The organism is Bradyrhizobium sp. (assembly GCF_047605465.1).
Lineage (GTDB): Bacteria > Pseudomonadota > Alphaproteobacteria > Rhizobiales > Xanthobacteraceae > Bradyrhizobium.
The window spans coordinates 1-44,769 of sequence record NZ_JASGFS010000057.1 but is presented as its reverse complement, the minus strand read 5'-3'; the positions used below and the strand labels follow the sequence as shown (position 1 = coordinate 44,769).

The following is a 44,769-nucleotide window of genomic DNA, read 5'->3' as shown; positions in this document are numbered from 1 at the left end:
TCGCCGCGCAGTCGGCCAAGCAGGTCATCGTGCAGAAGGTGCGCGAGGCCGAGCGCGACCGGCAGTACCAGGAATTCAAGGACCGCATCGGCGACATCGTCAACGGCGTGGTCAAGCGCGTCGAATACGGCAGCGTGATCGTCGACCTCGGCCGCGGTGAAGCCATCATCCGCCGCGACGAGATGCTGCCGCGCGAAGTGTTCCGCAACGGCGACCGCGTCCGCGCCTATATCTTCGACGTCCGCCGCGAGACCCGCGGTCCGCAGATCTTCCTGTCGCGCACCCATCCGCAGTTCATGGCGAAGCTGTTCGCGCAGGAAGTGCCGGAAATCTACGACGGCATCGTCGAGATCAAGGCGGTCGCCCGCGACCCCGGCTCGCGCGCCAAAATCGGCGTGATTTCCCGGGATTCCTCGGTGGATCCGGTCGGCGCCTGCGTCGGCATGCGCGGCTCGCGCGTGCAGGCTGTGGTGAACGAGCTGCAGGGCGAGAAGATCGACATCATTCCGTGGTCGCCCGACATCGCGACCTTCGTGGTCAACGCGCTGGCGCCGGCTGAAGTCTCCAAGGTCGTCATCGACGAAGACCGCGAGCGCATCGAGGTGGTGGTGCCCGACACCAACAACCAGCTCTCGCTGGCGATCGGCCGCCGCGGCCAGAACGTGCGTCTGGCCTCGCAGCTCACCGGCTGGGACATCGACATCCTGACCGAGCAGGAGGAATCGGAGCGCCGCCAGGCCGACTTCGAGAACTCCACCCGCGTCTTCATGGAATCGCTCAACGTCGACGAAGTGGTCGGCCAGCTGCTGGCGTCCGAAGGCTTCACCTCGGTCGAGGAACTCGCGATGGTGGACCTCAAGGAACTCGCCGGCATCGAGGGCTTCGACGAGGAGACCGCGGAAGAGCTGCAGAACCGCGCCCGCGAATATCTCGAGCAGCAGGAGGCCGAGATCGAGGCCAAGCGCAAGGAGCTCGGTGTCGAGGACGCCGTCAAGGACGTTCCGGGCGTCACTTCCAAGATGCTGGTGAAGTTCGGCGAGAACGACATCAAGACGGTCGACGACCTCGCCGGCTGCGCCACCGACGACCTGGTCGGCTGGACCGAGCGCAAGGAAGGCGGCGAGCAGACCAAGCATGTGGGCGCGCTCGACGGCATCGACATCTCCCGTGACGACGCGGAAGCGATGATCATGCAGGCGCGCGTCAAGGCCGGCTGGATCACCGAAGCCGACCTCGCCAAGCCGGGCGAAGAGGCCGAAACGGCCGAAGATCAACCGGCTTAAGGGCGAAGGAGGATGTCGCCCGGATGCTCGCCAGCGTTGACCCCGAACTCGACCATGGACCGCGGACCGAAAGGTCCGCGACCATGCGCATGTGCGCGGTCAGCCGCGAGGTCCGGCCGATCGACGAGCTGATCCGCTTCGTCGTGTCGCCCCAGGGCGACATTGTTCCCGATCTCAAGCGCAAACTGCCCGGACGGGGCATCTGGATATCCGCATCGCGGCAGGCGGTTGCGGAAGCCGTGCGTCGTCACCAATTTAGCAAGGCCTTCAAGCGCGAGCTGCGCACTCCCCCGACGCTTCCGGCAGACACGGAGACGCTTCTGGTTCGAAGCGTGACGGAAGCCCTTGGGATCGCCGCCAAGGCCGGCCAGATCGTCGCCGGCTTCGGCAAGGTCGAAAGCGCCCTGCGGGAAGGCACGGTCGAGGCCCTGATCCACGCCAGCGACGGGGCCGCGGACGGAATCCGTAAATTGGACATGCTGGCGCGGCAAAATGACGGAAATCGTGGCGCCAAGCCGCCGATTCCCATCGTCACCGCATTGAAATCGGCAGAATTGGATTTGGCACTCACCCGGTCAAATGTGATACATGCTGCCCTGCTCGCGGGCCCGGCGAGCAGGTCATTCCTGTCACGTAGCCAGATGCTGGTCCGATACCGGCTGGCGGACGAAGACAAGACGACCGAAAAGCGCGGCCAGGATTTCTGAGAGATAACGACGACCCGATAGGACGGTGCGGCAACGCACAACACTGATAAATCAGGATTAGGACTGCTGAATGGTTGATACCAAGACCCCTGGCGACAAGAAGCTGAGCGTTCCGAGCAAGACGCTATCGCTCAAGCCGCGCGTCGAAACGGGCACTGTCCGCCAGAGCTTCAGCCATGGCCGCAGCAAGCAGGTCGTGGTCGAGAAGCGCGGCAAGCGCCGTATCGACGGCACCCCTGAGCCGCAGGTTGCCGAGGCGCCGAAGCCCGCGCCCGCCGCCCCTGCGCCCGCTCCCGCACGCCCGGCGCCGCCGCGCAATGCCGGCTCCGGCGTGGTGCTGCGGACCCTGACCGAGGACGAACGTTCCGCCCGCGCCAGCGCGCTGGCCGATGCCAAGGTGCGCGAAGTCGAAGAGCGTCGCCAGGCCGAGGAAGAGGCCCAGCGCCGCGCGGTCCGCGAGGCAGCCGAACGCGCCGAGCGCGAAGCCGCCGAATCCCGCCGCAAGGCCGAGGAAGAGCGTCACCGCCACGAAGACGAAGCCAAGCGCAAGGCAGAGACCGAAGCCAAGAAGCGCTTCGGCGAAGGCGAACAGCCGCAATCGGCCGCTCGTCCCGCGGCAGCGGCGCCCGCGACCAGCGCTCCGCGCAGCACCGCGCCGGCCACGACCCGTCCCGCGACGACGACCACCGCACGCCCGGCAACGACCACGCCGCGGCCAGGCGGCCCGTTGGGTCGCGCCCCCGCGGTTGCGGCCGGACCGGACGAGGACGAGGGTCCGCGCCAGATCCGTCGCGGTCCCGGCGGCGCCGCCCGTCCCGTGGCGGCTCCCAAGACCACCCACAAGCCCGGCCCGCAGAAGGAGCGCGGCCGCCTGACCGTCGTCACCGCGCTGAATGCCGACGAGGTGCGTGAGCGTTCGATCGCCTCGTTCCGCCGCCGCACCCAGCGTCTGAAGGGTCATGCCTCGAACGAGCCGAAGGAAAAGCTCATCCGCGAGGTGACGATTCCGGAAGCGATCACCATCCAGGAACTCGCCAACCGCATGTCCGAGCGCGCGGTCGACGTCATCCGCATGCTGATGAAGCAGGGCGCGATGCACAAGATCACCGACGTGATCGACGCCGACACCGCGCAGCTCATCGCCGAAGAGCTCGGCCACACCGTCAAGCGCGTTGCCGCGTCCGACGTCGAAGAGGGTCTGTTCGACCAGGTCGACGATTCCACCGACACCGAGACGCGTTCGCCGGTTGTGACCGTCATGGGTCACGTCGACCACGGCAAGACCTCGCTGCTCGACGCGCTCCGCCATGCCAACGTGGTCTCCGGCGAAGCCGGCGGCATCACCCAGCATATCGGCGCCTATCAGGTCTCCTCGCCCGAGAGCGGCAAGAAGATCACCTTCATCGACACGCCCGGCCACGCCGCGTTCACCGCGATGCGCGCCCGCGGCGCCAAGGTCACCGACATCGTCGTGCTGGTGGTCGCCGCCGATGACGGCGTGATGCCGCAGACGATCGAAGCCATCAACCACGCCAAGGCGGCGCGGGTGCCGATCATCGTCGCCATCAACAAGATCGACAAGCCCGACGCCAAGCCCGAGCGCGTGCGCACCGAGCTGCTCCAGCACGAGGTGCAGGTGGAGTCCTTCGGTGGCGACGTCGTCGACGTCGAGGTGTCCGCCAAGAACAAGACCAATCTCGACAAGCTGCTCGAGATGATCGCGCTGCAGGCCGACCTGCTCGACCTCAAGACCAATTCGGAGCGTCCGGCCGAAGGCACCGTGATCGAAGCCAAGCTCGATCGCGGCCGCGGCCCGGTCGCGACCGTGCTGGTCCAGCGCGGCACCCTGCGGATCGGCGACATCATCGTCGCCGGCGCCGAGATGGGCCGCGTCCGCGCGCTGATCTCCGATCAAGGCGAGACCGTCCAGGAGGCCGGCCCGTCGGTGCCGGTCGAAGTGCTCGGCTTCAATGGTCCGCCGGAGGCCGGCGATCGTCTCGCGGTCGTCGAGAACGAAGCCCGCGCCCGCCAGATCACCAGCTACCGCGCGCACCAAAAGCGCGAGAACGCGGCAGCCTCGATCTCCGGCATGCGCGGCTCGCTCGAGCAGATGATGTCGCAACTGAAGACGGCGGGCCGCAAGGAATTCCCGCTGATCGTCAAGGCCGACGTGCAGGGCTCGCTCGAAGCGATCCTCGGCTCGCTGGAGAAGCTCGGCACCGACGAAGTCGCGGCCCGCATCCTTCATGCAGGCGTCGGCGGCATCTCGGAATCCGACGTGACGCTCGCGGAAGGCTTCAATGCCGCGATCATCGGCTTCTCGGTTCGTGCGAACAAGGAGGCCGCTGCGGCCGCCAAGCGCAACGGCATCGAGATCCGCTACTACAACATCATCTACGACCTCGTGGACGACGTGAAGAAGGCGATGAGCGGCCTGCTCGCGCCGACCCTGCGCGAAACCATGCTGGGCAACGCCGAGATCCTGGAGATCTTCAACATCTCCAAGGTCGGCAAGGTCGCCGGCTGCCGCGTCACCGACGGCACCGTGGAACGCGGCGCCAACGTGCGCCTGATCCGCGACAACGTCGTCGTGCACGAAGGCAAGCTGTCGACGCTGAAGCGCTTCAAGGATGAAGTGAAGGAAGTCCAGGCCGGTCAGGAATGCGGCATGGCCTTCGAGAACTATCACGACATGCGTGCCGGTGACGTGATCGAGTGTTATCGAGTGGAGACGATCCAGCGCTCCCTGTAAGTCCAAATCTTACCGAAGCGCACGGATCTTTTTTGAACTGAAATTGCGAGAGTGCGATGGCCGGATTGATTCCGGCCATCGGCCTCATTCGTTTCGACAGGACAAACGACGATGCTCGTGCCCAGGCGCGGGCATGACGAGGTGATTTCCCGAACATGCCCCGCCATCATCAGAAGAAGAGTTCCGCACCCGGAGGCTCGCAACGCCAGCTGCGCGTCGGCGAGCAGGTTCGCCACGCGATGGCCGAGATTCTGGCGCAAGGCAATGTGCATGATGCGGACCTCGAAGGTCACATCATCACCGTGCCGGAGGTACGGATGTCGCCCGACCTGAAGCTCGCAACAGTTTACGTCATGCCGCTCGGTGGCCGCGACACCGGGATCGTCATCGCTGCGCTCGAGCGCAACAAGAAGTTCCTGCGCGGCGAGGTCGCGCGGCGCGTTAACCTGAAATTTGCACCTGACATTCGCTTCCGCGTCGACGAGCGATTCGACGAAGCGGAACGGATCGAGAAGCTTTTGCGAACACCTGCGGTGCAAAAGGACCTGGAAAGAGATCTGGATTCAGATCGGGAAGAAGAACAATGATTATCGACCCCGCTCACGGCACGATCGACAGCGAAGAGCCCGGTTCGCGCGATCTGCAGAAAAATAATTTTGCGGACGTCCGCGACGACATCCAGCCGCATCAGGAGCCGCGCCGCGTCAACAACGATCCGCGCGCCCGGCAGCAGAAGGGCAATCAGCCGCGCCGCGACCGGCGCGACGTTCACGGCTGGGTCGTGCTCGACAAGCCGGTCGGCATGACCTCGACGCAGGCCGTCGCCGTGCTCAAGCGCTTGTTCAACGCCAAGCGCGCCGGCCATGCCGGCACGCTCGATCCGCTCGCATCCGGCGGCCTGCCGATCGCGCTCGGGGAGGCGACCAAGACGGTTCCCTTCGTCATGGACGGCCGCAAGCGCTATCGCTTCACGGTATGCTGGGGCGAGGAGCGCGACACCGACGATATCGAGGGGCGGGTGACCGCAACCTCCGCCGAGCGCCCGACCCGGGAGGCGATCGAAGCCCTGCTGCCCCGCTTCACCGGTGTGATCGAGCAGGTTCCGCCCCGCTATTCCGCCATCAAGGTCCAGGGCGAACGCGCCTATGACCTGGCCCGCGACGGCGAAGTCGTGGAACTGGCTCCCCGCCCGGTCGAGATTCACCGTTTATCCCTTGTAGATCAACCAGATAACGACCGCGCTGTGTTCGAAGCCGAGTGCGGCAAGGGAACCTATGTCCGTGCCCTCGCCCGCGATATGGGCCGGATTCTCGGCACTTTCGGCCATATTTGCGCGCTGCGGCGGACCCTGGTCGGCCCATTTGGCGAGAACGACATGATTCCGCTGGATCAGTTGGAGGCTTTGTGCGATAGAGCCGCGTCCGGCGAGGGCAGCCTCGCCGACGCGCTTTTGCCCGTTGAGACCGCGCTGGACGACATCCCGGCACTGGCCGTCACTCGGGCGGATGCGGCAAGGCTCCATCGGGGCCAAGCCGTTTTGTTGCGCGGACGGGATGCGCCCACTTGTAGCGGCACAGTCTATGTCACGGTGGCAGGCCGTCTTTTGGCGCTTGCTGAAGTTGGCAATGGCGAAATCATCCCCAAGCGTGTGTTCAACCTGACCGGGCTGACTGCCAGCACCGGTCGCAACGAGAGAAATTGACGATGTCGATTGCCGCAGAACGCAAAGCGGAAGTCATCAAGACGAATGCCACCAAGGCCGGCGACACCGGCTCGCCCGAGGTTCAGGTCGCGATCCTTTCGGAACGCATCAACAACCTCACCAACCATTTCAAGACGCACGTGAAGGACAACCATTCGCGCCGCGGTCTCTTGAAGCTGGTCTCGACCCGCCGTTCGCTCCTCGACTACCTGAAGAAGCGGGACGAGGCGCGGTACAAGGCGCTGCTCGAGAAGCACAACATTCGTCGTTAAGTGTTCCTGCGCGCGCCATCGGCGCGCGTTTTTGCGCGTGGTTTCGAACGAAAGCGCTTATTTAAAGGTTTTTGATCGAGGCTATGCGCACGTCGGGTGCGGGCCAATGACGATTCGCATCCGGGGCACGATGGTTGAATACCGCGAGCCGGTATTCGTGTTCGTGCCGACTGACCAGCCCAACAGCAATCCGGCGGTTGGGCGCAACGGGCAAGGCGCCCGTATGACCCGAAAGGATGGACGCCATCCGAAATCCGAAAACCATGGCAGGATCGCAGGACGCTGATCGCCCGCTCCGATCAGCGTCCCGCAATCTTGCGCATGGTTTTTGTTTTTCGAGCCGTCCTTCTTTCGAGAACCCATGAAAGAAGACCTCTATGTTCAATAAGCATTCAGTCGAGATCGACTGGGGCGGACGCCCTCTCAAGCTTGAAACCGGCAAGATCGCCCGCCAGGCCGACGGCGCCGTCGTGGCCACCTATGGCGAGACCGTGGTGCTCGCCACCGTCGTCGCCGCCAAGGCGCCGCGCGAAGGCGTCGACTTCCTGCCGCTGACCGTCGACTACCAGGAGAAGGCCTACGCCGCGGGCCGCATTCCCGGCGGCTATTTCAAGCGCGAGGGCCGTCCGACCGAGAAGGAGACGCTGGTCTCCCGCCTGATCGACCGTCCGATCCGTCCGCTGTTCGTCGACGGCTGGCGCAACGAGACCCAGGTGATCGTCACCGTGCTCTCGCACGACATGGAGAACGATCCCGACATCGTGGCGCTGGTTGCGGCCTCCGCCGCGCTGACCTTGTCCGGCGCGCCCTTCAAGGGTCCGATCGGCGCGGCACGCGTCGGCTTCGCCAATGACGAGTTCATCCTCAACCCGACGCTCGACGAGATGGTCGACACCCAGCTCGACCTCGTCGTCGCCGGCACCGCCGATGCCGTGCTGATGGTGGAATCGGAGGCCAAGGAACTCAACGAAGACGTGATGCTCGGCGCCGTGATGTTCGGTCATCGCCACTTCCAGCCGGTCATCAACGCGATCATCGAGCTCGCCGAGAAGGCCGCCAAGGAGCCGCGCGAAGTCACCGTCATCGACAATTCGGCGATCGAAAAGGAAATGCTCGGCCTGATCGAGCAGGAGCTGCGCGCCGCCTACGCGATTCCCGTGAAGCAGGAGCGTTATGCCGCGGTCGGCGTCGCCAAGGAAAAGGTGCTCGCGCACTACTTCCCTGAAGGCCAGGAGCCGAAATACGACAAGCTGCGCGTCGCCGGCGTCTTCAAGGAGCTCGAAGCCAAGATCGTCCGCTGGAACATCCTCGACACCGGCAAGCGCATCGACGGCCGCGACTCCAAGACGGTGCGCAACATCGTCGCCGAAGTCGGCGTGCTGCCCCGCGCCCACGGCTCGGCCCTGTTCACCCGCGGCGAAACCCAGGCGATGGTCGTGACCACGCTCGGCACCGGCGAGGACGAGCAGTACATCGACGCGCTGTCGGGGACGTACAAGGAAACGTTCCTGCTGCACTACAACTTCCCGCCCTACTCGGTTGGTGAGACCGGCCGTCTCGGCGGCACCAAGCGCCGCGAGATCGGCCACGGCAAGCTGGCCTGGCGCGCGATCCACCCGGTTCTGCCGCCGCACCACGAATTCCCCTACACCACGCGCGTGGTGTCGGAGATCACCGAGTCCAACGGCTCGTCGTCGATGGCTTCGGTGTGCGGCGCCTCGCTCGCGCTGATGGACGCCGGCGTGCCGTTGAAGCGGCCGACCGCGGGCATCGCGATGGGCCTGATCCTCGAAGACAAGCGCTTCGCGGTTCTCTCGGACATCCTCGGCGACGAGGACCATCTCGGCGACATGGACTTCAAGGTGGCTGGCACCGAGCAGGGCATCACCTCGCTCCAGATGGACATCAAGATCGAGGGTATCACCGAGGAGATCATGCGCGTCGCACTGGCCCAGGCCAAGGACGGACGCATTCACATCCTCGGCGAGATGGCCAAGGCGCTGACCGCGGCCCGCGCCGAGCTCGGCGAATACGCGCCGCGCATCGAGACCTTCAAGATCGCCACCGACAAGATCCGTGAAGTGATCGGCACCGGCGGCAAGGTGATCCGCGAGATCGTCGAGAAGACCGGCGCCAAGGTCAACATCGAGGACGACGGCACCGTGAAGGTCGCGTCCAGCGACGGCGAGGCGATGAAGGCCGCGATCAAGTGGATCAAGTCGATCGCGTCCGATCCCGAAGTCGGCCAGATCTATGACGGCACCGTCGTCAAGGTGATGGAGTTCGGCGCCTTCGTGAACTTCTTCGGCTCCAAGGACGGTCTCGTCCACATCAGCCAGCTGGCTTCGGCGCGCGTGCAGAAGACCTCCGACGTCGTCAAGGAAGGCGACAAGGTCAAGGTCAAGCTGCTCGGCTTCGACGACCGCGGCAAGACCCGCCTCTCGATGAAGGTGGTCGACCAGACCACCGGCGAAGACCTCGAGGGCAAGGAAAAGTCGGCGGATGGCCAGCAGGCTCCGCGCGAGGCGGCCGGCGAGTAATCTCGCAGCACCGCAGAAACAAGAAGGGCGGCCTTGCGGCCGCCCTTTTTATTTGTGTCCGCGTCGGGCGATCCGCACCCTCTCCCGCTTGCGGGAGAGGGTGCATTAAACACGAGGCGAGATCGGCGAACCTCACGCCACGATGTCGTACCGGTCGAGGTTCATCACCTTGGTCCAGGCCTTGGCGAAGTCCTGCACGAACTGCTGCTTGGCGTCCGACGAAGCGTAGACCTCGGCGAAGGCGCGGAGCTGCGAGTGCGCGCCGAAGATCAGGTCGACGCGCGTGCCGGTCCACTTCACCGCGTTGGTCTTGCGGTCGCGGCCCTCAAAGGTGCCGTCGGCCGCCGGAGTCCATTGCGTGCTCATGTCGAGCAGGTTGACGAAGTAGTCGTTGCTCAGCGTGCCCGCCTTCGCGGTCAAGACGCCGGCCTTCGAACCATTCGCATTGGCGCCGAGCACGCGCAGGCCGCCGACCAGGACGGTCAGTTCGGGACCCGTCAGCTTCAGAAGCTGCGCGCGATCGACCAGGGCTTCTTCCTGCTGCAGGAACTGATGCCGCTTGCCGACATAGTTGCGGAAGCCGTCGGCCCGCGGCTCCAGCGGAGCGAAGGAATCGACATCGGTCTGGTCCTGCGAAGCATCCATGCGTCCCGGCGTGAAGGAGACCTTCACGTCGACGCCGGCATCCTTCGCGGCCTTTTCGACCGCGGCGGTCCCGCCGAGGACGATCAGGTCGGCGAGCGAGACCTTCTTCTCGCCGGACGATGCGTTGAACTCCTTCTGGATCGCTTCGAGCTTGCCGAGCACCTTGGAGAGCTGGGCCGGCTGGTTCACCTCCCAGTCCTTCTGCGGAGCGAGGCGGATGCGCGCGCCGTTGGCACCGCCGCGCTTGTCCGAACCGCGGAAGGTCGAGGCCGACGCCCATGCGGCCGAGACCAGCTCGGACACCGAGAGGCCCGACGCCAGGATCTTGGTCTTCAGTGCAGCGATGTCCTGATCGCTGGCCAGCTCGTGATTCACGGCCGGAATCGGATCCTGCCAGATCAGCGTTTCCTTCGGCACCAGCGGGCCGAGATAGCGCTGGATCGGACCCATGTCGCGATGGGTGAGCTTGTACCAGGCGCGGGCGAAGGCGTCCGCGAACTGATTCGGGTTCTCCAGGAAACGGCGCGAGATTTTCTCGTAGGCCGGATCGAAGCGCAGCGAGAGGTCGGTGGTCAGCATCGTCGGCCGATGCTTCTTCGACTTGTCGAACGGATCCGGAATGATCGCGTCGGCACCCTTGGCCACCCATTGCTGGGCGCCCGCGGGGCTCTTCGTCAATTCCCATTCGTACTTGAACAGGTTCTCGAAGAAGTTGTTGCTCCACTTGGTCGGCGTCGTGGTCCAGGTCACCTCGAGGCCGCTGGTGATGGAATCACCCGCCAGGCCCGACGCGTGCTTGCTCTTCCAGCCGAGGCCCTGATCCTCGAGCGCACCAGCTTCCGGCTCCGGTCCGACCAGCGACGGATCGCCCGCGCCGTGCGTTTTGCCGAAGCTGTGGCCGCCGGCGATCAGCGCGACGGTCTCCTCGTCGTTCATCGCCATGCGGAAGAAGGTCTCGCGGATGTCCTTTGCCGCGGCGACCGGATCCGGCTTGCCGTTCGGCCCTTCCGGATTGACGTAGATGAGGCCCATCTGCACCGCGCCGAGCGGCTCGGCAAGCTGGCGTTCGCCGCTGTAGCGCTCGTCGCCGAGCCAGGTGCCTTCCGGACCCCAATAGAGCTCTTCCGGCTCCCAGACGTCGGCACGGCCGCCGGCGAAGCCGAAGGTCTTGAAGCCCATCGATTCCAGCGCGACGTTGCCGGCCAGAACCATCAGATCGGCCCAGGAAATCTTGCGGCCGTACTTCTGCTTGATCGGCCAGAGCAGGCGGCGCGCCTTGTCGAGATTGGCGTTATCGGGCCAGCTGTTGAGCGGCGCGAAGCGCTGCTGACCGGCACCGGCGCCGCCACGGCCGTCGGTGGTGCGGTAGGTGCCCGCGCTGTGCCAGGCCATGCGGATCATGAGGCCGCCGTAATGACCGAAGTCGGCGGGCCACCACTCCTGTGAGTCCGTCATCAGGGCCGTCAGGTCCTTGACGACCGCGTTCAGGTCGAGCGTCTTGAATTCCTTGGCATAATCGAACTCCTTGCCCATCGGGTCGGACAGGCTGGAATTCTTGTGCAGCATCTCGATGCTGAGCTGGGTTGGCCACCAGTCACGGTTCGCCGGCACACGTTTTCCGCCCGAAAACGGGCATTTCGAATTGTCGTCCATGATCACCTCCTCTGGTGGCGTCAGACTCCGCCATGAACCAGGTAGAACCACTCTAAAGGGCGCATTCCATCAGGTGAAGTTGACTTTAATGATCGCTGCGATAGGATTTTCTGATGATCAACGTGACGATGCGGCAGCTCCGATATTTCGATGCGCTGGCGCGCCATGGTCATTTCGGACGCGCGGCGGAAGCCTGCTCCATCTCCCAGCCCGCCTTGTCGATGCAGATCAAGGAGATGGAGGAGGCGCTCGGCGGTCTTTTGCTGGAACGCAGCGCCCGGCAGGTGGCCCTGACCCGGTTCGGCGAGGAACTCGCCCATCGCGTCCGCGACATCCTGCGCTCGGTCGATGAACTCGGCGACTTCGCCCGCGCCTCGCGGAACCGCTTCGCGGGTCGCCTGCGGATCGGGATGATCCCGACGATCGCGCCCTATCTGCTGCCCACGATCACCAAGAATCTCACGCGCCTGCACCCCGAGCTCGATATCCGCGTCCGCGAGACGATGACGCCGAAGCTGATCCAGGAGCTCGTCGAAGGACGGCTCGACACCGCCATCGTCGCGCTGCCGGTGTCGGAGCCTTCGCTGACCGAGGTCGCCTTGTTCGAGGAGAAGTTCCTGCTGGTGCGGCCGGGGGCCGACGAGGGAACGCCGACGCCGTCGCGCGAGATGATGCGGGAGATGCGGCTGTTGCTGCTCGAGGAAGGACACTGCTTCCGCGACCAGGCGCTGTCCTTCTGCAACATGCAGTCCGCGCCGCCGCGGGAGATGCTGGATGCGAACTCGCTCTCGACGCTGGTGCAGATGGTCAGCGCGGGGATCGGCGTCACCTTGATTCCCGAGATGGCGGTGCCGGTCGAGACCCGCTCGGCTTCGGTGTCGCTCTCGCGCTTCCGCGATCCGCAGCCGTCGCGGACCATCGGCATGGTCTGGCGCAAGACCAGTCCGCTGGCGCGGCAGCTGCTGCAGATCTCGGAAGTGGTCTGCCTGTCGGCCGGCAAGGTCCGCTCACGGCAAGTCGCGCGCGGCCAGCACGCCTAGGCGAGGCGTTGCGCGCGGAATTTTTTCCGATCACCGGGGATCATCCATTCTGATGTCCCGGCGCCGCCTGCGCCGGGCCTGACCAACAGGGAGGCTCTCATGCCGGATCCGGTCATCCGCCCCGCGCGCCCGGACGAATATGACGAGGTCGGCAACGTCTGGATGAAGAGCTGGGTCTCGACCGGGCTCGGGGAGCCGAGCAACTTCCTGCTCGCGAATTTGCGCGCCCGTGTCCGCCACGAGATCGAGAGCGGCTGGAGCCTGTTCGTCGCCGACGATCACGGCACGATCGCAGCCATGCTCGCATTGCATCTGCCGAAGCGCTATCTCGACCAGCTCTTCGTCGCGCCGGATTACCAGGGCCAATCGCTCGGCCGCCGATTGCTCGCCTTCACGCGAACGCAAATGCCGGATGAGATGTATCTGCGCTGCGTGCGCGAGAACGAAAAGGCCTGGCGCTGGTACGAGCGCGAGGGCTTCGTGTTCGAGAAGGAAGAGACCGAGCCGTCGAACGGCTTCGTGATGAAATACTACCGGTGGAAGAAGGAAGGAAAAGCCTCATGATCAAGCTCTATTGGTCGCCCCGCTCGCGCTCCTTCACCACGCTCTGGCTCATGGAGGAAAGCGGGCTGCCGTATGAGCGCGTGCTGACCGACATTTCGACCGGTGCGCAGAAGGCGCCGGACTTCCTGAAGGTCAATCCGATGGGCAAGGTGCCGGCACTGGCCGACGGCGACGCATCGCTCGGCGAGGCAGCGGCGATCTGCGCCTACATTGCCGATCGCTATCCCGAGACGAAGCTCGCACCGGCCGCCACCGATGCGCGCCGCGCGCGGTATCTGCAATGGCTGTTCTTCTCGCCGGGCTGTATCGAGCCCGCGATCATCCAGATCTTCACCAAGATCGAGGTGCCGACCTCCACCGCGGCCTGGGGCAGCGCGACGCAGGTCTTCGACGTGCTGGATGCCGCGCTCGCCCAGGGGCCGTGGATTCTCGGCGAGGACTTTTCAGCGGCCGACGTGGTCGTCGGCTCGGGCCTGAACTTCGCGGTGCGTCTGTTCAAGATGGTGCCGTCGCGGCCGGCCTTCGATGCCTATCTCGAGCGCTGCATGGCGCGGCCGGCGTTCCAGCGCGCGGAGAAGATCGCGGCAGGGTGAATCAGCTCTCGTCAGGCCGGCAACGCGAAGCGTAGCCACGCTCTCCAAGCAAATATTGAGAGACGGCGGGCACGTCGCTGACGCTCCTTTGCCCAACCAGCCGGCGCCCTATTCCGGCGCCTTCAAATCGTCCGGCCTCGGCATCAGGACGGTGTTGTAGCCGGAATCGACGTAGTGGATCTCGCCGGTCACGCCGCCGGAGAGGTCCGACAGCAGATACAGCGCCGAACCGCCGAGCTCTTCGAGGGTGACGCCACGGCGGAGCGGCGCATGCTTCTGCATGAACGCGAACATCGCACGCGCCTCGCCGATGCCGGAGCCCGCGAGCGTGCGAATGGGGCCCGCCGAGATCGCGTTGACGCGAATGCCGCGCGGCCCGAAGTCGGAGGCGAGATAGCGTACGGAGGCTTCCAGCGCCGCCTTGGCGACGCCCATCACGTTGTAGTTCGGCATCGCGCGCTCGGAGGCGCCGAAGGTCAGCGTGATCATGCTGCCGCCCTCCGTCATCAGCTCGGCAGCGCGCTTGGCGACTTCCGTGAAGGAGAAGCAGGAGATCACCATGGTGCGCGAGAAGTTCTCGCGGCTGGTGTCGGCGTAACGGCCCTTCAGCTCGTTCTTGTCGGCAAAACCGATCGCGTGGATCACGAAATCGAGCCGGCCCCATTTCTCGCGCAGCGCGGCGAAGGTGGCATCGACGCTGGCGATATCCTCGACGTCGCAAGGCAGCACCAGTTCGACGCCGAGCGACTCCGCCAGCGGCTTGACGCGCTTGCCGAGGGCCTCGCCCTGGAAGGTGAAGGCAAGCTCAGCGCCGTGGGCATGCAGCGTCCTTGCCATGCCCCACGCGATCGAATGATCATTGGCGATACCCATGATCAGACCGCGCTTGCCCTTCATCAGTCCTTCCATTGCGCAATCACTCTCCGCTGTCCATCATGCGCGGGCTTGTCCCGAGCATCCACTTTCTTCCGCAATAGGGAGCCAATACGTGGATGGCCGGGACGAGCCCGGCCATGACGAGAAAACTATCAGTCGCTGGCAACGACGTCACGCATCCAGCCGGCTGAACACCAGCGTGGCGTTGGTGCCGCCGAAGCCGAAGGAGTTCGACAGCACGGTGCCGATCTTGACGTTGTCGATGCGCTTGCGAACGATCGGCATGTCGGCGAACACGGGATCGAGCTCCTGGATGTGGGCGCTCTCGCAGATGAAGCCGTTGTTCATCATCAGAAGCGAATAGATCGCCTCCTGCACGCCGGTCGCGCCGAGGGAGTGGCCGGTCAGCGCCTTGGTCGCCGAGATCGGCGGGCACTTCTCGCCCACACCGAACACCTTGCGGAGCGCCTCGATCTCCGGGGGATCGCCGGCCGGGGTCGAGGTCGCGTGCGGGTTGATGTAGTCGACCTTGGTCTTCACGGTGGACATCGCCATGCGCATGCAGCGCTCGGCACCTTCACCGGACGGCGCGACCATGTCGTAGCCGTCGGAGGTCGCGCCATAGCCGACGATCTCGCCGTAGATGCGGGCGCCGCGCGCCTTGGCATGCTCGAGCTCTTCCAGCACCAGCACGCCGGCACCGCCGGCGATGACGAAGCCGTCGCGGTTGACGTCGTAGGGCCGCGAGGCGGTGGCGGGCGTGTCGTTGTATTTCGAGGACATCGCGCCCATGGCGTCGAACAGCACCGACAGCGACCAGTCCAGCTCCTCGCAGCCGCCGGCGAACATGACGTCCTGCTTGCCGATCTGGATCGTCTCATAGGCGTTGCCGACGCAATGGTTCGACGTGGCGCAGGCCGACGAGATCGAATAGTTAACGCCCTTGATCTTGAACCAGGTCGCGAGCGTGGCGGACGCCGTCGACGACATCGCCTTCGGCACGGCGAAAGGTCCGACGCGCTTCGGGCCCTTGGTGCGGGTGATGTCGGCGGATTCGACGATGGTCCGGGCGGAGGGACCGCCGGAGCCCATGATGATGCCGGTGCGGATGTTGGAGACTTCCTCGGGCGACAGGCCGGAGTCCTGGATGGCCTGCTCCATCGCGATGTGGTTCCACGCCGCGCCCTGTCCGAGGAAACGCATGGCGCGGCGGTCCACCACCGTCGCGGGATCGATCGTCGGCGCACCCTGCACCTGCGAACGGAAGCCGAGCTCGGCATATTTCTCCGCCCGCGAAATGCCCGACTTCGCCTCGTGGAGGCTCGCAAGCACTTCCTGGGTGTTGTTTCCGATGGACGAGACGATGCCCATCCCGGTGACCACAACCCGCCTCATGACAGCCTCGCCTAAATCGTTGTCTTTCTTGGTGACGCGCTCAGCCCAGGTTCGTGCCCTGCTTGAAAAGCCCGACCTTCAGATCCTTGGCGCGATAGATAATCTGGTCATCGACCGAAAGCCACCCGTCGGCGATACCGAGCACCAGCTTTGAGCGCATCACGCGTTTGATATCGACGTTGTACACAACCTTGCGGGCTTCGGTCAGCACCTGGCCGCCGAACTTGAGCTCGCTCAGACCGAGCGCACGGCCGCGACCCTCACCACCGATCCAGCCGAGATAAAAGCCGACCATTTGCCACAGTGCGTCCAGGCCGAGGCAGCCGGGCATGACCGGGTCGTTCTTGAAGTGGCAGCCGAAGAACCAGAGATCAGGCTTCACGTCGAGCTCGGCGCGCACCAGCCCCTTGCCGAATTCGCCGCCGTTTTCGGTGATCTCCGTGATGCGGTCGAACATGAGCATCGGAGGCAGCGGCAATTGGGCATTGCCCGGGCCGAACATCTCGCCACGAGCGCACGCCAGCAGATCTTCATATTCGTAACCGTTGCGCCTGTTCAACATGCACTAGCCTCTGTTCAAATGCCGATTGAGCGGCGTTTTTGGCGAAAATGGGCCCCGTTGGATTCGGAAAGCAACGCCAATTGCCATCGTCCGGCGCAGCCATCACGAGTCCGGTTGGACTGCGGAGCCAAGCCTCACTCACCTGGCTGCGCCAAAATCGGCTAAGCGGAACCGCGGGCTCTCTAACACAGGCCATTTCGGGTGGCAAAGCGCCGTCATGACGGTAAAATGACGGGGGGACCGCCCGGTTCCTGTCCGAGGCCTGATTAGAACCTCTCTAGTTGCGAGAAACTTGCATCTGCATCTATCTCTCCTTATATTGCAGAGAGATAGTGTTCACGCGTGCCCGAAATCAGGAAATGAGCGAATTTAACGCGCCCCATCACGACGACGAGGCCCACACCGCGGCCCTCCTGTCCGGACGCCAGCCGGCTCTCACCGGCTGCCCCTGGCACGACGTCAACGAAATGTTGCAGTCCGCCGGCCTGCGTCCGACGCGTCAGCGCATGGCCCTCGGCTGGCTGCTGTTCGGCAAGGGCGCTCGCCACCTCACGGCTGAAATGCTGTATGAGGAAGCGACGCTGGCCAAGGTTCCGGTCTCGCTCGCGACCGTCTACAACACGCTGAACCAGCTCACGGACGCCGGGTTGCTGCGTCAGGTCAGCGTCGACGGCACCAAGACCTATTTCGACACCAACGTCACCACCCATCACCACTACTACCTCGAGAACAGCCACGAGCTGGTCGACATCGAGGACCCGCATCTGGCGCTGTCGAAGATGCCGGAAGTGCCCGATGGATACGAGATCGCCCGCATCGACATGGTCGTGCGCCTGCGCAAGAAGCGCTGAGATCGATCCGAAATCGCTGATGATCGTCGTGGCCGGGCTGATGCCCGGCCATCGTCGTTTTGGCGCGTCATCCCGACCTGCGGGGAGCACCGAACCCGGAGGCCGGAGATTCCTCAGGTGCGCAACTGCGCGCCAAAGTTGGATGCCTTGTATTGTCCGGGACGATCCCCGAGAGGTCAGTTGACCTGCTCGTCCGAATACACGCCCCAGAGGCGCTCCTGCTGGATCCAGCCGTCGAAGCCGTTGCCGGTGACGTGGCACCAGCTCGCATTGCATTTCTTCACCTGGGTGACGACGCCAGCCTGGAGCTTTGCTGCAACTGCGCTATCGGGATCGGCCCGATCGTAGATCGGCGCGAGTTCGTCCTTGTGCTTCATCGTCACCACCGCAGTGCGGCGGCCCGACAGCAGCGAGTGATAGACCCAGCCCTCGGCGCCTTCGGAATCGCGCACCCTGCGCCAGTTCTCGAACTCCGCGGTGATTTCGACCGGCAGGCCGGCGCGGGTATAGACCCACGCCACGTCGTTATCCTTGGTCGGGCCGGCGCGAACGTTCACATGATCCGACTTGAGGCTGACATAGCGCGGCACCGGCAGCCCGCTCGCGGTCTGGGGGGTGCTGTCCTTCGCCGAATGTCCGGGGCTGACCGAGGCACTCATCCAGGTGCAAACGAGCGCCATCACCGAACAAAAACGCCCCAACGCCATCAACCCGTCTCCTGTCGAAGACCCGGCCGAGCCTGGTCCTCACCCCGAATTCAACAACCCGCCGTGCAAGCGTCCGACCCGCCCCACGCGGGTGCTCCCGAACCGGTTCCGCAAGCCAAGCCCGTGGTTCTTGTCTTGGCCCGGCCTTCTGCTAGAGAGGACGGACACTTGAACAACCAGTTTGCCCCGATTTTCCGGCCGGAAACGTCGGGAGAGCTTGCAGGAAACGCCGGGGACGACACGGCAAGGGCAGTGTCGAACAACCGGGTTAATGAGGCCTCAACGGCCGGCCTTTGGCGACAGAGGCGGCCTGCAACGCCTCATGAGAGCAGAACATGTCGGTGAAGAAAAAGCCCCTCGTCGTGGTGACGCGCAAGCTGCCCGATTCGATCGAGACGCGGATGCGCGAGCTGTTCGACGCGCGGATCAATCTCGACGACACGCCGATGTCGGCAGAGCAGATCGCGGAAGCCGCGCGCACGGCCGACGTGCTGGTTCCGACCGTCACCGACCACATCACCGCCGACATCGTCAACCAGCCCGACTGCAAGCTGCGCCTGATCGCGAATTTCGGCAACGGCGTCGACAACATCGATGTCGAGGCGGCACACGCCCGCGGCATCACCGTCACCAACACGCCGAAAGTTCTGACCGAAGACACTGCCGACATGACCATGGCGCTGATCCTGGCCGTGCCGCGCCGGATGATCGAAGGCTCAACGGTCCTGACCGAAGGCAAGCCCTGGGCGGGCTGGTCGCCGACCTGGATGCTCGGCCATCGCATCGGCGGAAAGCGCCTCGGCATCATCGGCATGGGCCGCATCGGCCAGGCGGTGGCGCGCCGCGCCCGCGCCTTCGGCCTGCAGATCCACTATCACAACCGCCGTCCCGTCGCGCCGAAGATCGCCGAAGAGCTCGGCGCGACCTATTGGGAAAGCCTCGACCAGATGCTGGCGCGGATGGACATCATCTCGGTGAACTGCCCGCACACGCCGGCGACCTATCATTTGCTGTCGGCACGCAGGCTGAAGCTGATCCGGAAAGAGGCCTATATCGTCAACACCGCGCGCGGCGAGGTGACCGACGAAGACACGCTGATCAAGCTGATCGAAGCCGGCGAGATCGGCGGCGCCGGGCTCGACGTCTACGAGCATGAGCCGGCGGTCAATCCGAAGCTGGTGAGGCTCGCAAGGGCAGGCAAGGTGACGTTGCTGCCGCACATGGGCTCGGCCACCATCGAGGGCCGCGTCGAGATGGGCGAGAAGGTGATCATCAACATCCGCACCTTCCTCGACGCCCACAAGCCGCCGGACCGCGTGCTCCCGAGCATGCTCTAGTTTTCGATCCGCTGAGCAGCAGCCCTTTCTTCCTCATCCTGAGGAGCCCGCGAAGCGGGCGTCTCGAAGGATGGCCACGGGCAAGAAGCCCGGTCGTCATAAAACGGTGCAAAGCCGTCGTCGGGCCGCGCCCTGCGCGGACCCGGTGACGCCTCGTCACGATGAGGATCTAGGATCGCGGCGCGTGTCGCTTGCGCCAGTCTGCGACGAAATCGATGAAGGCGCGCAGCGCCGGCGGGACCTGGCGCCGACTCGGATAGTACAGGAACGGTCCGGGGAACGGCTCGCACCAGTCTTCCAGCAAACTCACCAGCGCCCCGGACTTCAGGGCGTCGCGCACGTAGCCATCGAGCGTCGCCCAGACGCCGACGCCGTCGATTGCCGCGCGCATGGCGAGGCTGATGTTGGTCGAGATCAGCTTCGCCGGCGGATCGACCTTCATGATCTGTCCGCGCTTCTCGAACTCCCAATCGGTGATCACGCCGTTCGAATAGCGGGCGCGAACGCAGTCATGGTCGAGCAGATCTTTCGGATGCCGCGGCGTACCCCGGCGCGCGACATAAGCAGGCGAGGCGACGACGACATATTTCTGCGGCCCGCTCAGCGGGATCGCGACCATGTCCTGGGCGAGATGCTCGCCGTAGCGCACGCCGGCGTCGTAACCCGCGCTGACGATGTCGACGAAGCCGCTTTCGGAAACGATGTCGAGGACGATCTGAGGATGCGCCGCCAGGAACGGGCCGACCATCGGCGCCAGCACCAGATCGACCGCCGGCGGCGGCGCGTTGATCCGCAGCCGGCCCGATGCCACCTCGCGCAGGCCGCGGACCTGATCGAGGGCTTCGCCGACGTCCTGTAGCGCCGGGGCCACGCGCGAGAGCAGCAACTCGCCCGCCTCGGTCAGCGTCACGCTGCGGGTGGTTCGGTTCATCAGGCGGACGCCGAGACGCTCCTCCAGATCCCGCAATCTCTGGCTAAGGCTCGACACCGACACGCGAATATCCTGCGCCGCGCGCCGGAAATTGCGGGTCCGGGCGACCGCCACGAAGGCATCGAGATCGCGCAGGTCAGGCTCACTCATTGTTCGATATCCTGAACAAGCCATTCGACATTGTCCAGCTTATCGAAGCAATCAAACCGGCTCATATCTGCCCTCGTCATGCGGCGCAATCAGCCTGCCGCCCTTCGAGGAGAGCCACTATGGAACAGCGCAAACTCGGTTCAACCGGCCCCACCGTCTCCGCCCTCGGGCTCGGCTGCATGGGAATGTCCGAGGTGTACGGCCCCGCCGATCGCAGCGAGAGCATCGCCACGGTCCATGCGGCCCTCGACGCCGGCATCACGCTGCTCGACACCGGCGATTTCTACGCCATGGGCCACAACGAGATGCTGGTGCGCGAGGCGCTGAAGGACGTCGCACGCGACAAGGTCCAGATCAGCGTCAAGTTCGGCGCGCTGCGCGGTCCCGCCGGCGAGTTCGTCGGATACGACTCGCGGCCGGCCGCGACGCGGAACTTCCTCGCCTACTCGCTGCAGCGGCTCGGCACCGACCATATCGACATCTACCGTCCCGCGCGGCTCGATCCGAACGTTCCGATCGAGGAGACGATCGGGGGCATCGCCGAGTTGGTGAAGGCGGGCTATGTCCGGCACATCGGCCTGTCCGAGGTCGGCTCCGACACCATCCGCCGCGCGCACGCCGTGCATCCGATCGTCGATCTCCAGATCGAATATTCGCTGATCGAGCGCGGTATCGAACGTGATATCCTCAAGACCTGCCGTGAGCTCGGCATCGGCATCACCGCATACGGCGTGCTGGCACGCGGCCTGATCAGCGGCCATTGGTCGAAAGAGTCCGGCAAGCTCGGCAGGGACTACCGGCTGATGACGCCGCGCTTCCAGGGCGCCAATCTCGACGCCAATCTCGCGCTGGTGGAGCAGCTCCGCGCGATCGCCAGCGAGATCGGCGCCACACCGGCGCAGGTCGCGATCGCCTGGGTGGCAGCGCAAGGCCGGGAGATCGTGCCGCTGGTCGGCGCCCGCACCCGCACCCGTCTCACCGAGGCGCTCGGCGCGGCAAAGGTGACGCTGACGGAGGCTCATCTCGCGGCACTGGCGAAAACCTTCCCGCCGGACGTCGCCGCCGGCACGCGCTATGCGGCCGAGCAGATGGCGCATCTGGACAGCGAGAAGCCGGCCACGACCAGGTAGCGACAATCAGGTGCGATGGGCTCTCAGGTCGGTGATGACCGGCCCATCGCCGTTGAGCGGATTGGCCGGATCGCGCGCGTAGCGCAAGGTCTCGAAGCGCATCGCGCGTGCATCGATCATCAGGAGGCGGCCGACCAGGCCGTCGCCGAATCCGACGATTTCGCGGATCGCCTCCAGCGCCATCATCGAGCCGAGCACGCCCGCCAGCGCCCCCATGACACCGGCCTCAGCGCAGGCCGGAACCGTGCCGGGTGGCGGCGCCTCCGGAAACAGGCAGCGATAGGTCGGATTGAATTCACCGGCGTCATTCTTCTCATGCGCGCGGATCGTGGTGAGCGAAGCGTCGAAAGTCCCCAGCGCAGCGGTGATCAGCGGCTTCTTCGCGAAGAAGCACGCGTCCGAGACGAGATAGCGCGTCGCGAAATTGTCGGAGCCGTCGAGCACGAGATCGTAGTCGCCGATCAGCGAAAGCGCGTTGTCGGCGTTGAGCCATGTGGCGTGTCCGACAAAACGGACATGCGGATTGAGCGCCGTGATCCGCTCGGCGGCGCTCTCGACCTTGTGGCGGCCGATGTCCGGCGTCGTGTGGATGACCTGACGCTGAAGATTGGACAACGAGACCACGTCGTCATCGACCACGCCGAGCGTGCCGACACCGGCTGCGGCCAGATACATCAGGGCCGGCGCACCGAGCCCGCCGGCGCCGATCACCAGCGCTGAGGCCCGCTTCAGCGCGGCCTGCCCGGGTCCACCGACGTCGCGCAGCACGATATGACGGGCATAGCGTTCGAGTTCGTCCGGGCTCAGCATCGTCGTCCGTTCTCCTACCAAGCCCTTCGCCTCTCAACCCTCATGGTGAGCGCGGAACGCGCGTCTCGAACCATGAAGGCCCGATATCGCCCCGCAGCCATCCTTCGAGACGCGGCCAAGACGCCGCTCCTCAGGATGAGGGCCTGTGTATGCGGCTCGGCTACTCGCCTGAACCAGCCCGAGATTGTTCGCGACCAACGAGATGTGCTTCAATGGCACCGCGTTCAATGGGCTGGCTGGATTTGTCATGAGATCGATGCTTGCGGCAACACTGATGTTGGCGGCGACAGCCGGCGCGAATGCCCAGACCACACCGCAGGCCCCCGGCACCAAACCCAAGACGGTCCAGACAACTACGGCTCGCCCCGCGGTGCAGACGCCGTCGGCGACCGCCGACGGCATGACGCAGCCGGAGCGGCTGTCGCTGCAGTCCGACCTCGCCTGGGTCGGCGAATATAACGGCGCCATCACCGGCGACGTCAGCGAGCGCATGGTCAACGCCATCAAGGAGTACCAGAAGAACAAGGGCGGCAAGCCGACCGGCGTGCTCAATCCGCAGGAGCGGATCGCATTGGCCGAGACCGCGCGGCGCAAGCAGGAGAATGTCGGCTGGAAGGTCGTGACGGACCCGCCCAGCGGCGCGCGGCTCGGCATCCCCGGCAAGCTGGTGCCGCAGCAGGTGACGGATGCCGGCGGCTCGAAATGGAGCTCGCCGACCGGAACGGTGCAGGTGCTGTTCAGCCGCCGCAAGGAGGCGAACCCGACCGCCGCAAAGCTCGCCGACGCCGAGAAGAAGGAGCCGGCCGGACGCAAGATCGACTACACCGTGGTGAAGCCCGACTTCTTCGTGCTGTCCGGATTGCAGGGCCTGAAGAAATTCTACGTGCGCGGCACCTTCAAGGGCGACGAGGTTCGCATCATGACGATCCTCTACGACCAGGCGACCGAGAATACGGTCGAGCCGGTCGTGATCGCGATGTCGAGTGCGTTCAATGCGTTTCCGGCGGGACCGCAGGCCGGTCCGCCGCCGCGCAAGACCGTCGAATACGGCACCGGCATCGTGGTGAGCGACGACGGCGCGATTCTCACCGACCGCCTCGTCACCGACAGCTGCCTTGCGATCACGATCGGCGGTTACGGCAGCGCCGACCGCCTCGCCGAGGACAGGGAGCACGATCTCGCGCTCTTGCACATCTACGGCGCGCGCGGCCTCAAGCCGCTCGGCCTGACGGGCGGCACGGGGAAGACGACTGTCGATGTCGTCGGCATCGCCGATCCGCAGAACCAGGCCGGCGCGGCCGGTGTCTCGAGCCTCAAGGCGACACTGTCTGCGGCTACAGGCAGCGATGCCGCGCTGTCTCCGCCGCCCGCGGTCGGATTTTCCGGCGCGCCGGCCATCGACGGCGACGGCAAATTCGCCGGCATCGCACTGCTGAAACCGGCGATGGTCGCGGGACCTGCGACGACGGTTCCGGCATCGCAAGCCGTGATGGTCTCCGCGGACATTGTGCGCGATTTCATGAAAGCCAACGGCGTCGCGCCGAACGGGACGTCGTCGGATGCGAAGGCTGCCGTCGTGCGCGTGATCTGCGTCAGGAAGTGACGACCGATCGTCGTCATTGCGAGAGCAGCAAAGCTCCCGCAATGACGTTCACTTCTGACATTTCGGACACCAGAAGGTCGACCGGCCGTTCTGGGTGAAGCGCTTCACGGTGCCGCCGCAACCCGACGTCGTGCATGTCTCGCCTTCGCGGTCATAGACCTTGAAGGAGTGCTGGAAATAGCCGAGCTCGCCCGAAGTCTGGCGATGGTCGCGCAAGCTGGAACCGCCGGCCTTGATGGCGTCGTTGAGCACGGTGTGGATCGCGCCAACCAGTCTCTTCGCGTGATCCGTCGGCTCGCCCTTCCTGGTCGACAGCGTCGCGGCGATCCGCCGCGGCGACAGATGCGAGCGATGCAATGCCTCGCAGACATAGATGTTGCCGAGTCCCGCCACCACGCGCTGGTCGAGCAGCGCCGCCTTCAGGCTGGTCGTCTTGCCGGCACAGGACTGCGCCAGCATCGCCGCATCGAATTCGTTGCCGAGCGGCTCGGGACCCAGCCCGCGAAGCAGCGGCTCCTCATCGAGCGCATCGCGCGCAATCACTTTCATGTAACCGAAACGGCGTGGGTCGTTGAAGACGATGTCGGCGCCGGAGGACATCCGAAACAGCACGTGGTCGTGCGTCGAATCCTTGCCGCGGGGATAGTGAAACTCGCCCGGCTGCACGTCGTTGTCCGGCTTGATCACGCGGAAGGAGCCGGACATGCCCAGATGCATCAGCAGGACATCGCCGGAGGCGAGATCGGCCATGAGATATTTTGCCCTTCGGCCCAGCCCCGTGACGACCTGCCCCTTGAGGCGGGCCACGAAATCCGGCTGAAAGGGAAAGCGCAGATCGGGCCTGCGGGCCTCCGCGACGAGGATCTTTGCACCCTCCATGACGGGCTGAAGGCCGCGGCGGACGGTCTCGACTTCGGGCAATTCAGGCATGGTCAGGCATTCACCTTATGAGGGCGGTGTGATAGCGCCATTGCGGCGGCCGCGCTATGGTCCGCCTCGCGGAGTAGAGTAATGGATCGGCCGGGCGAAACCACGCATTTTGGCTTCAGGGACGTTCCCCTGGGGGACAAGCAGACGCTGGTGAACGACGTGTTTCACAGCGTGGCCTCGCGCTATGACCTGATGAACGACCTGATGTCCGGTGGCCTGCACCGGGTCTGGAAGGACATCATGATCAACGCGCTCGACCCGCCGAGGAGCGATCGGCCGTTCGCATTGCTGGACGTTGCCGGCGGCACTGGCGACATCTCGTTCCGCGCCGCCAAGGCGGCCGGCGCCGGCTTCCACGCCACCGTCTGCGACATCAACACCGACATGCTGGCCGTGGGCCGGGAGCGCGCCGCAAAGCGGCATCTCGACACCCAGGTCGACTTCGTCGAAGGCAATGCCGAGGCGCTGGCCTTCGCCGACCGCAGCTTCGACGCGTATACGATCGCTTTCGGGATTCGCAACGTGCCGCGGATCGATCTGGCGCTGCGCGAGGCCTATCGTGTGCTCAAGCCGGGCAGCCGCTTCCTTTGCCTGGAGTTCTCCACCGTCGAGATGCCCGGGCTCGATCGCATCTATGACCTGTTCTCGTTCAAGGTGATCCCGCCGCTCGGCCGCATGGTGACGGGCGATGCCGAGTCCTACCGATATCTCGTCGAATCGATCCGCCAGTTTCCGAAGCCCAACGCTTTCGCCGACATGATCCGCGACGCCGGCTTCGCCCGCGTAAGCTGGCAGACACTGTCCGGCGGCATCGTCGCACTGCATTCGGGCTGGCGTTTGTGATCTCTGCCATCACTCACATCGCGCGCCTGATGCGCGCTGCGTTCGTTTTCGCGCGCGAAGGCGTATTCGGCTCCGTCGATCCGAGCCTGGTGCCGCCGCCCGGACAGCTCGCGCTCAAGCTTGCGCGCCTCGTCGAGCGGCGCGGCCCCAAGGACGGACCGCGGCTATCGCGCGCGCTGACGCGCATGGGGCCGGCCTATCTCAAGCTCGGACAGTTCCTGGCGACGCGCCCGGACGTTGTCGGCGTCGTCATGGCGCGCGACCTCGAAAGCCTCCAGGACCGGCTGCCGCCGTTTTCGCAGGCGGAAGCGGAAGCAGCGATCGCGACCTCGCTGGAGAGGCCGCTGACGGATGTGTTCGTGAGCTTCAGCACGCCGGTCGCCGCCGCCTCGATCGCACAGGTGCATCGCGGCGAAGTGCTGCGCGACGGCATCCGCAAGCCGGTCGCGATCAAGGTGCTGCGACCCAACGTCGCCGCGCGCTTCCGCCGTGATCTCTCGGATTTCTTCTTCGTCGCGCACAAGGCGGAAGCCTATTCGGCCGAAGCGCGGCGGCTGCGCCTCGTCGAAGTCATCAACACCATGTCGCGTTCGGTCGCGATGGAGATGGATCTGCGGCTCGAGGCCGCGGCGCTGTCGGAGATGGCGGAGAACACGCGCGACGATCCCGATTTCCGCGTTCCGACCGTCGACTGGGATCGCACCACGCACAACGTGCTGACGATGGAGTGGATCGACGGCATCGCGCTGAACGACCACAAGCGCCTCGCGGAGGCCGACGTCGACCTGCCCGATCTCGGCCGCAAGGTCATCCAGAGCTTCCTCCGGCACGCGCTGCGCGACGGCTTCTTCCATGCCGACATGCATCCCGGCAACCTGTTCCTGGACGACGCCGGACGCCTCGTCGCGGTCGATTTCGGCATCATGGGCCGGCTCGGCATGAAGGAGCGGCGCTTCCTCGCGGAGATCCTGCTCGGCTTCATCACGCGCGATTACCGCCGCGTCGCCGAGGTGCATTTCGAAGCTGGCTACGTTCCCGCGCACCATTCGGTCGAGAACTTCGCGCAGGCGATCCGCGCCATCGGCGAGCCGATCCACAACCGCACCGCCGAGGAGATCTCGATGGCGCGGCTGCTCACGCTGCTGCTCGAGGTCACCGGCCTGTTCGACATGACGACGCGGCCCGAATTGATCCTGCTGCAGAAGACCATGGTGGTGGTCGAGGGCGTGGCGCGCGGCTTCGATCCCAAGCTCGACATCTGGAAGATCGCCGACCCCGTCGTGCGCGAATGGATCGAACGCAATCTCGGCCCGATCGGCCGGGTGCAGGGCGCGCTTTCGGGTGGCGGCGACCTCGCCCGCGTCCTGATGCGGCTGCCCGAGATCGCCGCCCGCTCCGTCGCCGTGCTGGAGCAGCTGGAGACCATGTCGCGGGAAGGCCTGAGGCTGTCGCCCGACAGCATCGCGGCGATGGCCCGCACCGAGAGCCGCAAGAACCGATGGCGTACCGTGGCGCTCTGGATCATCGCCGCCACCTTCATCGGCATCCTGATCGCCGTCCGGAATCTTTGATTGCACTGCAATCATGCGAGTGATAGCATCGCTATCATTTCGTGCTGGAGGGCGTCATGGCAAGCCTGACCATCCGCAAGCTCGACGACGCCGTCAAAGCCTACTTGCGGCTGCGCTCGGCCAAGAATCACAGGTCGGTCGAGGAAGAGGTCCGGGTCATCCTCCGGGAGCTGATCGAGGGCCGGGAAGAGCCGCTGACGCCGTTTGCGGCGCCGGCCATGGCATCCGCCAGCCCTGCCGCCCAGCGCACCAGCAGCGTTCCCGAGGCCAGCGTCACCCTGATCATCGGCGGCGGAATCGCCGCCTACAAATCGCTCGACCTGATCCGGAGGCTGAAGGAGCGGCGCATCGAGGTCCGCTGCGTGCTGACCCAGGCGGCGCAGCAATTCGTCACGCCGCTGGCCGTGAGCGCCCTGTCTCACGAGCGCGTCCATACCGACCTGTTCGATCCCCAGAGCGAGTTCGACGCAGGCCATATCCGGCTGGCGCGCGACTGCGAACTGATCGTGGTGGCCCCCGCCACGGCCGACCTGATGGCGAAGATGGCCAACGGCCATGCCGACGACCTCGCCAGCGCGATCCTGCTCGCGACCAACCGCAAGATCCTGCTCGCGCCGGCGATGAATCCGCTGATGTGGAACAACGCGGCGACGCGGCGCAACGTCGCGCAGCTCCAGCGCGACGGCGTCGTGCTGATCGGACCGAATTCGGGCGAGATGGCCGAAGCGGGCGAGGCCGGCGTCGGCCGCATGTCCGAGGCGATCGAGATCGCCACCGCCGCCGAGCGCCTGCTGCGGCCGCCGGTGCCGCGCCCGCTCGCCGGCAAGCGCGTGCTGATCACAGCAGGCCCGACACATGAGCCGATCGATCCGGTGCGCTACATCGCCAACCGCTCCTCCGGCAAGCAGGGCTTTGCGATCGCCGCCGCCGCGCAAGCCGCGGGCGCCGAGGTGATCCTGGTGAGCGGCCCCGTCGATCTCGGCGATCCCGCGGGCGTGACGATGAAGCACGTCGAATCGGCGCGGCAGATGCTGGAACAGGTGCAGGCCGCGCTCCCCGCCGACATCGCGATCTTCGCCGCCGCGGTCGCCGACTGGCGGGTCGCCAATGAGGGCGAGCAGAAGCTGAAGAAGACCTCGGCCGGCATGCCGCCGCTGCAGCTCGTCGAGAACCCCGACATCCTCGCCACGATCTCGAAGCTGACCGACAAGCGCCCGCCGCTGGTGATCGGTTTCGCCGCCGAGACCGAACATCTCATCGACAACGCGAAATCCAAGCTGGCCCGCAAGGGCTGCGACTGGATCGTCGCCAACGACGTCTCGCCCGCGACCGGCGTCATGGGCGGCGACCGCAACACCGTCCACCTCATCAGCCGCAAGAACGGCGAGAAGGACGGCGAGATCATTGTTGATTCCTGGCCCGTGATGACCAAGGAACAGGTCGCCATCGAACTGGTCGGGCATATCGCCAAGAGCGTGACCGACAAATCCCGGGAGCCGGCATCTTGAGCACGAAAGTCACGGTCGAACTGCAGCGCCTCGCTCATGCCGAAGGCCTGCCGCTGCCGGCCTATCAGACCGCCGAGGCCGCCGGCCTCGACCTGATGGCCGCGGTTCCGGACGGCGAGCCGCAGACGCTCGCGCCCGGCCAGTATGCGCTGGTGCCGACGGGCCTTGCGATCGCGCTGCCGCCCGGACACGAGGCCCAGGTGCGGCCGCGCTCGGGCCTTGCCGCCAAGCACGGCGTCACCGTGCTGAACTCGCCGGGCACGATCGACGCGGACTATCGCGGCGAGATCAAGGTCATCCTGATCAATCACGGCGCCGCGCCGTTCGTGATCAAGCGCGGCGAGCGCATCGCGCAGATGGTGATCGCGCCCGTGGTGCAGGCCGCGCTGGTTCCGGTCGCGACATTGTCGGAGACCGACCGCGGCGCCGGCGGCTTCGGCTCGACCGGTCGCTGACGCGCCACGGCTCCTGCCGAATCACCCGACGAGCCAGGCGGACTGGAACCACGCAGCCGGCATTTTTTCGGAAGCCCCTTTGCGTTCACGATCTGGACTCTTACCGGTGGAGTCGCGGTGAGGGTATTGTGTTTTGATTCGCGCGCGACGGGGGTCGCCGTGGGTCAATTCGTGCGGTCTTGGGGCAACTATGTCAGGCGTGATCGTGTCGATGCGTCGGACGCTGTTGTCGTGCACATCGTTGGCGCGCAACGGCTTGTTGGGAGGCGCTCTCGCAGCGCTGCTGCCGGCTGCGCCGGCTGAAGCCGCCGACTTCATCGACACACTCTCGATAATGCTGGATTTCAACCGGCAGGAGCTCGCGGTGCTGGCCACCGCGCTGGCCCTGCTCGGCTTCACGGTCGTGGCCGCGATCCTGCTGATGCGGACGCGTGTGCGCACGGCAACGAACGAGGCGCGCCTGCGCGCCCGGATCGGGGAACTGCAACTGCAGGCCGACCGCTTCGGCGCACTGCTGTTCGCCGAACCTCAGATCCTGATCTCCTGGCCGGCCGGCGACAATCGCGCGCAGATTTCCGGCGACATCTCCATGGTGTTGCCGCGCGACTCCTCGCCGCAACGCGTGCTCGCGTTCGGAACCTGGCTGCCCCCGGAACCCGCACTCCAGATGGATCACGCGGTCGATGCGCTTCGCAGCCATGGCGACGGCTTCCAGATCACGCTGACCACCGCGCATGGCCACACTCTCGAGGCCATCGGCCGCGCCATCGGCGGCCAGGCCATCGTCAGGATTCGCGAACTCTCGGGCCTGCGCCGCGAACTGGCCGAGACCACGCTGCGCCACAAGGCGCTGCTCGACGAGACCGAGATGCTGCGCGGCTTTGCCGCCGCCGCGCCCTGGCCGATCTGGGCCAAGGCCGACAATGGCTCGCTGACCTTTGCGAACCCGGCCTATGTGCGCGCCACCGAGGCAAGCAGCGTCGCCGATGCGCAGGAGCGCAAGCTCGAGCTGCTCGACAGTGCCGACCGCCTCGCCATGGAGCGGGGGCTGAAGGACGCCGCCAATTTCAGCTCGCGGCTGCCGATCGTGATCGGCGGCGAACGGCGTATATACGACGTGAGCGCGGTCAATGTCGGCAGCGGCAGTGTCGGTGTCGCCATCGACGCCAGCGAGGCCGATGCGCTGAGCTCGGCGCTGGTGCGGATGGCTGAGGCGCATCGCCGCACGCTCGACCAGCTCTCCTCGGGCGTCGCGGTGTTCGACGGCCAGCGCCGCCTCGCCTTCTACAACGATTCCTACCGGCGGCTGTGGGACCTCGACCGCACCTTCCTGGATTCCAATCCCGACGATTCCAGCGTGCTCGACCAGCTCCGGGCCGCGCGCAAGCTGCCGGAACAGCCGGATTTCCGCGCGTGGAAGGCCAAGCTGCACGAGGCCTATCGCGCGGTCGAGGCCGCCAAGGACACCTGGTACCTTCCCGACGGCCGCGCGCTGTCCGTCGTCACGACGCCGAATCCGGAAGGCGGCGTGACCTATCTGTTCGACGACGTCACCGAGAGCCTCGAGCTTGCCCGCCGTTTCGACGGCATGATCCGCGTCCAGCGCGAGACGCTCGACAGCCTCGCCGAGGGCGTCGCGGTGTTCGGCAGCCACGGCAAGGCCCAGCTGTTCAACCCCGCCTTCGTCCGGATGTGGAAGCTCTCGAGCGACGCCATGCGCGACGAGCCGCATATCCAGACGGTCGAGGGCTGGTGCCAGCAATTGTTCGACGACCCGGTCGTGTGGCGGCAGATCCGCGAAGCCATCACCTCGATCGAGAACCGCGTCGACGTGCCGCTGAAGCTGGAGCGCAAGGACGGCAGCGTTCTCGACGGCATGATCCGGCCGCTGCCCGACGGCGCCACCATGCTGACCTTCCAGGACATCACCGACACTGAGAATGTCGAACGCGCGCTGCGCGAGCGCAACGAAGCACTGGAGACCGCCGACCAGATGAAGGTGGATTTCGTCCACCACGTTTCCTACGAGCTGCGCTCGCCGCTCACCACCATCATCGGCTTCGCGCATTTCCTCAGCGATCCCTCGACCGGACCGCTGACGCCGAAACAGGCCGAATATCTCGACTACGTCACCAAGTCGACCAACGCGCTGCTGGCGCTGACCAACAACATCCTCGATCTGGCGACCATCGACGCCGGCGCCATGAAGCTGGAACTCGGTCCGGTCGACGTCAGCAAGACCATCGAGCTGGCCGCCGAGGGCATCCAGGACCGGCTCGCCACCGATCGCATCCGCCTCAAGGTCGAGATCGCACCCGATGTCGGCAGCTTCATTGGCGATGAGAAGCGCGTGGTGCAGGTGCTCTATAACCTCCTCGCCAACGCCGTCGGGTTTTCTCCACAGGATTCCACAGTCGGAATCAGCGCGCGGCGCACCGAACGCAGCGTGGTCTTCACCGTGACAGATTCCGGACCTGGAATACCTGCCGACATGAAGGACAAGGTGTTCAACTGGTTCGAAAGCCGCTCGCAGGGGTCGCGTCACCGCGGCGCCGGACTCGGCCTGTCGCTGGTGCGCTCCTTCGTCGAGCTGCATGGCGGCAAGGTGCGCGTGGACTCGATCGTGGGCAGGGGCACGGTCGTGATCTGCGACTTCCCGACCGACCAGGCGGCGCATCGCGACGCCGCCGAATGATCGCGCCAGCCACATTCTCCGTCGCGCTTCACAACGAGACGGCCACCGCTCAGCTGATGGCCGATCTTGCACTGCTGGTCGGTCCCGGCGATGTCATCACACTCAGCGGGGATCTCGGTGCGGGCAAGACCGCTGCTGCCCGCGCCATGATCCGCTATCTCGCCGGCGACGAAACGTTCGAGGTGCCGAGCCCGACCTTCACGCTGGTGCAGGGCTACGAGCTGCCGCCGTTTCCGGTGCTGCATGCCGATCTCTATCGCGTCGAGAACGAGAGCGAGCTCGATGAGATCGGGCTGTCTCCGCTTCCCGATGCCACGCTCGTCCTGATCGAATGGCCGGAGCGCGCGCCGTCGGCGATGCCGGACGACCGCATCGAGATCGCGCTCACGCACCGGCCGGCGCTGGGGTCGACCGCGCGTGCCGCCGACATCACCGGTTACGGCAAGGCTGCCGCGCAGGTCACGCGGCTGAAGGCCCTGCGCGGGTTCCTCGACACATCCGGCTATGCCGACGCCACGCGACGGCGGATGGCCGGCGACGCCTCGACCCGCTCCTATGCGCGGCTGGTGCGCGACGACGGCATCGTCATCCTGATGAACTTTCCGCAGCGCTCCGACGGTGCCGCGCTGTACGACGGAAAGTCCTACAGCGCCGCGGTGCATCTTGCCGAGAACGTCAGGCCGTTCGTCGCCATCGACGAAGGCCTGCGCGCCCGGAACATCTCCGCGCCCGTGATCCATCATTCCGACCTCGCGCACGGCTTCCTGATCACGGAGGATTTCGGCAGCGAGGGCGTGATCGAGGGCGACCCACCACGCCCGATCAGCGAACGCTATGAAGCTGCGACCGACATGCTGGCCGCACTGCATGCGCAGACGCTGCCCGAGACGCTGCCGCTGGACGGACAGACGACTTACACCATCCCCGTGTTCGACACCGAAGCGCTGTTGATCGAGATCGGATTGATGCCGGAATGGTATCTGCCCGATCGCGGCGTCGAGCTGAGCGAAGACAAGCGCGCCGAATTCTATGCGATGTGGCGCGCGTTGCTGCAGAAGCCGATGGCCGCAGCGAAGACCTGGGTGCTGCGCGACTATCACTCGCCCAACATCATCTGGCTCGCCGACCGCACCGGCATCGCGCGCGTCGGCGTGATCGATTTCCAGGACACCGTGCTGGGCCCGAAATCCTACGACGTCGTGTCGCTGCTGCAGGATGCGCGCATCGACGTGCCCGAAAGCGTCGAGCTGACGCTGCTGTCGCGCTACATCAAGGCCCGTCGCGCCGAGGATGCGGGCTTCGATCCGGCGGCCTTCGCCGAACTCTATGCCATCATGTCGGCGCAGCGGAACACGCGCCTGCTCGGAACCTTCGCCCGTCTCAACCGCCGCGACGGCAAGCCGCATTATCTGCGGCACCAGCCCCGGATCTGGACCTATCTCCAGCGGTCGCTGGCGCATCCCGCGCTGGCCCATCTGCGCGACTGGTATCTCGCCAACGTTCCCCCGCCCCGATCCTGATTCGCAGCCCGATTTACCGGCTGTTAGCCACCGCGTCGGTATCATCTTCGTCCTGAGGCAGCCGGACAATTGCAGGGCTGGAGCAAGCGCAGATGGCGGGCAAGACGGAGCAGCGCGGGAGCAACCGGGTTGTTTTCGAACGCGGGATTCCGGCCCAGATGATGGGGATCGACGGCACCTGGCGGCGCGACTGCACCATGGAGGACGTCTCCGCCACCGGCGCCAAGCTGACCATCGACGGCTCCGTCGAGGGCCTGCATCTGAAGGAATTTTTTCTCCTGCTCTCGTCCACCGGGCTCGCGTACCGGCGCTGCGAGCTCGCCTGGGTCAATGGCGACCAGATCGGCGTCAATTTCCTGAAACCGGGCGACAAGAAGAAAAAGGCGCATTCCACGTCCCTCGGGGCGTGACGGCAACACCCGTCGTACAACCGTCACGTCGGGTGATTAAGGCGGTTGAGATGCGGTGCGGCTCGCAAAGGCCCATGCTAGGGTTCGCGCCGAACGCGAGATTTCGAGGTCTGAGAAAGCGAAGAATGTCCGTCCACCCGACCAAAGCCATGGTGCTCGCCGCAGGATTCGGCCTGCGCATGCGTCCTTTGACGGACAAGATGCCGAAGCCGATGGTCCCGGTAGCAGGACAGCCGCTGCTCGACCATGTTCTCGACAAGCTCGGCCAGGCCGGCGTGACCGAGGCCGTGGTCAACGTGCACTATTTGCCGGACCAGATCATCGATCACGTTGCCTCGCGCCAGCTTCCGCACGTGACCATCTCGGACGAGCGCGACCAGGTGCTCGGCACCGGCGGCGGCGTGGTCAAGGCGCTGCCCCTGCTCGGCAACGCGCCGTTCTTCCATGTCAATTCCGACACGCTGTGGATCGACGGCGTGCGCTCGAACCTGACGCGCCTGGCTGAAAACTTCGATCCCGCGCGCATGGACATCCTGCTGCTGATGGCGCCGACCGCCACCAGCATCGGCTATGGCGGACGCGGCGATTACGGCATGCTGCCTGACGGCGCTCTGCGCAAGCGCAAGGAAAAAGAAGTGGTTCCGTTCGTCTATGCGGGCGCGGCCATCATGTCGCCGTCGATCTTCGCCGATGCGCCGCAGGGCGAATTCTCGCTGACCCGGATGTTCGACCGCGCCAACGAGCAGGAGCGGCTGTTCGGCCTGCGCCTGGATGGCGTCTGGATGCATGTCGGCACGCCCGACGCCGTGCACGCCGCGGAAGAGGCGTTCCTGGAAAGCGTGGCGTAAAGCCTCACCGCTCGCGTCCCGGACGCGGTGCGGCGCGAAATGCCCGCAGCGCCGGGCCCCACTCCTTTCTCCCTCGCGAAACGAGCAATCTGGGCCCCGGCTCAGCAGCGCATCATCACGTGCTGCGCCGCGTCCGGGGCATGAGAGCTGTCGAGGCGCGCGAACAACGGGGAAGACCGCGCCCTGCCCCATGACCATTTGAGTCCGCCTGCCTATATTGGCGCCTGATCCCCGAATCAGGCAGCCCATGCGCGTCTTCAGCGTTCCAGTCTCCGTTCCGCTCCTGCGCACCGTCGTCTCGGCCCTGCTCGACGGCCGGCTCGTCGACGGCTTCGAGGCGCGGAAGGAGCCGGCGCGGCTCGCGGATGCCACGCTGTATCTGCCGACCCGCCGCGCCATGCGCGTGGTCCGCGAGATCTTCCTCGACGAGATGAAGACGGATGCGGTCGTGCTGCCGCGCATCGTCGCGCTCGGCGACATCGACGAGGACGAACTCGCCTTTGCGGACGAAGGCGAGCAGTTCTCGACCGCCGCGCCGCTCGACATTCCGCCGCGGCTCGGAGAGCTCGAGCGACGGCTGACGCTGGCGCAGCTGGTCGCGGCCTGGGCCAAGCGCCCGGTGCTGTCACCGCTGGTGGTCGGCGGCCCCGCCTCGACGCTGGCGCTCGCGGGCGATCTGGCACGGCTGATCGACGACATGGTGACGCGCGGCGTCGACTGGAGCGCGCTCGATGGCCTCGTGCCGGACCAGCTCGACAGGTACTGGCAGCATTCGCTCGAATTCCTGCGCATCGCGCGCGTGGCGTGGCCCAATCACCTCGCCGAGATCAACCGGATCGAGCCCGCCGCGCGGCGTGATCTCCTGATCGCGGCCGAGGCGAAGCGGCTGACCGCGCATCCCCATGGGCCCGTGATCGCCGCCGGCTCGACCGGTTCAATGCCGGCCACCGCGAAATTCCTGCATGCGGTCGCTTCGCTGCCGCATGGCGCGGTGGTGCTGCCCGGTCTCGACACCGATCTCGACGAGGATGCCTGGCGGACCATCGGCGGCGTGCGCGATTCGCTCGGCAAATTCGCGGAGCATCCGGCGTCGAACCATCCGCAATATGCCCTGCATGCGCTGCTGCAGCGCTTCGGCATCAAGCGCAGCGATGTCGAATTGCTCCAGCCGCCGGCGGAAGGCGGTCGCGATCTCCTCGCATCCGAATCGATGCGGCCCTCATCCAGAACGGAGATCTGGCACGACCGGCTGAAGCAGCCGGATGTGGCCGCAAAGATCGCGCGCGGGATGAACAATCTCGCCGTCGTCGAAGCCCCCAATCCCGAGATGGAGGCCCTCGCCATCGCGATCGCGATGCGCGAGGCGCGGCATCTCGACAAGTCGGCGGCCCTCGTCACTCCCGACCGCGCATTGGCGCGGCGTGTGATGGCCGCGCTGACCCGCTGGAACCTCGCCTTCGACGATTCCGGCGGCGACGTGCTGATGGAGACGACGGCCGGCACCTTTGCCCGCCTCGTCGCGGAGGCCGCGACCAGGGGATTGGAGCCGCCGACGCTGCTGGCGATGCTGAAGCATCCGCTGTGCCGGCTCGGCCGCGCGCAAGGCGCCTGGAAAGCGGCGATCGAAGACCTCGAGCTTGCGGTCCTGCGCGGGACGCGGCCGCCCGAGGGCGGCGCCGGCCTGCTGCGCGAGTTCAACCGGTTTCGCGACGAGCTTGCGAAGCTGTGGCGCAGCGAGGCCTCGGCGCTGCACCGCGCCGAGCCGCGCGCGCGCCTGAAGGCCGAACACCTCGATCGCATCCAGGCGCTGATCGACATCCTTCAAAAGGCCCTGGCGCCGATCGAGAGCCTTGCATCGGCAAAACCATACGATTTCGCCGAGCTCGCGCATCGGCATCGCGAGGTCATGATCGAGCTGTCGCGCGACGAACAGGGCATTCCGCTCGCCTTCGAGGAGCGCGACGGCCGCGCGCTGGCCGGCGCCTTCGACGATCTCCTGCGCGGCGGGACGACCAGCGGATTGATGGTGCCGCTGCCGGACTATCCGGACGTCTTCCAGACCGCGTTCAGCGACCGCGCGGTGCGCCGTCCGGACAAGCCCGGCGCGCGGCTGCAGATCTACGGTCCGCTGGAATCGCGCCTGATGCAGGCCGATCGCATCATCGTCGGCGGCCTGATCGAGGGCGTCTGGCCACCCGCTCCGCGCATCGATCCCTGGCTCAGCCGGCCGATGCGGCACGAGCTCGGTCTCGACCTGCCGGAGCGGCGCATCGGCCTCTCCGCGCACGACTTCGCGCAATTGCTCGGCGCCGACGAGGTGATCCTCACCCATTCGGCCAAGGCCGGCGGCGCACCGGCGGTCGCCTCGCGCTTCCTGCACCGGCTCGAGGCCGTCGCGGGCGACGAGCACTGGAAGGCCGCGCGGCGCGCCGGCGAGACGTACGTGCAATTCGCCGACGCGCTGGACCAGCCCGATGAGGTCATCCCGATCAAGCAGCCCGAACCGCGGCCGCCGCGTGCGACGCGGCCGCTCAGCATGTCGGTCACGGCCATCGAAGACTGGCTGCGCGACCCCTACACGATCTATGCGAAGCACATCCTGCGGCTCGATGCGCTCGATCCCGTCGACATGCCGCTCTCGGCCGCCGACCGCGGCTCGGCGATTCACGACGCGATCGGCGAATTCACCGAGACCTATGCCGCGCGTCTGCCCGACGATCCCGCCGGCGTGCTGCGCGCGATCGGCAAGACGTATTTCGCGCCGCTGATGGAGCGACCCGAGGCGCAGGCGCTGTGGTGGCCGCGCTTCCAGCGCATCGCGCGCTGGTTCGGCGAGTGGGAGCTGGCGCGGCGCGGCGTCATCGAGGCGCTTGACGCGGAGACCCGCGGCGAGATCTCGATCCCGCTTGGTGACGGCCGCAGCTTCCGCCTGTCCGCGCGTGCCGACCGTATCGAACGGCGTCAGGGCGGCGGCTACGCCATTCTCGACTACAAGACCGGGCAGCCCCCGACCGGCAAGCAGGTTCGCATGGGCCTGTCGCCGCAGCTCACGCTGGAAGCCGCGATCCTCCGCGAAGGCGGCTTTCCCGGCATCGACGCCGGCGCGTCCGTCAGCCAGCTCGTCTATGTCCGCCTCAGCGGCAACAACCCGCCGGGCGAGGAGCGCGTCCTCGAGCTGAAGTACAGGCAAGGCGATGAGCCGCAGCCGCCGGACACCGCGGCCGCGGAAGCGAGGGCCAAGCTGGAGGCGTTGATCCGTGCCTTCGACGACGAAAATCAGCCCTATACGTCCCTGAACCTGCCGATGTGGACGAACCGCTACGGCGCCTATGACGACCTCGCCCGGATCAAGGAATGGTCGGCGGCCGGCGGATTGGGAATCGAGGAATGGTGAAGTTGCCGCGTCCGATCCCCGACGAGGTCCGCGCGCGGCAGGCGCGTGCGTCCGACCCGACCGCATCGGCCTTCGTGTCGGCCAATGCCGGCTCGGGCAAGACCCATGTGCTGGTGCAGCGCGTGATCCGCCTGCTGCTCTCGGGCGTGCCGCCTGAAAAGATCCTCTGCATCACCTTCACCAAGGCCGCCGCCGCCAACATGGCCGAGCGCGTGTTCACCACGCTCGGGCATTGGGTGACGCTGGACGACGACGCGCTCAGGAAGGCGATCGTTGCCGTCGGCATCCCGCATCCGACTGCCCGACTCTGCCGCGAGGCGCGAAAGCTCTTCGCTTGCGCGCTGGAAACGCCGGGCGGCCTGAAGGTGCAGACCATCCACGCGCTCTGTACGCGCCTGCTCCAGCAATTCCCGTTCGAAGCCAACGTGCCCGCGCGCTTCGCCGTGATCGACGAGCGCGACCAGACCGACATGATGGAGCGCGCCAACCTGAAGGTGCTGCTGGAGGCCGCGCGGGATCCCGAGAGCGCCACCGGCCGCGCGCTGCTGACCGCGATGGCCAGCGCCGCCGACGTCACCTTCAAGGAGGTCGTGCGCGAAGCCTGTCTCAGCCGCGACCATTTCATGAGCTGGACCGATGAAGCCGGCAATGCGGAACTGGCGGCCGCGCAGATGGCGGCGGCACTCGGCGTCGAAGCCGGCGATCGCATCGAGGATGTCGAGACCGAGATTCTCGACGGTCCGTTCCTGCCGCGATCGCGCTGGGACGACATCGCCTTCGCACTGGAGGACGGCAGCAAGTCGGACAACGACCAGGCCGAGCGGCTTCGCGCGGCGAAGCTGTTTTCCGGCGGCGCGCAGGTCGACGCCTATCTCGGCGTCTTCCTCACCGACGAAAAGCTGCCGCGCAAGGCCGTGCTGACCAGGAAGTTCGGCGAACACAATCCGTCCGTCGCGCGCCTGTTCGAGAGCGAGGCACCACGCCTCGGCGGGCTGATCGAGAAGCGCCGCGCGGTGACCATGCGCGACCGCACCGCGGCGCTGCTGCACATCGCGACCGCTGCCGCCGCGAACTACCGCCGCGAGAAGCAGGAGCGCGGCCTGCTCGACTACGACGACCTCATCGACAAGACGCTGGCGATGCTCAACCGCGTGAGCGCGGGCTGGGTGCACTACAAGCTCGACCGTGGCGTCGATCATGTCCTGATCGACGAGGCGCAGGACACCAGCCCGCGGCAATGGGATATCGTCGCCCACATCATCTCCGAGTTCACCGCGGGCGATGGCGCGCGCGAGGGACTGAACCGCACGATCTTCGCCGTCGGCGACGAGAAGCAGTCGATCTTCTCGTTCCAGGGCGCGCAGCCCCGGGAATTCGACGCGCGGCGGCGCGAGCTCCACCGCAAGTTCACCGCCGCCGGACTGAAATTCGATCCCGTCGCCTTCACCTATTCGTTCCGCTCGGGCGCCGCGATCCTGCACTCGGTCGACCACGTGTTCCGCGAGCCGGAGATCTACAAGAGCATCCATTCGATCGACATCGGCCACCCCCTGCACAACGCGCTCAGCGATGCCGGCCCGAGCGTGATCGAGCTGTGGGACCTCGCCGAGGCGGACGACAGGCAGGACATCGAGGGCTGGCGCGCGCCGTTCGACGGCGTCGCGACCACCAGCCCCGAGGTCAAGCTCGCGCGCCGCATCCAGGCCGAGATCAAGCGACTGGTCGAGAGCGGCACGCTGACGGGACACGAGGGCGAGCGGCGGCCGCTGCGTTATGGCGACATGCTGATCCTGGTACGCCGCCGCGGCAATGCGTTCGACGCCGTGATCCAGGCGCTCAAGCACGCCGGCATTCCCGTCGCCGGCGCCGACCGGCTCAAGCTCACCGAGCACATCGCGATCATCGACCTGATGAACCTCGCCGATGCGCTGCTGCTGCCGCAGGACGATCTTGCGCTCGCGGTGGCGCTGAAGAGCCCGCTGTTCGGTCTCGACGACGACGACCTGTTCACGCTCGCCCGCGACCGCAAGGGATCGCTGCGCCGTGCGCTGGGCGAACACGCGGCCGACAGCGAGAAATTCGCGACGGCGCTGCGGCGCCTGGAAGCCTGCGAATCGCGGGCGCGCGACGAAACGCCGTTCGCCTTCTATGCCTGGCTGCTGGGCGGCGACGGGGGACGCGCGCGCATCCTGCGCCGGCTCGGCCACGAGGCCAACGACGCGCTGGACGAATTCCTCGAACTTGCGCTGAACCACGAGCGCAAGGCGCCCGCTTCGCTGCAGGGATTCATGGCATGGCTTCGCTCGGCCGACACCGAGGTGAAGCGCGACATGGAGATCACGCGCGACGAGGTGCGGGTGATGACCGTGCACGGCGCCAAGGGGCTGGAGGCCTCGGTGGTGTTCATGGTGGACACGACGTCCTCGCCGTCGGACAGCCAGCGGCTGCGGCTGATCCATGTGCCGCGCGGCAATGGCGGCGAGGTCGTGGTCTGGGCCGGGCGCAAGGCCGACGATCCGAAGCCGGTCGCCGCGGCGCGCAACGCGATGCTGACCGAGACCGAGGACGAGTATCGCCGCCTGCTCTATGTCGCGATGACGCGCGCCGCCGACCGGCTGATCGTCGGCGGCTGCATGCCCGGCAACATGAAGACGGTCCGCAAGCTGAGCTGGTACGACCTGATCGACACCGGGCTGACCGGCTCGGGCCTCGACAAGCAGACGATCGAGACACCGCTCGGCAAGGTCACCCGCTTTGCCCGTGCGGAGGACGTCGCGGCGATCGGCACGCCCATGGCGCCCGTGGATCAGGCCGTCGAGCTGCCGGCATGGCTCCGGGCACAGGCCCCCCGCGAAAGTCTCGATGACGATCCGGTGCGGCCATCCGGTCAGGCCGCAGGGGAGGGGCGGTCGGTTCGCACCGGCGAATCGGTCCAGTCCCGCGCACTCGCCTTGCAGCGCGGCACGCTGGTGCATCGGCTGCTGCAATCCTTGCCCGACATCGCCATCGAACGCCGGCGCGAGGCCGCGCTCGGCTTCATGGCACGCAACGCCTCCGAGTGGCCGGAAGCCGACCGCGCCGCGCTGGCCGACAAGGTGCTCGCGCTCATTGCCGAGCCGCGTTTTGCGCCGGTTTTTGCGGCGGGAAGCCGGGCGGAGGTCGCCATCGCCGGACGGCTGGAACGGCCCGGCCGCCCTGCGGCGCTGGTCTCCGGGCAGATCGACCGGCTGGTCGTTCGTCCGGATGAGGTCCTGATCGTCGATTTCAAGACCAACCAGACCGCGCCCGCGAGCGCCGCCGAAGCGCCCGCGGCCTATGTCCGACAGCTTGCGCTGTACCGGGCGGTGCTCTCCCGGCTTTATCCCCAAAAGCCGGTCCGCGCCGTCCTGCTCTGGACCGAGGCCCTTGAATACATGGAGATTTCAGCCCCCGCGCTGGACGCGGCGCTGGCATCCCTTCATGTCGGCGTGAGCGTCCTTGACCCGGCAAGGAGCCGTTCATAGGTTGACGCCATGATCCCGGGCGCGATTCCACATCGCGCCGATTCTCATAACCGAACGAGGTACTCCCATGGCCGTTGGCAAGGTTTCTGACGCCGATTTCGAAGCCGAAGTGCTCAAGGCGAACGGCCCGGTGGTCGTCGATTTCTGGGCCGAGTGGTGCGGCCCCTGCCGCATGATCGCACCCGCCCTCGACGAGATCGCCGGCGCGATGGGCGACAAGGTCAAGATCGTGAAGCTCAACGTCGACGAGAGCCCGAAGACGGCGTCGAAGTATGGCGTGATGTCGATCCCAACCCTGATGATCTTCAAGGGCGGCGAGATGTCGTCCCGCCAGGTCGGCGCGGCACCGAAGGCGAAGCTGCAGCAGTGGATCACCTCCGCGGTCTGATCCACCTTCGCAAGACCAGCGAATTCTCGACGGCCGGCGCTTCGCCGGCCGTTTGTTTTTCACGGATTGATCCATCCCGTCGCGAGCGCGTTGGCCAGCTCCGGCTGGCCATTGCGGCGCGCCAGCGCGGCCATCGCTTCATGGTCGTAGGCGATGTTGCGGAACGTGACCTGCCAGGCGCCGTCGGACAGTTCGAGGATCGCGTAGCGCGCGTGCGGCGTGCCGGCCTCGACGACATGCGGAAACGGATGCACGTCGCGATAGCCCGGGCTGCCGACGCTGCCGGGATTGACGATCAGCCGGCCGTCACGCAGGCGAACCGCGCGGGCTAGATGAGTGTGGGCGCAGAGGATCAGCGGTTGCGTGACGCCTTGCGCGAGCTGCGCGATGCGATCCGGCGGCGACAGCGCCACCGTGCCGTCGGGATGCACGGTATCGAGCCAATAGACCTCGTCATCGCCGGGAGTCGCGTGGCAGAGGAAGACCTGCTCGCGGAAGACCCGCGTCATCGGCTGCGCGCGCAGCCAGTCGAGCTGGGAGCCGTCGAGCTGCGCATGCGCGGGACGATCCCACGAGCCCATCTTTTCCGGCGGGCGGTCGAGCAGATAGCGGTCGTGATTGCCGAGCACATGCGCGGCGTCGAGATTCGTCAGGATCTCGATGGTGCGGCGCGCATCGAGCGGCCCGCTGACCATGTCGCCGAGATTGACGATGTCGGAGATGCCATGCGCACGGATGTCGGCGAGCACGGCTTCAAGGGCGAGATGATTTCCGTGGACGTCGGCAATCGCGGCAAGGCGCATCGGGTCTCTCCTGCTTGTCCGGAGCAGAGGACTATGCAGGAGGCGTGCCGTTGATGGCGAGCACGTGGCCGGCGAGATAGAGCGAGCCAGTGATCAGGATACGCGGCGGCACCTCGTAGGCAAGCCGCGACAGCGTGCGCAATGCCGCCTCGATGCCGGGCGCGATCTCGACGCGCATGCCGAGGCTGCGGACGGCATCGGCGAGGCGATCGGCCGGCATCGCGTTCTCGGTCTCGGGAATCGGCACCACGATGATATGGCGCGTGAGCCCGGCGAAATTGGCCAGGAAGCCCTGCGCGTCCTTGTTGGCCATCATGCCGGCGATCAGGACCAGCGGCCGTGACACCCGCTCCTCGAGGTCACCGAGCGCGGCCGCCGCGACGCGCCCGCCTTCGGCATTGTGGCCGCCGTCGAGCCAGATCTCGGACCCCTGCGGTCCCCAGCCGAGCATCTCGCCGGAGGTGATGCGCTGCATCCGCGCCGGCCATTCGGCACCGAGGATGCCGGCCTCGAATGCCGCCTGGTTTATCTTGAACGCATCGGTTGCGCGCAGCGTCGCGATCGCAAGGCCGGCATTGTCGAACTGGTGGCGGCCGAACAGGCGCGGCGCCGCGAGATCCATCAGGCCGCGGTCGTCGGAATAGACCAGCCGCCCGCGCTCGACATTGACGTGCCAGCTTTCGTTCGCGGCAAACAGCGGCGCGCGCATGCGTTTGGCCTGCGCGTCGATCACGGCCATCGCTTCCGAGGTCTGCTCGGCGGAGATCACCGGCACGCCGCGCTTGATGATCGCGGCCTTCTCGCCGGCGATCGACGTCAGCGTATCCCCGAGGAAATCCATGTGGTCCATGCTGATCGGCGTGATCACGCAGGCCGCCGGCGCATCGACCACGTTGGTCGAATCGAGCCGGCCTCCGAGGCCGACTTCCAGCAGCACGACGTCGGCCGGATTCTGCGCGAAGAGATGGAATGCCGCGGCGGTCTTCAGCTCGAACACGGTCGCGGGCTCGCCGCCATTGACGCGTTCGACCTCTTCGAGCGCCGCACGCAACTCGTCGTCGCCGACGAGCACGCCGCCGCCGACGCGGCCGAGCCGGAAACATTCGTTGATCCGGACCAGATAGGGCGAGGTGTAGGCGTGCACGCGCAGGCCCGCAGCCTCCAGCGTCGCGCGCAGATAGGCGAGCGTCGAGCCCTTGCCGTTGGTGCCGGCGATGTGGATCACCGGCGGCAGCTTGCGTTCGGGATGGCCGAGCCGTTCGAGCAGACGGTGCATCCGCTCGAGTCCGAGATCGATGCGCTTCTGATGCAGGGCCGACAACCGCTCGATCAGGTCACCGAGCGGCGGCTTGGCGCTGTCGGCGGAGGCGTTCACGCGTGCGGCGCGGCCGGCGCCACTTCGGGAGCCGATACGATCTGCGCCGGGCTCGTCACCGGCTGCGCGGACTTCGGCGCGTTTTCCAGCGCCGGCGCCTTGGTCAGCAGGCGGCACAGCCGCGCCAGCGTCGGGCGGAGATCATGGCGATGCACGACCATGTCGACCATGCCGTGTTCCTTCAGGTACTCGGCGCGCTGGAAACCTTCCGGCAGCTTCTCGCGGATGGTCTGCTCGATGACGCGCGCGCCGGCAAAGCCGATCAGTGCGCCGGGCTCGGCGATCTGCACGTCGCCGAGCATCGCGTAGGATGCGGTGACGCCGCCGGTGGTCGGATTGGTCAGCACGACGATGTAGGGCTGCTTCGCCTCGCGCAGCATCTGCACCGCGACGGTGGTGCGCGGCATCTGCATCAGCGACAGG

Annotated in this window: 36 protein-coding genes and 1 pseudogene; 26 read left to right on the top strand and 11 right to left on the bottom strand. The window is 66.2% G+C overall.

Annotated features, from left to right (window positions below; translation table 11 throughout):
* From nusA to pnp, 8 genes are all read left to right on the top strand, one after another.
* A partial coding sequence (nusA, locus tag QM712_RS29030) for a transcription termination factor NusA (RefSeq protein WP_415026590.1) occupies window positions 1-1,283 on the top strand: 1,283 nt, incomplete at its 5' end.
* A gap of 23 nt (window positions 1,284-1,306) precedes the next feature.
* A complete protein-coding gene (locus tag QM712_RS29025; RefSeq protein ID WP_415026589.1) occupies window positions 1,307-1,990 on the top strand; it encodes an RNA-binding protein in 684 nt (227 codons plus the stop codon).
* Window positions 1,991-2,060: 70 nt separating this feature from the next.
* Window positions 2,061-4,742, top strand: a complete 2,682-nt coding sequence (infB, locus tag QM712_RS29020; protein ID WP_415026588.1) for a translation initiation factor IF-2 — start codon at window positions 2,061-2,063, stop codon at window positions 4,740-4,742.
* A gap of 155 nt (window positions 4,743-4,897) precedes the next feature.
* Complete coding sequence (gene rbfA / locus QM712_RS29015) at window positions 4,898-5,329, top strand: 30S ribosome-binding factor RbfA (protein WP_415026587.1); 432 nt, start codon at window positions 4,898-4,900, stop codon at window positions 5,327-5,329.
* Window positions 5,326-6,444 (top strand): tRNA pseudouridine(55) synthase TruB, encoded by a 1,119-nt coding sequence (gene truB, locus QM712_RS29010; protein ID WP_415026586.1) that lies wholly within the window; start codon window positions 5,326-5,328, stop codon window positions 6,442-6,444. Before rbfA ends, truB begins: the two co-directional genes overlap by 4 nt.
* Window positions 6,445-6,446: 2 nt before the next feature.
* On the top strand, window positions 6,447-6,716 hold the full coding sequence (rpsO, locus tag QM712_RS29005; RefSeq protein ID WP_018644188.1) for a 30S ribosomal protein S15: 270 nt from the start codon (window positions 6,447-6,449) through the stop codon (window positions 6,714-6,716).
* A gap of 106 nt (window positions 6,717-6,822) precedes the next feature.
* Complete coding sequence (locus tag QM712_RS29000) at window positions 6,823-7,002, top strand: hypothetical protein (RefSeq protein WP_415026585.1); 180 nt, start codon at window positions 6,823-6,825, stop codon at window positions 7,000-7,002.
* A gap of 91 nt (window positions 7,003-7,093) precedes the next feature.
* Window positions 7,094-9,256 carry a polyribonucleotide nucleotidyltransferase gene (gene pnp, locus QM712_RS28995; protein ID WP_415026584.1) on the top strand — a complete coding sequence of 721 codons (2,163 nt, stop codon included), beginning with the start codon at window positions 7,094-7,096 and terminating at the stop codon, window positions 9,254-9,256.
* 132 nt (window positions 9,257-9,388) lie between these two features.
* Here the strand turns inward: pnp and katG are convergent, their stop codons facing one another.
* Entirely contained in the window at window positions 9,389-11,554 is a 2,166-nt protein-coding gene (gene katG, locus QM712_RS28990) for a catalase/peroxidase HPI (protein ID WP_415026583.1), read from the bottom strand.
* A gap of 113 nt (window positions 11,555-11,667) precedes the next feature.
* Between katG and QM712_RS28985 the strand changes: the two genes are divergently transcribed.
* From QM712_RS28985 to QM712_RS28975, 3 genes are all read left to right on the top strand, one after another.
* Complete coding sequence (locus QM712_RS28985) at window positions 11,668-12,594, top strand: hydrogen peroxide-inducible genes activator (protein ID WP_415026582.1); 927 nt, start codon at window positions 11,668-11,670, stop codon at window positions 12,592-12,594.
* A gap of 99 nt (window positions 12,595-12,693) precedes the next feature.
* Window positions 12,694-13,158: a GNAT family N-acetyltransferase gene (locus QM712_RS28980; RefSeq protein ID WP_415026581.1), complete on the top strand. Its 465-nt coding sequence runs from the start codon at window positions 12,694-12,696 to the stop codon at window positions 13,156-13,158.
* Window positions 13,155-13,751, top strand: a complete 597-nt coding sequence (locus tag QM712_RS28975; RefSeq protein ID WP_415026580.1) for a glutathione S-transferase family protein — start codon at window positions 13,155-13,157, stop codon at window positions 13,749-13,751. Before QM712_RS28980 ends, QM712_RS28975 begins: the two co-directional genes overlap by 4 nt.
* 108 nt (window positions 13,752-13,859) lie before the next feature.
* Here QM712_RS28975 and fabI read toward each other — a convergent pair whose 3' ends face one another.
* The 3 genes from fabI to fabA form a co-directional block, all read right to left on the bottom strand.
* On the bottom strand, window positions 13,860-14,660 hold the full coding sequence (fabI, locus tag QM712_RS28970) for an enoyl-ACP reductase FabI (protein ID WP_415026579.1): 801 nt from the start codon (window positions 14,658-14,660) through the stop codon (window positions 13,860-13,862).
* A gap of 138 nt (window positions 14,661-14,798) precedes the next feature.
* A complete protein-coding gene (gene fabB, locus QM712_RS28965) occupies window positions 14,799-16,022 on the bottom strand; it encodes a beta-ketoacyl-ACP synthase I (protein ID WP_415026578.1) in 1,224 nt (407 codons plus the stop codon).
* Between the two features lie 40 nt (window positions 16,023-16,062).
* Window positions 16,063-16,584 (bottom strand): bifunctional 3-hydroxydecanoyl-ACP dehydratase/trans-2-decenoyl-ACP isomerase, encoded by a 522-nt coding sequence (gene fabA / locus QM712_RS28960; RefSeq protein WP_415026577.1) that lies wholly within the window; start codon window positions 16,582-16,584, stop codon window positions 16,063-16,065.
* A gap of 359 nt (window positions 16,585-16,943) precedes the next feature.
* On the opposite strand from fabA, the gene irrA reads away from it, so the two are divergent.
* Window positions 16,944-17,435, top strand: a complete 492-nt coding sequence (gene irrA, locus QM712_RS28955; protein WP_415026576.1) for an iron response transcriptional regulator IrrA — start codon at window positions 16,944-16,946, stop codon at window positions 17,433-17,435.
* A gap of 176 nt (window positions 17,436-17,611) precedes the next feature.
* Here the strand turns inward: irrA and QM712_RS28950 are convergent, their stop codons facing one another.
* Window positions 17,612-18,142, bottom strand: coding sequence for an SH3 domain-containing protein (locus QM712_RS28950; protein WP_415026575.1), 531 nt, complete (start codon window positions 18,140-18,142; stop codon window positions 17,612-17,614).
* A 335-nt stretch (window positions 18,143-18,477) separates the two neighbouring features.
* Here QM712_RS28950 and QM712_RS28945 point away from each other — a divergent pair, with 335 nt between their 5' ends.
* The gene (locus QM712_RS28945) at window positions 18,478-19,479 is read left to right on the top strand and encodes a 2-hydroxyacid dehydrogenase (protein ID WP_415026574.1); all 1,002 of its coding nucleotides are present in this window, start codon (window positions 18,478-18,480) and stop codon (window positions 19,477-19,479) included.
* Window positions 19,480-19,648: 169 nt separating this feature from the next.
* Here the strand turns inward: QM712_RS28945 and QM712_RS28940 are convergent, their stop codons facing one another.
* Window positions 19,649-20,560, bottom strand: a complete 912-nt coding sequence (locus QM712_RS28940; protein ID WP_415026573.1) for a LysR family transcriptional regulator — start codon at window positions 20,558-20,560, stop codon at window positions 19,649-19,651.
* A gap of 119 nt (window positions 20,561-20,679) precedes the next feature.
* Between QM712_RS28940 and QM712_RS28935 the strand changes: the two genes are divergently transcribed.
* On the top strand, window positions 20,680-21,690 hold the full coding sequence (locus tag QM712_RS28935) for an aldo/keto reductase (RefSeq protein ID WP_415026572.1): 1,011 nt from the start codon (window positions 20,680-20,682) through the stop codon (window positions 21,688-21,690).
* Window positions 21,691-21,696: 6 nt separating this feature from the next.
* On the opposite strand, the gene QM712_RS28930 is transcribed toward QM712_RS28935, so the two are convergent.
* The gene (locus QM712_RS28930; protein WP_415026571.1) at window positions 21,697-22,500 is read right to left on the bottom strand and encodes a HesA/MoeB/ThiF family protein; all 804 of its coding nucleotides are present in this window, start codon (window positions 22,498-22,500) and stop codon (window positions 21,697-21,699) included.
* A 247-nt stretch (window positions 22,501-22,747) separates the two neighbouring features.
* Between QM712_RS28930 and QM712_RS28925 the strand changes: the two genes are divergently transcribed.
* Complete coding sequence (locus QM712_RS28925; RefSeq protein WP_415026570.1) at window positions 22,748-24,103, top strand: serine protease; 1,356 nt, start codon at window positions 22,748-22,750, stop codon at window positions 24,101-24,103.
* A 48-nt stretch (window positions 24,104-24,151) separates the two neighbouring features.
* Here QM712_RS28925 and mutM read toward each other — a convergent pair whose 3' ends face one another.
* Complete coding sequence (mutM, locus tag QM712_RS28920) at window positions 24,152-25,033, bottom strand: bifunctional DNA-formamidopyrimidine glycosylase/DNA-(apurinic or apyrimidinic site) lyase (protein ID WP_415026569.1); 882 nt, start codon at window positions 25,031-25,033, stop codon at window positions 24,152-24,154.
* An 81-nt stretch (window positions 25,034-25,114) separates the two neighbouring features.
* Between mutM and ubiE the strand changes: the two genes are divergently transcribed.
* From ubiE to trxA, 11 genes are all read left to right on the top strand, one after another.
* Window positions 25,115-25,876: a bifunctional demethylmenaquinone methyltransferase/2-methoxy-6-polyprenyl-1,4-benzoquinol methylase UbiE gene (gene ubiE / locus QM712_RS28915; RefSeq protein ID WP_415026568.1), complete on the top strand. Its 762-nt coding sequence runs from the start codon at window positions 25,115-25,117 to the stop codon at window positions 25,874-25,876.
* Complete coding sequence (gene ubiB / locus QM712_RS28910; RefSeq protein WP_415026567.1) at window positions 25,873-27,447, top strand: 2-polyprenylphenol 6-hydroxylase; 1,575 nt, start codon at window positions 25,873-25,875, stop codon at window positions 27,445-27,447. Before ubiE ends, ubiB begins: the two co-directional genes overlap by 4 nt.
* Window positions 27,448-27,503: 56 nt before the next feature.
* On the top strand, window positions 27,504-28,955 hold the full coding sequence (coaBC, locus tag QM712_RS28905; protein WP_415026566.1) for a bifunctional phosphopantothenoylcysteine decarboxylase/phosphopantothenate--cysteine ligase CoaBC: 1,452 nt from the start codon (window positions 27,504-27,506) through the stop codon (window positions 28,953-28,955).
* Entirely contained in the window at window positions 28,952-29,410 is a 459-nt protein-coding gene (gene dut / locus QM712_RS28900; RefSeq protein ID WP_415026565.1) for a dUTP diphosphatase, read from the top strand. The genes coaBC and dut overlap by 4 nt, the downstream gene beginning before the upstream one ends.
* 190 nt (window positions 29,411-29,600) lie before the next feature.
* Window positions 29,601-32,105, top strand: a complete 2,505-nt coding sequence (locus QM712_RS28895) for an ATP-binding protein (protein WP_415026564.1) — start codon at window positions 29,601-29,603, stop codon at window positions 32,103-32,105.
* Entirely contained in the window at window positions 32,102-33,625 is a 1,524-nt protein-coding gene (gene tsaE, locus QM712_RS28890; protein WP_415026563.1) for a tRNA (adenosine(37)-N6)-threonylcarbamoyltransferase complex ATPase subunit type 1 TsaE, read from the top strand. Before QM712_RS28895 ends, tsaE begins: the two co-directional genes overlap by 4 nt.
* Before the next feature lie 92 nt (window positions 33,626-33,717).
* Window positions 33,718-34,035, top strand: a complete 318-nt coding sequence (locus tag QM712_RS28885) for a PilZ domain-containing protein (RefSeq protein WP_415026562.1) — start codon at window positions 33,718-33,720, stop codon at window positions 34,033-34,035.
* Between the two features lie 125 nt (window positions 34,036-34,160).
* The gene (locus QM712_RS28880; protein WP_415026561.1) at window positions 34,161-34,883 is read left to right on the top strand and encodes a nucleotidyltransferase family protein; all 723 of its coding nucleotides are present in this window, start codon (window positions 34,161-34,163) and stop codon (window positions 34,881-34,883) included.
* 247 nt (window positions 34,884-35,130) lie between these two features.
* Window positions 35,131-38,277 carry a double-strand break repair protein AddB gene (gene addB / locus QM712_RS28875; protein ID WP_415026560.1) on the top strand — a complete coding sequence of 1,049 codons (3,147 nt, stop codon included), beginning with the start codon at window positions 35,131-35,133 and terminating at the stop codon, window positions 38,275-38,277.
* The gene (gene addA, locus QM712_RS28870; protein ID WP_415026559.1) at window positions 38,271-41,780 is read left to right on the top strand and encodes a double-strand break repair helicase AddA; all 3,510 of its coding nucleotides are present in this window, start codon (window positions 38,271-38,273) and stop codon (window positions 41,778-41,780) included. Before addB ends, addA begins: the two co-directional genes overlap by 7 nt.
* Before the next feature lie 67 nt (window positions 41,781-41,847).
* Window positions 41,848-42,168, top strand: a complete 321-nt coding sequence (gene trxA, locus QM712_RS28865) for a thioredoxin (protein WP_415026558.1) — start codon at window positions 41,848-41,850, stop codon at window positions 42,166-42,168.
* A 59-nt stretch (window positions 42,169-42,227) separates the two neighbouring features.
* Here the strand turns inward: trxA and QM712_RS28860 are convergent, their stop codons facing one another.
* From QM712_RS28860 to QM712_RS28850, 3 genes and pseudogenes are all read right to left on the bottom strand, one after another.
* Window positions 42,228-42,971 (bottom strand): metallophosphoesterase family protein, encoded by a 744-nt coding sequence (locus QM712_RS28860; RefSeq protein WP_415026557.1) that lies wholly within the window; start codon window positions 42,969-42,971, stop codon window positions 42,228-42,230.
* A 31-nt stretch (window positions 42,972-43,002) separates the two neighbouring features.
* Window positions 43,003-44,346, bottom strand: coding sequence for a bifunctional folylpolyglutamate synthase/dihydrofolate synthase (locus QM712_RS28855; protein WP_415026556.1), 1,344 nt, complete (start codon window positions 44,344-44,346; stop codon window positions 43,003-43,005).
* Window positions 44,343-44,769 (bottom strand): annotated as a pseudogene (locus tag QM712_RS28850) (acetyl-CoA carboxylase carboxyl transferase subunit beta); the annotation flags it as partial. The gene QM712_RS28855 and the pseudogene QM712_RS28850, both read right to left, overlap by 4 nt.

Coding starts and splice junctions, on each gene's coding strand:
- QM712_RS29025 (WP_415026589.1), top strand. CDS start 1,307: ATGCTCGCCAGCGTTGACCCCGAACTCGACCATGGACCGCGGACCGAA.
- infB (WP_415026588.1), top strand. CDS start 2,061: ATGGTTGATACCAAGACCCCTGGCGACAAGAAGCTGAGCGTTCCGAGC.
- rbfA (WP_415026587.1), top strand. CDS start 4,898: ATGCCCCGCCATCATCAGAAGAAGAGTTCCGCACCCGGAGGCTCGCAA.
- truB (WP_415026586.1), top strand. CDS start 5,326: ATGATTATCGACCCCGCTCACGGCACGATCGACAGCGAAGAGCCCGGT.
- rpsO (WP_018644188.1), top strand. CDS start 6,447: ATGTCGATTGCCGCAGAACGCAAAGCGGAAGTCATCAAGACGAATGCC.
- QM712_RS29000 (WP_415026585.1), top strand. CDS start 6,823: ATGACGATTCGCATCCGGGGCACGATGGTTGAATACCGCGAGCCGGTA.
- pnp (WP_415026584.1), top strand. CDS start 7,094: ATGTTCAATAAGCATTCAGTCGAGATCGACTGGGGCGGACGCCCTCTC.
- katG (WP_415026583.1), bottom strand. CDS start 11,554: ATGGACGACAATTCGAAATGCCCGTTTTCGGGCGGAAAACGTGTGCCG.
- QM712_RS28985 (WP_415026582.1), top strand. CDS start 11,668: ATGATCAACGTGACGATGCGGCAGCTCCGATATTTCGATGCGCTGGCG.
- QM712_RS28980 (WP_415026581.1), top strand. CDS start 12,694: ATGCCGGATCCGGTCATCCGCCCCGCGCGCCCGGACGAATATGACGAG.
- QM712_RS28975 (WP_415026580.1), top strand. CDS start 13,155: ATGATCAAGCTCTATTGGTCGCCCCGCTCGCGCTCCTTCACCACGCTC.
- fabI (WP_415026579.1), bottom strand. CDS start 14,660: ATGGAAGGACTGATGAAGGGCAAGCGCGGTCTGATCATGGGTATCGCC.
- fabB (WP_415026578.1), bottom strand. CDS start 16,022: ATGAGGCGGGTTGTGGTCACCGGGATGGGCATCGTCTCGTCCATCGGA.
- fabA (WP_415026577.1), bottom strand. CDS start 16,584: ATGTTGAACAGGCGCAACGGTTACGAATATGAAGATCTGCTGGCGTGC.
- irrA (WP_415026576.1), top strand. CDS start 16,944: ATGAGCGAATTTAACGCGCCCCATCACGACGACGAGGCCCACACCGCG.
- QM712_RS28950 (WP_415026575.1), bottom strand. CDS start 18,142: ATGGCGTTGGGGCGTTTTTGTTCGGTGATGGCGCTCGTTTGCACCTGG.
- QM712_RS28945 (WP_415026574.1), top strand. CDS start 18,478: ATGTCGGTGAAGAAAAAGCCCCTCGTCGTGGTGACGCGCAAGCTGCCC.
- QM712_RS28940 (WP_415026573.1), bottom strand. CDS start 20,560: ATGAGTGAGCCTGACCTGCGCGATCTCGATGCCTTCGTGGCGGTCGCC.
- QM712_RS28935 (WP_415026572.1), top strand. CDS start 20,680: ATGGAACAGCGCAAACTCGGTTCAACCGGCCCCACCGTCTCCGCCCTC.
- QM712_RS28930 (WP_415026571.1), bottom strand. CDS start 22,500: ATGCTGAGCCCGGACGAACTCGAACGCTATGCCCGTCATATCGTGCTG.
- QM712_RS28925 (WP_415026570.1), top strand. CDS start 22,748: ATGAGATCGATGCTTGCGGCAACACTGATGTTGGCGGCGACAGCCGGC.
- mutM (WP_415026569.1), bottom strand. CDS start 25,033: ATGCCTGAATTGCCCGAAGTCGAGACCGTCCGCCGCGGCCTTCAGCCC.
- ubiE (WP_415026568.1), top strand. CDS start 25,115: ATGGATCGGCCGGGCGAAACCACGCATTTTGGCTTCAGGGACGTTCCC.
- coaBC (WP_415026566.1), top strand. CDS start 27,504: ATGGCAAGCCTGACCATCCGCAAGCTCGACGACGCCGTCAAAGCCTAC.
- QM712_RS28895 (WP_415026564.1), top strand. CDS start 29,601: ATGTCAGGCGTGATCGTGTCGATGCGTCGGACGCTGTTGTCGTGCACA.
- tsaE (WP_415026563.1), top strand. CDS start 32,102: ATGATCGCGCCAGCCACATTCTCCGTCGCGCTTCACAACGAGACGGCC.
- QM712_RS28885 (WP_415026562.1), top strand. CDS start 33,718: ATGGCGGGCAAGACGGAGCAGCGCGGGAGCAACCGGGTTGTTTTCGAA.
- QM712_RS28880 (WP_415026561.1), top strand. CDS start 34,161: ATGTCCGTCCACCCGACCAAAGCCATGGTGCTCGCCGCAGGATTCGGC.
- addB (WP_415026560.1), top strand. CDS start 35,131: ATGCGCGTCTTCAGCGTTCCAGTCTCCGTTCCGCTCCTGCGCACCGTC.
- addA (WP_415026559.1), top strand. CDS start 38,271: ATGGTGAAGTTGCCGCGTCCGATCCCCGACGAGGTCCGCGCGCGGCAG.
- trxA (WP_415026558.1), top strand. CDS start 41,848: ATGGCCGTTGGCAAGGTTTCTGACGCCGATTTCGAAGCCGAAGTGCTC.
- QM712_RS28860 (WP_415026557.1), bottom strand. CDS start 42,971: ATGCGCCTTGCCGCGATTGCCGACGTCCACGGAAATCATCTCGCCCTT.